Source organism: Acidihalobacter prosperus (assembly GCF_000754095.2).
GTDB lineage: Bacteria > Pseudomonadota > Gammaproteobacteria > DSM-5130 > Acidihalobacteraceae > Acidihalobacter > Acidihalobacter prosperus.
Genome location: NZ_JQSG02000006.1, coordinates 442,662 through 498,318, shown reverse-complemented (window position 1 = coordinate 498,318; position 55,657 = coordinate 442,662). Strand labels below are relative to the sequence as shown.

General features: G+C 66.2%; 57 protein-coding genes and 1 tRNA gene (2 of these 58 only partly in view). 37 read left to right on the top strand and 21 right to left on the bottom strand.

Annotated elements, in window-relative coordinates; genetic code table 11:
• Both THPRO_RS13080 and moaD read right to left on the bottom strand, forming a co-directional pair.
• On the bottom strand, positions 1-241 hold the 5' portion of the coding sequence (locus THPRO_RS13080; RefSeq protein WP_065089733.1) for a molybdenum cofactor biosynthesis protein MoaE. Its footprint begins 203 nt before the window's first position; 241 of the gene's 444 nt are visible here — the first part of the coding sequence; its start codon is at positions 239-241; its stop codon lies off the left edge, out of view.
• Positions 242-475 (bottom strand): molybdopterin converting factor subunit 1, encoded by a 234-nt coding sequence (gene moaD / locus THPRO_RS13075; protein ID WP_038092660.1) that lies wholly within the window; start codon positions 473-475, stop codon positions 242-244. It lies immediately after the preceding gene.
• 47 nt (positions 476-522) lie between these two features.
• On the opposite strand from moaD, the gene moaC reads away from it, so the two are divergent.
• The gene (moaC, locus tag THPRO_RS13070) at positions 523-1,017 is read left to right on the top strand and encodes a cyclic pyranopterin monophosphate synthase MoaC (RefSeq protein ID WP_038092663.1); all 495 of its coding nucleotides are present in this window, start codon (positions 523-525) and stop codon (positions 1,015-1,017) included.
• On the opposite strand, the gene THPRO_RS13065 is transcribed toward moaC, so the two are convergent.
• Complete coding sequence (locus THPRO_RS13065; protein WP_145930862.1) at positions 1,014-1,490, bottom strand: arsenate-mycothiol transferase ArsC; 477 nt, start codon at positions 1,488-1,490, stop codon at positions 1,014-1,016. The two genes, moaC and THPRO_RS13065, sit on opposite strands and share 4 nt — an antisense overlap.
• A gap of 217 nt (positions 1,491-1,707) precedes the next feature.
• On the opposite strand from THPRO_RS13065, the gene THPRO_RS13060 reads away from it, so the two are divergent.
• The 7 genes from THPRO_RS13060 to THPRO_RS13030 all read left to right on the top strand — a co-directional run bounded on the left by THPRO_RS13060 (position 1,708) and on the right by THPRO_RS13030 (position 7,943).
• Positions 1,708-3,585, top strand: a complete 1,878-nt coding sequence (locus THPRO_RS13060) for an AsmA family protein (RefSeq protein ID WP_038092666.1) — start codon at positions 1,708-1,710, stop codon at positions 3,583-3,585.
• Between the two features lie 30 nt (positions 3,586-3,615).
• Positions 3,616-4,212, top strand: a complete 597-nt coding sequence (locus THPRO_RS13055; protein WP_161489989.1) for an SRPBCC family protein — start codon at positions 3,616-3,618, stop codon at positions 4,210-4,212.
• Between the two features lie 17 nt (positions 4,213-4,229).
• Entirely contained in the window at positions 4,230-5,279 is a 1,050-nt protein-coding gene (gene mutY / locus THPRO_RS13050; RefSeq protein WP_065089874.1) for an A/G-specific adenine glycosylase, read from the top strand.
• A 25-nt stretch (positions 5,280-5,304) separates the two neighbouring features.
• Positions 5,305-5,574, top strand: a complete 270-nt coding sequence (locus THPRO_RS13045) for an oxidative damage protection protein (protein ID WP_038092672.1) — start codon at positions 5,305-5,307, stop codon at positions 5,572-5,574.
• An 84-nt stretch (positions 5,575-5,658) separates the two neighbouring features.
• Positions 5,659-5,734: transfer RNA gene (locus THPRO_RS13040), tRNA-Phe, on the top strand.
• A gap of 398 nt (positions 5,735-6,132) precedes the next feature.
• Positions 6,133-7,218, top strand: coding sequence for a bifunctional DNA-binding transcriptional regulator/O6-methylguanine-DNA methyltransferase Ada (gene ada / locus THPRO_RS13035; RefSeq protein WP_145930861.1), 1,086 nt, complete (start codon positions 6,133-6,135; stop codon positions 7,216-7,218).
• Positions 7,215-7,943, top strand: coding sequence for a 2OG-Fe(II) oxygenase (locus THPRO_RS13030; protein ID WP_038092675.1), 729 nt, complete (start codon positions 7,215-7,217; stop codon positions 7,941-7,943). Before ada ends, THPRO_RS13030 begins: the two co-directional genes overlap by 4 nt.
• Before the next feature lie 12 nt (positions 7,944-7,955).
• Here THPRO_RS13030 and THPRO_RS13025 read toward each other — a convergent pair whose 3' ends face one another.
• Positions 7,956-8,654 (bottom strand): helix-turn-helix transcriptional regulator, encoded by a 699-nt coding sequence (locus THPRO_RS13025; RefSeq protein ID WP_038092678.1) that lies wholly within the window; start codon positions 8,652-8,654, stop codon positions 7,956-7,958.
• Positions 8,655-8,818: 164 nt separating this feature from the next.
• Here THPRO_RS13025 and THPRO_RS13020 point away from each other — a divergent pair, with 164 nt between their 5' ends.
• The 7 genes from THPRO_RS13020 to THPRO_RS12990 all read left to right on the top strand — a co-directional run bounded on the left by THPRO_RS13020 (position 8,819) and on the right by THPRO_RS12990 (position 14,126).
• Complete coding sequence (locus THPRO_RS13020; RefSeq protein ID WP_038092682.1) at positions 8,819-9,187, top strand: VOC family protein; 369 nt, start codon at positions 8,819-8,821, stop codon at positions 9,185-9,187.
• A 70-nt stretch (positions 9,188-9,257) separates the two neighbouring features.
• Positions 9,258-10,637, top strand: a complete 1,380-nt coding sequence (locus tag THPRO_RS13015) for an MFS transporter (protein WP_201786993.1) — start codon at positions 9,258-9,260, stop codon at positions 10,635-10,637.
• A 155-nt stretch (positions 10,638-10,792) separates the two neighbouring features.
• The gene (locus THPRO_RS13010) at positions 10,793-12,052 is read left to right on the top strand and encodes an RNA polymerase sigma factor (RefSeq protein WP_236717318.1); all 1,260 of its coding nucleotides are present in this window, start codon (positions 10,793-10,795) and stop codon (positions 12,050-12,052) included.
• A 132-nt stretch (positions 12,053-12,184) separates the two neighbouring features.
• Positions 12,185-12,715, top strand: a complete 531-nt coding sequence (locus tag THPRO_RS13005) for a VOC family protein (RefSeq protein WP_082954649.1) — start codon at positions 12,185-12,187, stop codon at positions 12,713-12,715.
• Positions 12,716-12,777: 62 nt separating this feature from the next.
• Positions 12,778-13,227, top strand: a complete 450-nt coding sequence (locus THPRO_RS13000) for a YciI family protein (protein ID WP_038092685.1) — start codon at positions 12,778-12,780, stop codon at positions 13,225-13,227.
• A gap of 16 nt (positions 13,228-13,243) precedes the next feature.
• Positions 13,244-13,711 (top strand): VOC family protein, encoded by a 468-nt coding sequence (locus THPRO_RS12995; RefSeq protein ID WP_065089731.1) that lies wholly within the window; start codon positions 13,244-13,246, stop codon positions 13,709-13,711.
• A 7-nt stretch (positions 13,712-13,718) separates the two neighbouring features.
• Positions 13,719-14,126, top strand: a complete 408-nt coding sequence (locus tag THPRO_RS12990) for a YciI family protein (protein WP_236717317.1) — start codon at positions 13,719-13,721, stop codon at positions 14,124-14,126.
• A 60-nt stretch (positions 14,127-14,186) separates the two neighbouring features.
• On the opposite strand, the gene THPRO_RS12985 is transcribed toward THPRO_RS12990, so the two are convergent.
• Positions 14,187-14,768 (bottom strand): thioredoxin family protein, encoded by a 582-nt coding sequence (locus THPRO_RS12985; RefSeq protein ID WP_038092694.1) that lies wholly within the window; start codon positions 14,766-14,768, stop codon positions 14,187-14,189.
• A 22-nt stretch (positions 14,769-14,790) separates the two neighbouring features.
• A complete protein-coding gene (nhaA, locus tag THPRO_RS12980; protein WP_038092697.1) occupies positions 14,791-16,173 on the bottom strand; it encodes a Na+/H+ antiporter NhaA in 1,383 nt (460 codons plus the stop codon).
• 157 nt (positions 16,174-16,330) lie between these two features.
• On the opposite strand from nhaA, the gene THPRO_RS12975 reads away from it, so the two are divergent.
• From THPRO_RS12975 to soxA, 16 genes are all read left to right on the top strand, one after another.
• On the top strand, positions 16,331-16,771 hold the full coding sequence (locus THPRO_RS12975; RefSeq protein ID WP_052064609.1) for a response regulator: 441 nt from the start codon (positions 16,331-16,333) through the stop codon (positions 16,769-16,771).
• On the top strand, positions 16,750-17,313 hold the full coding sequence (locus tag THPRO_RS12970) for a mismatch-specific DNA-glycosylase (RefSeq protein ID WP_201786992.1): 564 nt from the start codon (positions 16,750-16,752) through the stop codon (positions 17,311-17,313). The genes THPRO_RS12975 and THPRO_RS12970 overlap by 22 nt, the downstream gene beginning before the upstream one ends.
• A gap of 78 nt (positions 17,314-17,391) precedes the next feature.
• Complete coding sequence (locus tag THPRO_RS12965) at positions 17,392-17,889, top strand: GbsR/MarR family transcriptional regulator (RefSeq protein WP_065089730.1); 498 nt, start codon at positions 17,392-17,394, stop codon at positions 17,887-17,889.
• Between the two features lie 105 nt (positions 17,890-17,994).
• Complete coding sequence (locus tag THPRO_RS12960; protein WP_038092699.1) at positions 17,995-19,110, top strand: efflux RND transporter periplasmic adaptor subunit; 1,116 nt, start codon at positions 17,995-17,997, stop codon at positions 19,108-19,110.
• Positions 19,107-22,175 (top strand): efflux RND transporter permease subunit, encoded by a 3,069-nt coding sequence (locus tag THPRO_RS12955; protein ID WP_038092700.1) that lies wholly within the window; start codon positions 19,107-19,109, stop codon positions 22,173-22,175. Before THPRO_RS12960 ends, THPRO_RS12955 begins: the two co-directional genes overlap by 4 nt.
• A gap of 44 nt (positions 22,176-22,219) precedes the next feature.
• Positions 22,220-22,975, top strand: coding sequence for an MlaA family lipoprotein (locus THPRO_RS12950; protein ID WP_236717338.1), 756 nt, complete (start codon positions 22,220-22,222; stop codon positions 22,973-22,975).
• Positions 22,976-23,027: 52 nt separating this feature from the next.
• Complete coding sequence (locus tag THPRO_RS12945; RefSeq protein WP_065089729.1) at positions 23,028-24,389, top strand: TolC family outer membrane protein; 1,362 nt, start codon at positions 23,028-23,030, stop codon at positions 24,387-24,389.
• A 174-nt stretch (positions 24,390-24,563) separates the two neighbouring features.
• The gene (locus THPRO_RS12940; protein WP_201786991.1) at positions 24,564-25,727 is read left to right on the top strand and encodes an efflux RND transporter periplasmic adaptor subunit; all 1,164 of its coding nucleotides are present in this window, start codon (positions 24,564-24,566) and stop codon (positions 25,725-25,727) included.
• Positions 25,720-27,267 carry a DHA2 family efflux MFS transporter permease subunit gene (locus THPRO_RS12935; protein WP_065089727.1) on the top strand — a complete coding sequence of 516 codons (1,548 nt, stop codon included), beginning with the start codon at positions 25,720-25,722 and terminating at the stop codon, positions 27,265-27,267. The genes THPRO_RS12940 and THPRO_RS12935 overlap by 8 nt, the downstream gene beginning before the upstream one ends.
• Positions 27,268-27,269: 2 nt before the next feature.
• A complete protein-coding gene (locus tag THPRO_RS12930; RefSeq protein WP_201786990.1) occupies positions 27,270-28,505 on the top strand; it encodes an MFS transporter in 1,236 nt (411 codons plus the stop codon).
• A gap of 46 nt (positions 28,506-28,551) precedes the next feature.
• Positions 28,552-29,166 (top strand): guanylate kinase, encoded by a 615-nt coding sequence (gene gmk / locus THPRO_RS12925; RefSeq protein ID WP_038092702.1) that lies wholly within the window; start codon positions 28,552-28,554, stop codon positions 29,164-29,166.
• A 97-nt stretch (positions 29,167-29,263) separates the two neighbouring features.
• Positions 29,264-29,524, top strand: a complete 261-nt coding sequence (gene rpoZ / locus THPRO_RS12920) for a DNA-directed RNA polymerase subunit omega (protein WP_038092704.1) — start codon at positions 29,264-29,266, stop codon at positions 29,522-29,524.
• Between the two features lie 54 nt (positions 29,525-29,578).
• On the top strand, positions 29,579-31,762 hold the full coding sequence (gene spoT, locus THPRO_RS12915; RefSeq protein ID WP_038092706.1) for a bifunctional GTP diphosphokinase/guanosine-3',5'-bis pyrophosphate 3'-pyrophosphohydrolase: 2,184 nt from the start codon (positions 29,579-29,581) through the stop codon (positions 31,760-31,762).
• Between the two features lie 67 nt (positions 31,763-31,829).
• Positions 31,830-32,213: a RidA family protein gene (locus THPRO_RS12910; RefSeq protein ID WP_038092708.1), complete on the top strand. Its 384-nt coding sequence runs from the start codon at positions 31,830-31,832 to the stop codon at positions 32,211-32,213.
• Positions 32,214-32,259: 46 nt separating this feature from the next.
• Complete coding sequence (gene recG / locus THPRO_RS12905) at positions 32,260-34,338, top strand: ATP-dependent DNA helicase RecG (RefSeq protein ID WP_065089726.1); 2,079 nt, start codon at positions 32,260-32,262, stop codon at positions 34,336-34,338.
• A gap of 101 nt (positions 34,339-34,439) precedes the next feature.
• Complete coding sequence (gene soxA / locus THPRO_RS12900; protein ID WP_052064614.1) at positions 34,440-35,303, top strand: sulfur oxidation c-type cytochrome SoxA; 864 nt, start codon at positions 34,440-34,442, stop codon at positions 35,301-35,303.
• Between the two features lie 282 nt (positions 35,304-35,585).
• On the opposite strand, the gene THPRO_RS12895 is transcribed toward soxA, so the two are convergent.
• Complete coding sequence (locus tag THPRO_RS12895; protein WP_065089724.1) at positions 35,586-36,032, bottom strand: DsrE family protein; 447 nt, start codon at positions 36,030-36,032, stop codon at positions 35,586-35,588.
• A 155-nt stretch (positions 36,033-36,187) separates the two neighbouring features.
• Here THPRO_RS12895 and nfi point away from each other — a divergent pair, with 155 nt between their 5' ends.
• Both nfi and THPRO_RS12885 read left to right on the top strand, forming a co-directional pair.
• A complete protein-coding gene (gene nfi / locus THPRO_RS12890; protein WP_052064615.1) occupies positions 36,188-36,907 on the top strand; it encodes a deoxyribonuclease V in 720 nt (239 codons plus the stop codon).
• 67 nt (positions 36,908-36,974) lie between these two features.
• Entirely contained in the window at positions 36,975-38,000 is a 1,026-nt protein-coding gene (locus THPRO_RS12885) for a CHAD domain-containing protein (RefSeq protein WP_145930860.1), read from the top strand.
• Here THPRO_RS12885 and THPRO_RS12880 read toward each other — a convergent pair.
• On the bottom strand, positions 37,964-38,323 hold the full coding sequence (locus THPRO_RS12880; protein ID WP_065089722.1) for a Rieske (2Fe-2S) protein: 360 nt from the start codon (positions 38,321-38,323) through the stop codon (positions 37,964-37,966). The two genes, THPRO_RS12885 and THPRO_RS12880, sit on opposite strands and share 37 nt — an antisense overlap.
• Positions 38,320-39,210 (bottom strand): PfkB family carbohydrate kinase, encoded by an 891-nt coding sequence (locus THPRO_RS12875; RefSeq protein ID WP_038092785.1) that lies wholly within the window; start codon positions 39,208-39,210, stop codon positions 38,320-38,322. Before THPRO_RS12875 ends, THPRO_RS12880 begins: the two co-directional genes overlap by 4 nt.
• A gap of 77 nt (positions 39,211-39,287) precedes the next feature.
• Here THPRO_RS12875 and THPRO_RS12870 point away from each other — a divergent pair, with 77 nt between their 5' ends.
• Positions 39,288-39,689, top strand: coding sequence for a YybH family protein (locus tag THPRO_RS12870; RefSeq protein WP_038092716.1), 402 nt, complete (start codon positions 39,288-39,290; stop codon positions 39,687-39,689).
• Positions 39,686-40,114: a YybH family protein gene (locus tag THPRO_RS12865; protein ID WP_038092719.1), complete on the top strand. Its 429-nt coding sequence runs from the start codon at positions 39,686-39,688 to the stop codon at positions 40,112-40,114. The genes THPRO_RS12870 and THPRO_RS12865 overlap by 4 nt, the downstream gene beginning before the upstream one ends.
• Here THPRO_RS12865 and THPRO_RS12860 read toward each other — a convergent pair.
• The 4 genes from THPRO_RS12860 to THPRO_RS12845 all read right to left on the bottom strand — a co-directional run bounded on the left by THPRO_RS12860 (position 40,083) and on the right by THPRO_RS12845 (position 46,505).
• Positions 40,083-42,857 (bottom strand): bifunctional diguanylate cyclase/phosphodiesterase, encoded by a 2,775-nt coding sequence (locus THPRO_RS12860; protein WP_052064616.1) that lies wholly within the window; start codon positions 42,855-42,857, stop codon positions 40,083-40,085. The two genes, THPRO_RS12865 and THPRO_RS12860, sit on opposite strands and share 32 nt — an antisense overlap.
• Positions 42,854-43,840 (bottom strand): ABC transporter substrate-binding protein, encoded by a 987-nt coding sequence (locus THPRO_RS12855; RefSeq protein WP_052064617.1) that lies wholly within the window; start codon positions 43,838-43,840, stop codon positions 42,854-42,856. Before THPRO_RS12855 ends, THPRO_RS12860 begins: the two co-directional genes overlap by 4 nt.
• A 116-nt stretch (positions 43,841-43,956) precedes the next feature.
• On the bottom strand, positions 43,957-45,237 hold the full coding sequence (locus THPRO_RS12850; protein WP_065089721.1) for a mechanosensitive ion channel family protein: 1,281 nt from the start codon (positions 45,235-45,237) through the stop codon (positions 43,957-43,959).
• Complete coding sequence (locus tag THPRO_RS12845; protein WP_201786989.1) at positions 45,234-46,505, bottom strand: AmpG family muropeptide MFS transporter; 1,272 nt, start codon at positions 46,503-46,505, stop codon at positions 45,234-45,236. The genes THPRO_RS12850 and THPRO_RS12845 overlap by 4 nt, the downstream gene beginning before the upstream one ends.
• Before the next feature lie 34 nt (positions 46,506-46,539).
• Here THPRO_RS12845 and THPRO_RS16400 point away from each other — a divergent pair, with 34 nt between their 5' ends.
• A complete protein-coding gene (locus THPRO_RS16400; protein ID WP_161489987.1) occupies positions 46,540-48,096 on the top strand; it encodes a metallophosphoesterase family protein in 1,557 nt (518 codons plus the stop codon).
• A 34-nt stretch (positions 48,097-48,130) separates the two neighbouring features.
• On the opposite strand, the gene THPRO_RS12835 is transcribed toward THPRO_RS16400, so the two are convergent.
• The 6 genes from THPRO_RS12835 to THPRO_RS12810 all read right to left on the bottom strand — a co-directional run bounded on the left by THPRO_RS12835 (position 48,131) and on the right by THPRO_RS12810 (position 51,930).
• Positions 48,131-48,541, bottom strand: a complete 411-nt coding sequence (locus THPRO_RS12835) for a hypothetical protein (protein ID WP_038092722.1) — start codon at positions 48,539-48,541, stop codon at positions 48,131-48,133.
• Between the two features lie 47 nt (positions 48,542-48,588).
• Entirely contained in the window at positions 48,589-48,978 is a 390-nt protein-coding gene (locus tag THPRO_RS12830; protein WP_201786988.1) for a roadblock/LC7 domain-containing protein, read from the bottom strand.
• Positions 48,979-49,506 carry a GTP-binding protein gene (locus tag THPRO_RS12825; RefSeq protein WP_038092726.1) on the bottom strand — a complete coding sequence of 176 codons (528 nt, stop codon included), beginning with the start codon at positions 49,504-49,506 and terminating at the stop codon, positions 48,979-48,981.
• A complete protein-coding gene (locus THPRO_RS12820; RefSeq protein ID WP_038092728.1) occupies positions 49,503-50,195 on the bottom strand; it encodes a hypothetical protein in 693 nt (230 codons plus the stop codon). The genes THPRO_RS12825 and THPRO_RS12820 overlap by 4 nt, the downstream gene beginning before the upstream one ends.
• Before the next feature lie 198 nt (positions 50,196-50,393).
• Positions 50,394-50,939, bottom strand: coding sequence for a GTP-binding protein (locus THPRO_RS12815; protein WP_065089720.1), 546 nt, complete (start codon positions 50,937-50,939; stop codon positions 50,394-50,396).
• Positions 50,929-51,930 (bottom strand): hypothetical protein, encoded by a 1,002-nt coding sequence (locus tag THPRO_RS12810; protein WP_038092731.1) that lies wholly within the window; start codon positions 51,928-51,930, stop codon positions 50,929-50,931. The genes THPRO_RS12815 and THPRO_RS12810 overlap by 11 nt, the downstream gene beginning before the upstream one ends.
• Positions 51,931-52,265: 335 nt before the next feature.
• Between THPRO_RS12810 and THPRO_RS12805 the strand changes: the two genes are divergently transcribed.
• Positions 52,266-53,699, top strand: a complete 1,434-nt coding sequence (locus THPRO_RS12805) for an IS1182 family transposase (protein ID WP_065089110.1) — start codon at positions 52,266-52,268, stop codon at positions 53,697-53,699.
• Between the two features lie 118 nt (positions 53,700-53,817).
• On the opposite strand, the gene THPRO_RS12800 is transcribed toward THPRO_RS12805, so the two are convergent.
• Both THPRO_RS12800 and THPRO_RS12795 read right to left on the bottom strand, forming a co-directional pair.
• Positions 53,818-55,368 carry an HD domain-containing phosphohydrolase gene (locus tag THPRO_RS12800; RefSeq protein WP_052064357.1) on the bottom strand — a complete coding sequence of 517 codons (1,551 nt, stop codon included), beginning with the start codon at positions 55,366-55,368 and terminating at the stop codon, positions 53,818-53,820.
• Positions 55,369-55,398: 30 nt separating this feature from the next.
• Positions 55,399-55,657, bottom strand: partial view of a PAS domain-containing sensor histidine kinase gene (locus THPRO_RS12795; RefSeq protein ID WP_052064356.1) — the 3' end only. It continues 1,292 nt past the right edge of the window; the window shows 259 of its 1,551 coding nt (coding positions 1,293-1,551); the start codon falls outside the window, past its right edge — the gene reads right to left on this strand; the stop codon is at positions 55,399-55,401.

Here is a 55,657-nt window from a genome sequence, read left to right as displayed (position 1 = left end):
CGACCAGCGGCCAGCGGACCTCGGCTTCGCCGACGATCAGTCCGAGTTCGCGTTCCGTCATGCCCGGGTAGTGCTCGAGGAACAGTTCGCTGACGCCGTCGCCGACGTTGAAGTCGCGCATGGTGCCGACGAAAGCCGCCGTGGCGCCGACACGGCCGTCGTCGAGCCGGTGTTCGGACACGTACGCGGCCAACGACATCCAGGGATCGAAACCCGCGGGTTCAAGCCGGACACAGGCCATTCAGCCACCCGTAACCGGCGGGAAGAAGGCGATCTCGTCGCCGTCGCTGACCGGGTGCGTGGTGGCGACATATTCCTGATTGAGCGCGGCGAGGACGCGGATGTCGCCGGCTGCTTCCGGCGCGACTTTGGCCCAGACGTCGCCGACGGTGGCGATGTCGGCCATATCGATGCGATCCTCGCCGCGGCCCACGCGCTCGCGCAGGCTGGCGAAATAGCGGACTGTGATGCTCATGCTTCTGCTAGTCTGTGACGGTACCGTCATTCTAACTCAGGAACACGATGAACGAACTGACCCACTTCGACCGCAAGGGCCAGGCGCATATGGTCGACGTCGGCGCCAAGGCCGAGACGCATCGCGTGGCCGTGGCCGAGGGCCGTATCCGCATGCGGCCGCAGACGCTCGACCTGATCCGCCAGGGCGGCCACAAGAAGGGTGACGTGCTCGGCATCGCACGCATCGCCGGCATCATGGGCGCCAAGCGTACCGCCGAGCTGGTGCCGCTGTGCCACCCGCTGGCCCTGACGCACGTGGAGCTGGATTTCCGCATCGACGGCGACGAATCCAGCGTACGCTGCCGCTGCCGGGCCGAGACGCGCGGCCGTACCGGCGTCGAGATGGAGGCGCTGACGGCGGTCCAGGTGGCCCTGCTCACCGTCTACGACATGTGCAAGGCGGTCGACCGCGGCATGACCATCGACGGGGTGCGTCTGGTACGCAAGTCCGGCGGCAAGAGCGGCGACTGGGGCGAGTCCGACGCTGCTTCCGAGGTCTAGGCGGACGAGGAGCGGCTCCGGCCGTAAAACAGCCGCAGCGACTTGACCATCGACTCGACCCGCTGGCGTACCTCGTCCCGGGTCGCCCGATAGGCTGCGAGCGCGTCCTCGTCGTCGTCCTGAGGCCGGGGTTTGGTGATCAGCCAGCGCTTTTCGGTCGCGTTCGGGGGAACGGCGGCGTGCAGGGTTTCGGCGGGGTCGTCGATAACGATGATCACGTCGGCCCAGAGCAGACGCTCGCGGGACACGAGCTTCTCTTCCTGGCGGCGGATATCGAGACCGACTTCCTCCATTACCTGCACTGTGCGCCGGTCCAGCGGCATGCTGTGCATGCCGGCGGAGGCGACTTCGAGCAGATCGCCCGCCTGCTGGCGCATGAAGGCTTCGGCCATCTGCGAGCGGTCTGCATTGTGTGCGTCGACGATGAGGATGTGCGGCTTGCGGCGAAAGTTCGGGGACGCGTCACCGCGCATGAGCGCCTCCGTCCTCAAGCGACCCGTGAGGCCAGGCCTCGGGATGCCCGCATGCACGGGCGCTGGTGTGGTTTATGGTCATGTTTTTCGCGTCTTGCTGCAGGGTTCTGCCTTGGGAGTTTAACCCTTGCGCGGTAATGCGTCAGTCATACACGCGCCGGACGCAAGCGGCTAAGATGATGCAAAGCCGTATCGCCCTCTGCCTGGAGTCGAGCCTATGAAATGGATCAAGCGACTGTTCCTGCTGGCGGTCGTCGTGTTGCTGCTCGCGGTGGTCGGTCTGACCGCATTCGTGATGACCTTCAACCCCAACGACTACAAGCCTCAGATCGAGCGTCTGGTCAAGGAGAAGACCGGGCGCACGCTGAACATCGACGGCAAGATGAGTCTCACGATCTATCCGCGCCTCGGCCTGCGACTCGCCAAGGTGAGCCTCAGCAATCCGGCCGGCTTCGACACGCAGAAGCCCTTCGCAAGCATCGACCGGCTCGATCTCGACGTCGAATTGATGCCGCTGCTGCGGCGCAAGCTGGTGGTCGATCGGGTCGTGCTAAGCGGCCTGGACGTGAATCTGGTGCGCAAGGCCGATGGCAGCGCCAACTGGCAGGGACTCGCCGGAGCCGCGGCGAAATCGGCGCCGGCGCCGGCATCCACGCCGGCCCAGCCCAGTGCCGCCGGCGTGGTCGCCGGTGCACCCTTCGCGCTGGCGGTCGCCGGCGTCGAGGTCCAGCGCGCACGCATCACGCTGGACGACAAGCTCGTTGGGCGGCGCCTTGTGATGGCACCGCTCGACCTGAGTGTGGGGCATCTCGCGCCAGGGCGCAGCGCGCCGATCAAGCTCGATTTCCATATCGAGAACAGCAAACCGGCTCTCGGCCTGGACGGTCGCATGACCGCGCAGCTGAGCGCGGATCTGGCGGCGGCCCGCTACCGCCTGAACAACATCGACCTCAAGCTGTCCGCCAAGGGCGATGCGGTGCCCAAGGGTGCCATCGAAACCACGCTGCAGGGCAGTCTCGACGTGGATCTGGTCAAAGGCGGGCGGATCGTCCTCAAACCCCTCAAGCTGAGCGTGAACGGCAGCCAGCTGACCGGCAACGTCGACGTCACCGATCTTGCGCATCCGCACATTGCGTTCGCGCTGGCGCTCGACCAGCTCGATGCCGACCAGTACCTTCCGCCGCCGCCGCCGCCCGCCAAGGGCGGCAGTGGCGGTACGCCCGCGGCTCCCGCGCCGTGGTCCGACAAGCCGCTGGCGATCCCGCTGGGCGAGCTGCGCCGCGTGAATGCCGACGGCACCCTGAGCATCGGCAAGCTCACCGCGCGCAAGCTTAAGCTCAGCCAGGTCAAGCTGGCGCTGAGCGCACGCGACGGTCTGCTGCGCGTCAGCGACATGAGTGCCGACCTGTACGGCGGTACCTTCAAGGGCGCGGCAAGCCTCGACGCGCGGCGCGCTACCCCGACGATGTCGGTCAAGGCGGCGCTCGGCGGGATCCAGATCGGCGATCTGCTCAAGGATTACGCCGGCGACCGCTACCTCACCGGCAAGACCGACATTAAGGCCGATCTCGATACGCGCGGCCTCTCCGAGCGGGCGCTGGTGGGCGCCCTGGGCGGCAGCCTGTCGCTGGCGGTGCACGACGGATCGGTGCAGCGCTCGCGGCTGGCCGATCAGATCCAGTCGGTGCTGATCAAGCTGCGCGAGCTCAAGCAGGGCAGTCCGGTCGGGCCGCCCGGTGCGGAAACCCGATTCGCCTCGCTGACCGCGACCGCGCAGGTCGGAAACGGAGTGATCGACAATCGCGACCTCAAGCTCGACGCGATCCGCTTCGCGGCCAACGGCAGCGGGACGGTCGATCTGCTCAAGCGCGAAATCGACTATGCGCTGCGCTTCACCCAGGCCAACGGCAAGGGGACGCCGATCCCGCTGCTGATCCGGGGGCCGTTGCATCATCCCGGCTACGAAATCGATCTCAAGTCGATGGCCAAGGATGCCTTGCAGCAGCGCCTGAACCAAGAGAGGCAAAAGGCCGGCGAGCAGATCAAGCAAAAGCTCGAAAAGGCGCTGCCCGGTCTGAAGGGCTTGTTCAAGTAGATGGGTCCGGCGGCGCGCAGCTGTGCTGGCATGCTGGCCGCGGCGCTGGTCTGCGCGCTGCTGCCCGGCTCCGCGCGCGCGGCCGAGATCGAGTGGCTTTCGGTGCGTTACGCCGATGCGCTCGACCTCGATCTGCGCGCATTGATCGATGCGCCGGTACCGCGGGTGGCCGCCGTGCTCGACAGCCCGCGCGATCTGGCCCTGCTGCTGCCAGGCGCCCGCTCCGTGCGCGTGCTCGCCGGCGCGCCCGCAGGCGCACGGCGACTGCGCATCCGGCTGCAGGGCTGCCTGCTGTTCTTCTGTCCCAGCCTGACCGACGTGATGGACCTGCATCCCGATCGCGGCGGCTTCGTCGGTATCACCGTGCCCGCGCTCAGCGACTTCAGCGACGGTCGCCTGCGTTGGCGCTATCTTGCCGCGCCCGGCGGACGAACACAGCTGGTGCTGCGTGCGCATTTGGTACCGAAGATCTGGGTGCCACCCGTAATCGGTCCGTTTCTGATCGAGGCCAAGGTCCGGCGTCAGCTGCAGGCAACCGTCAGGCGCCTCGAACGCGCGGCCCGCGGCGAACCGATACGCAGGCCGAGCCGTCCCGCGCCGGTCAATATCCCCGGTTTCAATTTCTGATCTTGAGCACCGAACGCATGCCCGCAAACTCGTTCAGCCGGCGCGTGCTCGCCTGGTGGCGCCGTCATGGGCGCAAGGATCTGCCTTGGCAGCGCAGGCCCGATCCCTACCGCGTTTGGGTCTCCGAAATCATGTTGCAGCAGACCCAGGTGGGTACGGTCATCGGCTATTTCGATCGCTTCATGGAACGCTTCCCGACCCTGGAGCGGTTGGCGGCGGGTAGCGAGGACGAGGTGCTCGAACTGTGGACCGGTCTCGGCTACTACGCCCGTGCACGGAATCTCCATCGGGCCGCGCGCCTGGCGCTCGAGCGCCATGGCTGCCTGCCTCCCGACCTGGACGCGCTGACCGCGCTGCCGGGCATCGGCCGGTCGACCGCCGGCGCGATTCTCGCGCTGGCTCACGGCGAGCCGGCGACCATACTCGACGGCAACGTCAAGCGCGTGCTCGCGCGTCATGCCGGGGTGGATGGCTGGCCGGGGACGCCCGCCGTCATGCGCCGCTTGTGGGCGCTGGCCGAGGGGAGAACGCCGCCGCGGCAGGCCGGCCCCTACGCGCAGGCGATGATGGACCTCGGCGCGACCCTGTGCACGCGTGCCAGCCCTGGGTGCGCGGCGTGCCCGGTGGCCGGAGACTGCGTGGCGCTGCGCGAGGGCCGGCAGACCGACTGGCCTGCCCCGAAACCGCGCAAGAGCCTGCCCGAGCGGCAGACCTGGATGTTGCTGCTGCACGACGACCAAGGCGCGGTGTTGCTGCAGCGGCGCCCGCCGAGCGGGGTCTGGGGCGGTCTGTGGAGCCTGCCGGAGGCCGCGGGAACGGCCGAGGCCGACACCCTGGCCCGCGCGCTCGTCGGCCGGTCGCCGACGCAATGGCGGGCGCTCGAACCCATACGCCATACCTTCACCCACTTCCGCCTGCATATCCATCCGCTGGTCGGGCGCGTGCATGGCCCCGCGACTGCGGGGGTGAAAGACGCGGTCCAGGTCTGGTATAAACCCGGTCAACCGCCGCCGGGGGGCATGCCCGCACCGGTGGTATCCCTGCTGGATGGGCCCGACGGGCCATAGCCAAACACCACGAGGAAACGACGTCATGACACGCATGGTGCAATGCGCCTACCTGGGCAAGGAGGCCGAGGGCCTGGATCGCCCGACCTACCCCGGCGAACTCGGCAAGCGGATCTACGAGCAGATCTCCAAGGAGGCCTGGCAGCTTTGGCTGCGCCACCAGACCATGCTCATCAACGAGTACCGCCTCAGCCCGGTCGACCCCAAGGCGCGCAAGTTTCTGGAGGAGGAGATGGACAAGTTCCTCTTCGGCGGCGAAGTGAGCAAGCCCGAGGGTTATGTGCCGCCCGCCTGAGGGGCTTGACGGCGGGTGCCCGGAGCCGGTTTAATGCGCCCTCGCCGCGCCATCCCGCGCGTGGCAATCAGCGGCACCCCGTCCGGCCAGGTAGCTCAGTTGGTAGAGCAGGGGACTGAAAATCCCCGTGTCGGCAGTTCGATTCTGTCCCTGGCCACCATTATTCGATCCCTCCCCGCTTGAGCGCTCCGCCTCGGGCCCGGTCCGATGGTCACGCATGTCCCCACCGTTCAGGACCGTGCGATCCAGGCGGTTCCACTCCTGTTGCTGATGGCGCCGGGGCGATTCCAGACACGCGCCGCAACCCTGTGCCGACGTTCCCGCCACCAGCATGCAGCTGGCGGGAAGTGTGGGTTGAGCCAAAGGCACCCCGCGTCACGCCCGACCACTACTTAATATCCGCGACAGCAAAGTTCGGCGCGTTGGGCCGCGTACCGGCGTGTTGCGTCCCGCCGCCGTTCTTGGTGTGCGATCCGAATATGATGGCAGGAATCGGAGTGAGGCAGGCCGGAGCATGTGGTTGTATCTTTGCCTCATGCACCGAGGTACGAAAACGTGATGACCACCAAGACGCGTATGCCTACGTCGGCGCCGCCCGGCGCCACCACAAACGACCCGCGCTGGGTGCGCATCCTGGCGCGCGATGCCGCGGGCGACGGAGAATTCTGGTACTCGGTCGCGACCACGGGCGTCTATTGCCGCCCATCCTGCCCGTCGCGCCGCCCCCGTCCCGAAAACGTGCGCTTCCATGCGACGCCCGAGGAGGCGCGGGCACTGGGCTTCCGTCCGTGCCGGCGCTGCAACCCGGACGGACCGTCGAGCGCACGACGCCGCTCGATCCTGGTCGAACGGGCCTGCCGCATGATCGAAAGCGGCGAACGCGAGCCGACGCTCGCCGAGCTGGCCGCGGACGCGGGCCTCAGTCCGAGCCATTTCCACCGTTTGTTCAAGACGACGATGGGCATGACGCCGAAGCGCTATGCGGCCGGCGTGCGGCTGTGCCGCGTGCGCGAGGGGCTGGCGGGTGCGGCCACGGTGACGGATGCGATCTACGCGGCCGGTTTCGGTTCGAGCGGCCGCTTCTACGAACAGGCGCGGGCCATGCTGGGCATGCCGCCCGAGACCTATCGCAAGGGTGGCGGCAACGAGGATATCCGTTTCGCCGTCGGCGAGGCCTCGCTGGGCGCGTTCGTGGTCGCGTCGAGTGCGCAGGGCGTCGTGTCGATATTGATCGGCGACGACCCAGAGGCGCTGCTGCGCGATCTGCAGGACCGCTTCCCGCGCGCCAATCTGATCGGTGCCGATGCCGGCTATGAAGGCCTCGTGGCGCGCGTGGTCGGATTGATCGACCATCCGGGGCAGGGCGTCGAGCTGCCGCTCGATATCCGCGGTACCGCGTTTCAGCAGCGCGTCTGGCAGGCCCTGCGGGCGATTCCGCCCGGTCAGACGGCCAGCTACAGCGAGATCGCGCAGCGGATCGGCAGACCAGCCTCGGTGCGGGCGGTGGCCGGTGCCTGCGCGGCGAACCCGCTCGCGGTCGCCATCCCGTGCCATCGGGTGGTGCGCCGAGACGGATCGATCTCGGGGTATGCCTGGGGCATCGAGCGCAAGCGCGCGCTGCTCGACAGCGAATCGGGGGCATGAACGCACGGACGCACGCAGGCGGTCTGTCGGCACGCGTGGACGCATACGACTGGCCGGCGTTGGATGCGGCGCTCGATGCGCGGGGATACGCGATCCTGGAGGGCTTGCTGCCGCGCGAGGACTGCCTGACATTGGCGGAGATGTACGATGAACCCGTGCATTTTCGCAGCCGTGTCCACATGGCGGGGCACGGCTTCGGGCGGGGCGAATATCGCTATTTCGGCTATCCGCTGCCGCATGTCGTCGCGACACTGCGGACGGCGCTCTACGCGCGCCTGTACGCGATGGCCAATGTCTGGAACGGACGGCTGGGCGTCGAACGCCGCTATCCGCCGTTGCACGAGGCGTTCCTCCGCGACTGCCGCGAGGTCGGACAGGCGCGACCGACGCCGCTACTCCTTCGCTACGGTGCCGACGATTTCAATTGCCTGCATCAAGATGTCTACGGCGATCTCGTATTTCCGCTGCAGGCGGTGGTGCTGCTGTCCGAGCCAGGCAGCGATTTCGGCGGCGGCGAGCTCGTGCTGAGCGAGCAGCGTCCGCGCCAGCAAAGCCGTGCGGAGGTGGTTCCGCTGCGCCAGGGCGATGCCGCCGTGTTCGCGGTCCGTTACCGCCCGGCGCGCGGGGCGCGCGGCGATCATCGGGTCAACATGCGCCATGGCGTCAGCCGCGTGCGCAACGGCCGGCGTCATGCGCTCGGTATCATTTTTCATGACGCGAGCTAGCGGCGGCGTGCCTCAATCGCCCGACGCCGGCCGCCGTTCGCGCGCGTCGGCGATGTAGTCCTCGAAGCGGCGGCCGTACAGATCGGGAAACTGCGAGGGCAGCACGTGCAGCCCCTGAATGCGGTCGAGACGGAAGGTGCGGAAATCCCCGCGCAGCTCGCACCAGGTACCCAGCGTCCACTTCAGCCCCCAGAACGCCAGCCCCAGGGGCCACACGACCCGCTCAGTCGATTCGCCGCCGTCACGCCGGTAGGCGAGATGCACCATCAGTCGCCGGTCGATCGCGCGGCGCAATTCCGCCATGCCGGTCACCGTCTCCGGCGCGATGAAAAAGTCCGGCGCGAGCAGGGTTTCGCGGTCCCAGCGCCCGCGTAGATGATTCGGCAGCACCGCGTCGATCTTCGCCTGCACGCGATCCGCCGCCTTCGCGAGTTCGGGGTCGGCCCAGGCGCGCACCATGGCCGCCCCCAGGGCCAGCGCCTCCAGTTCATCGCCGTCAAACATCAGCGGCGGCACCTGATAGCCGGCGCGCATGCGGTAGCCCACGCCGGCCTCGCCGTCGATGGGCGCGCCCGCCGAGATCAGGTCGGCGACGTCGCGGTAGATCGTGCGCTCCGAAACCTCCAGTTCCTCCGCCATGCGGCGCGCGGTCACCACCCGCCCGCGGCCGAGCAGCAGGACGATCTTGAACAGTCGGTCGGCACGTCTCATGTCCCAAGCTTAGCCCACCCTCCTGACAAGGGTGTGTCAGGAGTGTCGCGCACACGCAGAAAATCACCCCATCTCCTGACAAAACGCTGGCAGCTTCGGGGGCTTAGGCTGGTTTTGCCGGCAACCGAGCCGGTAACCCGCAAGCCACTCAGGAGGATTTGGAGATGAAACGCGTCATCAACTGGTTCGAGATACCCGCCGTCGATTTCGAGCGCGCCGTGCGCTTTTACGAGACCGTCATGCAGACCACGCTTCGCCGCGAGGAAATGGGGGGCGCCCGGTTCGGCATCTTCCCCTACGAGATGCCGGCCACCTCCGGCGCGGTCACGCAGATGGCTGCCCTCAAGCCCGGCAGCGACGGCACGCTGATCTACCTCGACGCCACACCGGACGTCGACGCCGTGCTCGGACGCGTCGAAGCCGCGGGCGGCAGCGTGGTCTTGCAAAAGACCCTGGTCAGCGAAGACATCGGCTACATCGGCATCTTCATCGATTCGGAAGGCAACCGGGTTGGCGTGCACGCGCCCAAGTAATGCTTCGCGTCGCGGCCGTGGGGGCGATCCCCCGCGGCCGCCCTATTCATGCAGCCCATGCAGGTCGACCATGTCCAACGACAGCCTCTCAGCCATGAATACCTCGACGAATCGCACCGCGCCCGCACGCGAAATCGCCCTACTGACCGCACTGTGCGCCGCCGTGCTCATCGCACAGATAGACACCTCGGTGACGAATCTGGCGGTGCAGCCCATCGGGCATTATTTCCGCGTCCCGGTAGCGACTCTGCAATGGGTGGTCGACGCCTACAACCTCGTCTACGCCGCCCTGCTGCTCAGCGGCGGCCTGCTGGCCGATCTGTTCGGCCGGCGCCGCGTGTTCGTCGCCGGCGCAGCCGTGTTCGCCGTCGCCTCGATCCTCTGCGCGCTCGCGCCCGACATCGACGCGCTGCTGGCCGGACGCGTGCTCGCCGGCCTGGGGGCCGCATGCCTGATGCCGGCTTCGCTCGCGCTCATACGCGTGCTGTGGCCGGATGCCGAGCGACGGGCGCGGGTGCTCGGCATCTGGGCGGCCTGCAACGGGCTCGCCTTCGCCATCGGGCCGGTAACCGGCGGGTTGCTCGTCGATGCCTTCGGCTGGCGCAGCGTGTTTGTCCTGGCTCTGCCGTTCGCGCTCCTGGCCGCCGCACTGGCTCTGGGTACGATCCCCGAGTCGGCACATCGCGAGGGTCGCCATTTCGACGTAGGCGGCCAGGTGTTCGGCGCCCTGAGCCTGGGCGCACTGGCGTTGGCCGGCATCGAGCTGCAGCGCGCGCCGATCCTGTCCGCCATGGCGCTGGCGATCGCGGCGATTGCGGGCACGCTGTTCGTGCGGGTCGAAAGCCGTCATGGCAATGCCGCCATGGTGCCGTTGCCGTTATTTCGCCAGCCGGTCTTTCAGGGCGCGATGGCGGCCACCGCCGCCATGACCTTCGGCATGTACGGCGCCGTGTTTCTGCTGCCCTTGTACTGGCAGACCGCTGGCACGCTGGGGCCTGCCGGCGCCGGTTTCGCGCTGATGCCGATGGCGCTCGTGTTTGCCCTCGGCTCGCCGTTTTCGGGACATCTCACGCGCAGGCTGGGGCTGGGCAGCGTAATCGGCGGCGGTTTAGGCATGATCGGGGTCGGCCTGCTCGTGGTCGCCGGCAGCGTCGTCGACGGTACGCTTGCGGCGTCGCAGGCAGGGCTGGTGCTGGCCGGTCTCGGCATGGGGCTGGCGACCGGACCGCTCATGGGCGCGGCCGTCGGCGCGGTCGAGCCACGCCACTCCGGCAGCGCGGCCGCCCTCGTCAACGTCGCGCGGATGGCCGGCGCCACGCTCGGCATCGCCCTCCTCGGCACGCTGTACGCCCTGTTCCACCCGAACGTCCGCGGCCTGACCCTCGCCATGTCGCTCGGCGGATCGCTGCAGATCGCCGTGGCGCTCTGGGCCTGGCGTCGCCTGCCCTGAAGCGCGGCCGCCGTGGGCGCTGGCTTTCGTCCGCTGGCAGGTCGCGCCGCCGTCGGTGCTGGCGTATAAGTTCTGGGGCCGGGGTGGCACGGCGTGTGTCGCGGTGGTCGAGGATCACGGGTGCCGGGCTGACGCGAAGCATGGAGGGCAGGTGAGTGCAGGAGCAGGACGTGGCGGCGCTGCGGCAGTCGCTCGAGGTGCTTTATCGCGCCGAGTCGCGCCGCATTTTCGCAAGCCTGATCCGGCTGCTCGGCGGCGATTTCGTGCTCGCCGAAGAAGCCTTGCACGACGCCTTCCGTGCGGCGCTGGAACAGTGGCCAAGCGACGGCATGCCTGCGCATCCGCGCGCCTGGCTGATCTCTGCGGGACGCTTCAGGGCGATCGACCGCATGCGGCGGGAAGCGCGCTACACCGCACTCGACCGGCTGCCGGAACCGCCCTGCGACGAATCGGCAGACCCGGCGCTGCTGGCGGACGAGGATATCGAGGACGACCGTCTGCGGCTGATTTTCACCTGCTGCCACCCGGCGCTGGCGCCGGATGCGCAGGTGGCTTTGACCCTGCGCGAGGTTTGCGGACTGACGACGGAGGAGATCGCCAGGGCCTTCCTCGTGTCTACGTCGACACTGGCGCAGCGGATCGTGCGCGCCAAGGCAAAGATTCGGGATGCGCGGATTCCATACCAGGTTCCGTCCGCGGAGGCGTTGCCGGAGCGGCTCGAAAGCGTGTTGCGGGTGATCTACCTGGTCTTCAACGAGGGCTATGCCGCGTCGTCGGGCGAGGCGCTGACACGCGCCGATCTTTCCGGCGAGGCGATCCGGGTTGCGCGGCTGCTGGTGAGCCTGCTCCCGGTCGTCGAGGCCAGAGGCCTGCTGGCGCTGATGCTACTGCACGAATCGCGTCGCCTGGCGCGTACCGGCCCGACGGGCAAATTGATCCTGCTGGCGCAACAGGATCGCGCGCGCTGGGACGGGGCGGCCATCGCGGAAGGTCTCGCACTGGTGTCCGGCGCGCTGTCGGAGGGGTGCCCGGGGCCCTATCTGCTGCAGGCCGCCATCGCGGCCGTGCACGCCAGCGCGCACGACGCTGCCGCGACCGACTGGGCGAGTATCGTCGGCTACTACGACCGTTTGCTGGATTTGCAGCCATCGCCGGTGGTGGCCCTCAACCGCGCCGTCGCCATCGCCATGCGCGACGGCCCCGATGCAGGCCTGGCCCTGATCGATGCCCTTCTGGCGCGTGGCGAGTTGCAGGATTACCACCTTGCGCATGCCGCACGCGCCGACCTGTTGCGCCGCCTGGGCCGTTTCGAGCGGGCGCGGATGGCCTATGAGCGGGCGCTCGCGCTTGCCCGACAGGCACCCGAGCGCCGTTTTCTCGAAAGCCGGCTGGCGGCGCTGCCATCCACGGATTAGGGTCTGTTCACGCTATGGGTTCGCGGGTTAGGCCTGCCGCATGGCCGCAGGCGGCTGCGGCAAGGGGACACGATTTTTTTCGTCCGGCTGTCGATTCCCGCCTGCTCGGATCGACCATAGGGTATAGCGGGCATGGGGCTGGCCGATGCCCGCACCTGGAGGGCTTCCATCATGCAGAGAATTACGCCCTGCCTGTGGTACGACGATCAGGCCGAGGATGCGGCACGCTTTTATGTTTCGGTTTTCCCCAACGCCAGGATCGAAGCCGTCAGCCGCTACGGCGACGCTGGCCGCGAGGTCCACGGTCGTCCTGCCGGGTCGGTGATGACGGTTGCGTTCGTGCTGGACGGGCAGGATTTCGTCGCGCTCAACGGTGGCCCGCTGTTCCGCTTCAATGAAGCGATTTCGCTGCAGATCGATTGCAAGACACAGGCCGAGATCGATTATTACTGGGCGAGGCTGACGGCGGGCGGGGACGAGCAGGCGCAGCAATGCGGCTGGCTGAAGGATCGCTACGGCGTGTCCTGGCAGGTCGTCCCGACCGACATGAACGCCATGATGCGCGATCCGGATCCCGAAAGATCGGGGCGCGTGATGACAGCCTTTATGAATATGAAAAAGCTGGACCTGGAAGCCTTGCAACGAGCTTACGGGCAGGACTGAGCCGCTTGACGACCGCCCGTCCGCTGGTTTGCGGCCGGGCATCGATACCAAAGGAGGAAGCCATGCGCTTCATGATCATAGTCAAGGCAACGCAAGCATCCGAGGAAGGCCGTATGCCCGGCGAGGCGCTGATCGCGCGAATGGCCGAATATCACGAGGCGCTCGCCCAGGCGGGCATGCTGCTCGACGCCAGCGGCCTACAGCCCAGCAGCCAGGGGTGGCGCGTGCGTTATGCAGGTGGGGAGTGCTGCGTGGTCGACGGTCCCTTTGCGGAAAACCGGGAACTGATCGCCGGCTATACCCTGATCGAGGCCGACTCGCGCGAGACGGCGATCGAGTGGAGCCGACGTTATCCGAACCCGACCACCGACGGCGGCGATTGCGAAATCGAAGTGCGCCCGCTGATGGCATCGGATGATTTCGAAGCCGGCGACGCGATAGAGCGTTTCCGCGTCCTTGAGGGCGAACTGCAGGCAAAATGCCAAGACGCGCGCGATCCGCGTGCCTCATGACCGGAGGAGATTCCACATGACGCATTCAGACATCCGGCCCATCCCCCCCGACATGCGCACGGTTACGCCGCATCTGATCTGCGATGGCGCGAGCGAGGCCATCGCGTTCTACGTGCAGGCTTTCGGGGCAAGGGAGATGGCGCGGCTGCCGGATCCGCAGGGCCGGCTGTTGCACGCCTACCTGCGGATAGGGGATTCGGCCATTTTCCTGGTCGACGAATACCCGGCATATGGTTCCTTCGGCCCGAGGGCCCTCAAGGGCTCCCCGGTCACCATCCATCTGTACGTCGAGGATGTGGACGCGGTCGTCGCCAAGGCGGTTGCCGCCGGCGCCCGGATCGTCATGCCGCTCGCCGATATGTTCTGGGGCGACCGTTATGCCTTGCTGGAGGATCCGTTCGGGCATCGCTGGTCCGTGGCCACCCACGTGCGCGATGTCAGTCCCGAGGACATTCGGCAGTCGGTCGCCGACGGTCCCGCCTGAAGAGTCGGTGCGGGCGGAAGACAGCGCGGACGGCAGCGTCGAGACGATGGAGGCAGCCGGGATGAAATACGTGTGTTTGGTGTATCTGGACGAGCACGGCGCGCAGGCGTTGCCGGACGGGGACTGCGTCGACTACGACGCGTCGATCCGTGAAAGCGGGCATTGCCTTGCCTCGGAAGCGTTGCAGCCGGTGGAAACGGCGACCACGCTGAAGGTCAGGAACGATCGCTTGATCCTGACCGACGGCCCTTTCGCCGAAACGCGGGAACAGCTTGCGGGGTTTTATCTGATCGAGGCGCGGGACCTCAACGAGGCCATCCGCATCGCGTCCGGCATTCCTCCGGCCCGTGTCGGCTGTATCGAGCTGCGTCCGGTACGGCCGATTCGCGAGGCGGTGGCCGCCGCGCGGGGTTGAGCGCGACGTGCCGGTTCCGCCCTCGGCGTACCGCCCCTCACGATGGGCTTGGGGCGCGTCTCAGCCGTAATAATCCGGCTCGTTGCCGGGCTTCCACTTGATGTTGCAGCCAAGGCTGGGCAGCTGTTCCGCGGGTGCCGGCTCGCCGGCGAGGAGGGCGTCGCATGCGGCGCGCAGGTCGCGGCCGGTGGCGGCCACATCGTTGCCCGGGCGGGCGTCGTCGAACTGGCCGCGGTAGTAAAGACCGCGCTCGCCGTCGAACAGGAAGAAATCGGGTGTGCAGGCGGCCTGATAGGCCTTGGCCACGGACTGGCGTTCGTCGAACAGGTAGGGAAATTCGTAGCCGAAGCGTTCGACCTCCTCGACCATCTTTTCCGGCGCGTCGTCGGGGTAGCGGCTGGCGTCGTTGGCGTTGATGCCGACGGTGGCGATCCCGTGCGCCGCGTATTCGCGCGCAAAGTCCGCGAGCGCCTCGCGGATGCGGTGCACATAGGGGCAGTGATTGCTCAGGAAGACGACGAGCAGACCGCGCGCGTCGGCGAAGTCGTCTATGGTGACGTCGCGGTCGGCGGCCGGTTCCGGCAGATTGAAGCGCGGGGCCGGCGTGCCGAGTTCGAGCATGGTGGAGGGGGTGCGTGCCATGACAGCTCCTCTGCTGGGCGGTTCAGGTCGTCGGGCTTGTGGTGGCGGCCGGTTTCGGGATGGCGAAACGCAGCCAGAGATAGCCGCCGATGCCGGCCACGAGCGAGGCCAGAAGAATGCCGGATTTGGCGAATGTCAGCGCCTGTTCGTGACCGGTGAAGGCAAGCTCGGTGATGAAAATGGACATGGTGAAGCCGATGCCGGCCAGCAGCCCGATGCCGACGATGTGGCGGAAGTCGGTACCGGTGGGTAGATGGCCGACGCCAAGCCGCACGGCCAGCCAGGTGAACAGGAATACGCCGGCCAGCTTGCCGAGCACCAGCCCGGCGGCGACGCCGAGCAGGATGGGCGAGCCGAGCGCCAGGTGCAGCTCGCCGAGGCCGAGCGGGATGCCGGCGTTGGCCAGCGCGAACAGCGGCATCACGATCAGGCCGACGGGGTGGTGCAGCGCGTGCTCCATGCGCTGCAGCGGCGTGGCGGCGCTCTGCGCGCGCTGCTCGACGGCCTGCAGTATGGAGAACTGGCGCTGATTGGCCAGGATGTTGCCGTCGCCGCGATCGTGGGTGCGGAAGCGGTCCATGAGTTTGTCGATGCTGAGTAAAAAACCCTGCGGGTCGTATTTCGGGCGCGAGGGGATGGTGAGTGCGAGCAGCACGCCGGCGATGGTGGCATGGATGCCCGACTGCAGCATGGCCAGCCACATCAGCACGCCGACCAGGAAATACGGCAGCGGATGGCGGATGCCGCCGAGGTTGAAGACGATCAGGAGCAACAGCAGGCCACCCGCCGCGGCCAGCGGGATCAGGTCGAGGTTTTCGGTGTAGAACACGGCGATGACGACCACCGCGCCGAGGTCGTCGACGATGGCGAGCGCGACCAGGAAGGTGATCAGTCCCGCGGGGATGCGTCGCCCGAGTATCACCAGGGCGCTGACCGCGAAGGCGATGTCGGTGGCCATCGGAATGCCCCAGCCGCGCGCGCCGAGCGGATCGTGAACGGTCAGCATGTACAGCCCGGCGGGCACCAACATGCCACCGACCGCGGCGATGGCGGGCATGGCGGCCTGGCGCAGGTCGGACAGTTCACCGACCAGCAGCTCGCGCTTGATTTCGAGTCCGACCAGGAAAAAAAAGAAGGTCATCAGGCCGTCGTTGATCCAGTGATGCAGGCTAAGCGACAGCACCCAGCCGTCGAAGCGCAGGGCGAGCTTGGCGTGCAGCAGATGCTGATAGGCTGGTCCCAGCGGCGAGTTGGCGATTAGCAGGGCCAGTAGCGCCGCGCTCAGCAGCAGGATGCCGCCGGTGGTCTGATGGTGGATGAATTCTTCGAACGGGGTGAGCACGCGGTCCAGCGCGCGTTCCCAGGGCATCAGAATACGGCCGTCTTCTTGGCTGCCTCGTTTCATGTTTCTCGCGCGTGGTGGAGGGCGTCGGGAAAATAGCCTATCAGGTTGCGCGCTACGTATCTGCGGCAGATGCATGAAGGACTCGGTTTGACAGCGTCGCCGGCGGCAGGTACAAAGCCGGCTGCTTACAGGCGCGCCCTTCGGCGCAGAGGCAGGCATGTCCACCACGCCCATCCGGCGCTGGCACGGGCTGGCGGTGGGCGAATCGCCCGCTTTCAGGCACGTGCTGGTGGTCGACGACAATGATTTCTACGCCGAGCGACTGACGGCGGACCTTGCCGCACGCGGCGCGACCTGCGAGCGCGCCCGCACCGCAGCGGAAGGCATGGCCATGCTCGATGCCGGGCGTGAGCGTTACGATGCGGTGGTCACCGACATCTCCATGGAGACGGAGCTGGCCGGGCTCAAGGTGCTGCGTCATGCCCGCCGCATCGGCTTCCGCGGCCAGGTGGCCAGCGCAACCACGGCGCTGGACGCGCGCTGGGCCTTCACCCTCAATCGCTTCTTTCTCGGCGTGGTGTACCGTGCCGACTACCTGATCCCCAAACGCCCGATCGCACGCGACGGCGAGGTGCTGTGGATCCGCGTGAGTCGCTGATCCCGCCGGAGACCCTGCCCGATCTGCTCGCGCCGGGGTTGCGCTTGATCTCGGTGGGACTCAATCCCTCTCCCGCGTCCGTCGCCGCGCAGGTCTATTTCGCGCATCCCCGCAACCGCTTCTGGCCGATGCTCAACGCCTCCGGCCTGATCGACGAAACGCTCTCGCCCAGCCCGGACTCGATGCGTCGCCTGTTCGAGGCGCACCGCATCGGCTTCACCGATCTGGTCAAGCGGTCCACGCCCGGGGTGGCCCAGCTGCGCGCCGCCGACTACCGCGCGGGCGCATCGGCACTGCGCATGCGCCTGCACGGACTGGCGCCGCGCGCGATCTGGTTTCAGGGGCGTACGCCCTGGTCGCAGTATCTGCGTTACACCAGTGGCGAGGCGCCCGCCGCCGTATGGGGTCTGCAGTCGCAGACGCTCGACGGCGTGCCGGTCTGGGTGACGCCGAACCCCAGCCCGGCCAACGCGGCCTTCCCGCTCGACGTCCTGACCGCGCAGCTCGCCTCGCTCGCCAACTGGCTCGCGCGCCGGCCCTGAGGTCGATGGTTCGATCCGTCCGTGTGCGTTTATGTTGTTCAGTGTTTACAAAACAAACGAAACGTTTAGAATTGCCTCATGAGCGCACATCCCGAAATTTCCGCCCTCGAATGCTTCATAGAACGCGTGGGGCTTTCCATCGAGTCGGACGGCCTGCCGCGCATCGCCGGCCGCATGCTCGGCTTCATGGTGCTCAACGGCGGCCCGGTGAGCTTTTCCGAACTGTCCGAGCGGCTGCAGGTCAGCCGGGCCAGCGTCTGCACCAATGCGCGGATTCTTTCGTCTCTGGGCGTGATCGAGCGCGTCAGCCGGCCCGGCGACCGCCAGGACTACTACCAGCTCGCGGAATCGCCCTACGCGCGCCTGATCAGCGGCTATCTCGAACGCAAGCGGCAGATGTATGCGATCGTTCAGGATGCACTGGGGGCGCTATCCTCTGATGACGATCCCGCGCGCCGCCAGCGGCTTGAGGAGATGGCGGCGTTCTATCGGGTGGCCATCGCCCACCTGCAGCGACTGGTCGAGGAAATGAGCGCCTCGGGTACCGGCACGGGGGCGGTGCCGGACGCGCGGTGACGACACGCGGCACAAACGGCCGGGGCGGCACGATCAGCGCCGCACCCCGGGTATGGGCTCGGGGCGCCGGCACTTCGCCGGTCGACCTCAAAGGGGAGGGTGGTCATGAAGAAGCGCTTGTTTTTGATGGTGATGGCGCTGGCACTGGTGTTCGGCGGCGTGTTCGGTTGGGGGGCGGTCAGGCAGCATTTCATCAATCAGTATTTCGCAAATTTCCAGCCGCCGCCGCAAACGGTGGCGAGCGCCGAGGTGCGCGAGGTCACATGGCAGCCGGAGGTTGCGGCTGTGGGTGGTTTGGTCGCGGTGCATCAGGTGGCCGTGGCCACGGATGCCGAGGGGCTGGTGACCGAGGTCGACTTTGCGTCGGGCGACGCGGTCAAGCGCGGCCAGCTGCTGGTAAGGCTGGATGACAGCCTCGATCGCGCCATGCTCAAGGGCAATCAGGCGGCGCTGGCGCTGGCGCGCCTCAACTACGAGCGCGAGCGCCGGTTGTTGGCGCAGCGGGCCACCTCGCAAACGGCCTTCGACACGGCGCAGGCCCAGTACCGCCAGGCGCAGGCCCAGGTGGAGCAGACCCGGGCCATGATCGAGAAAAAGCAGATCAGGGCGCCGTTCGATGGCGTGCTGGGCATTCGCGACGTCGACGTCGGCCGTTTCCTGGCCAAGGGCGCGGCGGTCGCCACGTTGCAGTCCCTCAATCCGATCTACGCCGATTTCACCCTGCCGCAGCAGGAGCTGCCCAGGCTCGCCGTCGGACAGACGGTGCGCTTGTCGGTGGATGCGTATCCGCTGCGGGACTTCACCGGCAGCATCAAGGCCATCGACCCCGCGGTGAGTGCGCAGTCGCGCAGCGTGCGTGTGCGCGTCGAGGTGCCGAACGCAGATCGTCTGCTGCGTCCCGGGCTGTTCGTGCAGGGGCGCTTCGAGCTGCCCGGACAGCAGCATCTGATTGCGGTGCCGGCGAGCGCGATCGATTACAACCCGTACGGCGATTCGGTGTTCGTGATCCGTGAGGCGGGCAAGGACGACAAGGGCAAGCCGCGGCTCACGGTGACGCGCACCTACGTGCGCACCGGCGAATCCCGCGACGGCTGGGTGACCGTGAGCACCGGCCTCAAGGCCGGCGAACAGGTGGTGAGCGCGGGACAGATGAAGCTGCGCAACGGCAGCCGCGTGGTGATCGACAACACCGTGCAGCCGCAGGGGAGCGTCGCGCCATGAAACTCACCGATATCTTCATCGAACGCCCGGTGTTGGCGACGGTGCTCAGTCTGCTGATCCTGGTGGTGGGCCTGCGCGCCCTGTTCGACCTGCCGCTGCGCGAGTACCCGCGAATCGAAACCACGGTCATCACCATCACCACGGCCTATCCGGGTGCGAGCGCCGATCTGGTCAAGGGTTTCATCACCACGCCGATCCAGCAGGCGGTCGCCAGCGCCGAGGGCATCGACTACGTCAGCTCGAAAAGCACGCCGGGCCTGAGCGTGATCTCGGTGAACATGCGACTGGGCTACGATCCGAACACGGCGTTGACCGAGATCATGTCCAAGGTGGCGCAGGTGAGCAATCAGTTGCCCGCGGGCAGTCAGCAGCCGGTGATCCAGAAGGGCACCGGGCGCGGTACGGCGCTGATGTATCTGGCCTTCTACAGCACCGAGATGACGCCGCAGCAGGTTACCGATTACCTCACCCGCGTAGTGCAGCCGAAGCTGCAGGGCATCGAGGGCGTGGCGCAGGCGCAGATTCTCGGCGGCAAGACCTACGCCATGCGCATCTGGCTCGAACCCGACAAGCTGGCGGCCTACGGCCTGACCCCGCAGGACGTGGTGGCTGCGCTGCAGGCCAACAACTATCTTGCCGCCGTCGGCGGTACGCGCGGCGATTTCGTGCAGGTGGATCTCAATGCCAGGACGGATCTGCATACGCCGGCGCAATTCCGCGAACTGGTGGTCAAGCGTGCCGACGGCGCACTGATTCGCCTCGGGCAGGTGGCGCGCGTCGAACTGGGTGCCCAGTCCTACGATTCCAATGTTTCCTTCAACGGCCTGCGCGCGACCTTCATCGGTATCGAGCCGACGCCGTCGGCCAACCCGCTGGACGTCGCCACCGGCGTGCGCAAGGCGATGCCCGGCATCCAGGCGCAACTGCCTTCGGCGCTCAAGGCGCGCATCGTCTACGACTCGTCGACCTACATCAGCGACGCGATCCGCGAGGTGATCAAGACCATCGGCGAGGCGCTGCTCATCGTGGTGGCGGTGATCTTTCTGTTCCTCGGCAGTCTGCGTGCGGTGCTGGTGCCGGCGATCACGATTCCACTTTCGATGATCGGCGCGGCAGCAATCATGCTGTGGCTGGGCTACTCGCTCAACCTGCTCACCCTGTTGGCGATGGTGCTGGCCATCGGTCTGGTTGTGGACGATGCCATCATCGTGGTGGAGAACATCCACCGGCACATGGAGTCCGGCATGCGCGCCACCCAGGCGGCGATCCTTGGCGCGCGCGAGCTGGCCGGACCGATCATGGCCATGAGCTTCACCCTGATCGCGGTGTTCGCGCCCATCGGGCTGGTCGGCGGTCTCACCGGCAGCCTGTTTTCCGAATTTGCCTTCACCCTGGCCGCTGCGGTGTTCATTTCCGGCATCGTGGCGCTGACACTGTCGCCGATGATGAGCGCGCGCCTGTTCGCCGGGGCGCAGGACAAGCGCGGTTTCGCGGCACGGCTGGACCACCTGTTCGGCTGGCTGCAGAGCGCCTATCAGCGACGCCTCGGGCGTACGCTGGATTATCGGCCTGTGACCTATCTGATGGCGCTGGTGGTGCTGGCCAGCATCGGTTTGCTCTATGCCGGCGCCAAACACGAGCTGGCGCCGACCGAGGACCAGGGCATCCTGTTCATGAGCGCCAACGGCCCGCAGGACGCCACGCCGCAATACATGGAGGCCTACGCGAATCAGTTCTACAAGATTTTTTCGAACTTCCCGGACGCCGACCGCTATTTCGTGGTCAACGGCATGGGGGGCGTGAACAACACCATCGCGGGACTGGCGTTCAAGCCCTGGAGCGAGCGCGGCACGACCATCATGAGCTACATGCCGCGACTGCAACGCGAGGTTGCCGGCGTGGCCGGCTTGCGTACGGTGGTTTTCCCGCAGCCTTCCCTGCCCGGTGCCGGCCAGGGTCTGCCGGTGCAGTTCGTGATCACGACCACCGCCGATTACCGCGCGCTCGACGAAGTGGCGCGCGCGCTGGAGCAGAAGGCGCAGGCCTCCGGCCTGTTCGCCTACGTCGACAACGACCTCAAGATTCGCCGGCCGCGCGTAGACGTGGTGGTCGACCGCGCCAAGGCGGCGTCGCTTGGCCTGAGCATGCAGGATATCGGCGGCGCGCTGACCAGCCTGCTCGGCGGGAACTACGTGCAACGCTTCAGCATCGAAGGCCGTAGTTACGAGGTGATCCCGCAGGTCGCCGACCGCCTGCGCGCCAATCCGGATCTGCTCAAGTCGTATTATGTGCGCAGCGCCGACGGCACCATGGTGCCGTTGTCCGCCGTGGTCAGTCTCAAGGGCGAAGTGGAGCCGTCCGCGCTGAACCAGTTCCAGCAGCTCAACGCGGCGACGATCGGCGCCGTCATGCGCCCGGGACAGCCGATTTCCGCCGGCCTGGACTATCTGCGCAACGAGGCCAAGCGCCTGATGCCGGCGGATTACGGCGTCAGCTATGCCGGCGAGTCGCGGCAATATGTCGAGGAAGGCAACGCACTGCTGTATACCTTCTTTTTCTCGATCGTGCTGATCTATCTGGTGCTCGCCGCGCTGTTCGAGAGTTTCCGCGATCCCGTCACCATCCTGGTCACGGTGCCGATGTCGATTTGCGGGGCGCTGATCTTCATTTACCTCGGGCTCGCCTCGGTGAACATTTACACCCAGATCGGTCTGATAACCCTGATCGGCCTGATCAGCAAGCACGGCATCCTGATCGTGCGCTTCGCCAACGAGCTGCAGCAGGCCGAAGGTCTGGACAAGCGCGCGGCGGTGGAGCGCGCGGCGGCCATCCGGCTGCGCCCGATTCTGATGACCACGGCGGCAATGGTGGTCGGCGTGGTGCCGCTGATGCTGGCCGGCGGACCCGGCGCCGTCAGCCGTTTCGATCTCGGCCTCGTGATTTTCACAGGGATGCTGATCGGCACCCTGTTCACCTTGTTCGTGGTGCCGGCACTGTACATGCTGCTGGCCCGTTCGCATCAGGCGGATGCCGGCTCGCCCGCGCATCAGGCGAGCCCCGCATGATACTTGGTCTATGCAAACTCGGAGGATGTTCGATCGTGCGTGATATGAAGCGCCTGGCTCATTGGGCGGTAATGTTGCTGTTGCCGGTACTGGGCGGTTGCGCCACCACGCAGGCGGGTGGCCAGGATACGGGCGCGCTGAGCGGCTACAACCATGCCATGTTCCGTTTCAACATGGTGATGGACAAGGCGGTGCTGCGACCCGTGGCCAAGGGCTATGTGGCGGTGACGCCACGTCCCGTGCGCCATCGGGTCGCGAATTTCTTCTCCAACCTGGGCGACGTGCCGGTGACGGTCAATGCCTTGCTGCAGTTCAAGCTCGGCCAGGCGGCGCGCGACCTCACCCGACTGGTATTCAACAGCACCTTCGGCCTGTTCGGGCTGTTCGACGTTGCCAGCGGCTGGGGGCTGCCCCAGCACGAGGATGACCTGGGCATGACGCTGGCGCGTTGGGGGGTGCCGCAGGGGCCGTACATTATCCTGCCGTTCTTCGGCCCGAGCACGCTGCGCAACAGTCTGTCGCCGCTGGTCGACGGCGTTTATCTCAATCCGCTTTATTATTACCCCGACACGGCCGTGCAGTGGTCGGCCACGGCGCTGAAGGTCACCGAACAGCGGGCGCAGCTGCTGCCGCTGGATTCCAGCCTCGATCAGGCTTACGACCCCTACACGTTCCTGCGCAACGCCTATCTGCAGCACCGGCGTTACGTGCTCGAGCAGAACAACCCCAAACCGGTCGGGCAGAAGCCCGCACTGACCCCGCTGCAGCAGCAACTGCTGGAGATGCAGGGTGGCCAGTGAAGCGATTACCCGCCCGCGGCGGCGCCGCGGCTCACCTCGGAAGGAATCGGCAATGAAGATTGCAGGAATCGTATTCGGCGTCGCGGCGTTCGGTGCGGGCACCGGCGCGCAGGCGGCGAATCTCATGCAGGTCTATCAGCAGGCGCGCGTCAACGATGCGCAATTCGCCGCTGCCCAGCAGGAATACAAGGCCGTGCGCGAGGCGCGCCCGCTGGCGCGCGCCGGCCTGTTGCCGCAGGTCAATCTGTCGGCGAGCGTGGCGCAGAACAGCTCGCGTTTCGAGAATTTTTCCATCGCCGGACAGCCGGTGCCCAACAGCCGCTACGATTACGGCAGCAACGGATATACCCTCAGTCTGAGCCAGACGCTGTTCAATTACGGCGATTGGCTGTCGCTCAAGCAGGCCGACCAGACCGTGGCCGCCGCCCAGGCGCGGCTCGATGCTGCCAGCCAGTCGCTGATCCTGAATACCGCCAAGGCCTACTTCCAGGTGCTGGCCGCGGAGGATCAGCTGCGTTACTCCGAGGCGCAGCAGCGCGCCATCGGGCGCCAGCTGGAGCAGGCGAAAAAACGCTATGACGTCGGCCTCGTTGCGGTGACGGACGTGCAGCAGGCCAAGGCGAGCTACGATCTGGCCCGGGCCGCCGTGATTCAGGCGCAAAGTCAGGTCGACAATGCCCGCGAGGCGCTTGCGGTACTGACCGGACAGGAGAACGAACAGCTCGATCCGCTGGCCCGGGCGTTGCCCCTGCTCACGCCCAAGCCGGACAATCTCAAGGATTGGGTCAAGGCCGCCTTGCAGCAGAATCTGAGCGTGGTCGCGGCGCGCTATACCGCCGACGCTGCGCGCCAGGAAGTCGGCGTGCAGCGCGCGGGGCATTACCCGACGGTGAATCTGGTCGCCAGCCGAGCCTACAACGACGCCAACGCAGGCCTGGAAGCCGGGCAGACGACCAACGACAGCATCGCGCTGCAGCTCAAGGTGCCGCTATTTTCGGGTCTGCGCGTCAGCTCGCTCACGGATCAGGCGCAATACAAGTACCTGCAGAGCCAGGAGCTGCTCAAGGGGCAGCAGCGCGAGGCCGTGCGTCAGACCCGTTCGGCCTATCTGAACGTGATGTCATCGATCAGTCAGGTCAAGGCACTGCGTCAGGCTGTGGCCTCGAACGAAGCCTCGGTGGCGTCGATGGAGGCGGGCTTCAAGGTGGGGACGCGCACCTCGCTGGACGTGCTTACGGCGCTTTCCGATCTGTACAAGGCGCAAAGCGAATATGCCCAGGCGCGGTACAACTACCTGATCAACACGTTACTGCTCAAGCAGGCCGCCGGCACGCTGTCGATGGCCGACATCGAGCATATCAACGGCTATCTGGCCGCACCTTCTGCGGCGGCCGCGCAGGCGGGAGCCGACTAGGCGCCGGTTCCCCGTTCCCCGGAACCCGATGCGGGTCTCGGCACTCTGAAAGGTGGCCGTCGCCCGCGCGAACCACGTAGACGCATGAATGCTCCCGTCGGCCCTTGATGGCCGGCGGCATCGCAGACGTTATTTCGAGGAGAAAACCCGGTGTCGAACCAGGATGATGCTCAATTGAAAGAAAAACCGCGCGGCCGCCGTCGGGCTCGTGCCCTGCGCCTGGCCATCGCGGCCTTCGTGCTCGTGGGTCTGGTCTGGGGAGCCTATTACCTGCTCGTCGGCCGCTATCAGGTCGCCACCGACGATGCCTACGTGCATGGCGACCGCATCCAGATCTCGCCGCAGGTGGCCGGCACGGTGGTGGCGGTCGAGGTGCGCGATACCGATTACGTCAAACGTGGCCAGGTATTGGTGCGGCTCGACACCGCCAACGCGGACGTTGCGCTGTCGCAGGCCGAGGCGCAGCTCGCCGCCGCCGTGCGTCAGGTGCGCGAGGCCTTCGCTCGCGTGCATGCGCTGGAGGCGACGGTGGCGATGGATCGCGCGCAGCTGCGGCTCGCAACCGACAATGCCAGACGCCAGCAGCGATTGCTGCACAAGGGCATGACCTCGGCCGAAAAGGCGCAGCAGATGCAGACCGAGATGCAGGTGGCCGCGCACAAGCTGGCGCTCGACCAAGCCCAGCTCGCGGGCGCGCGTGCCGCGGTATCGGGCACCCGCCTCGCCGACAACCCGGTGGTGCGGCAGGCGGCCGCGCGGGTGCGCAAGGATTATCTGGATGTGGCGCGTACGCGCATCGTCTCGCCGGTGACCGGCTACGTCGCCGACAGCGGCGTCGAGGTGGGCCAGCAGGTCAAGCCCGGCGGCGCGTTGATGGACGTGATCCCGCTGTCCGACGTGTGGGTCGACGCCAACTTCAAGGAATCCGAGCTGCGCAGCGTGAAGATCGGCCAGCCCGTGCGTCTGACCTCGGATTTCTACGGCAGCGGGGTGGTCTATCACGGCCATGTGATCGGGTTGATGCCGGGCACCGGTTCGGTGTTCTCGTTGCTGCCGGCGCAGAATGCCACCGGTAACTGGATCAAGGTCGTGCAGCGGGTGCCGGTGCGTATTTCCCTGCCTGCCGACGAGCTCAAGCAGCACCCGCTGCGCCTGGGGCTGTCGATGAACGCCACGGTCGACATCCGCGATCAGCAGGGCGCTAGCCTCGCCAGCGTGCCGCGTGCGCAGAAGGGCGCGAGCACCGACGTCTACGCGCAGCAACTCAAGGGCGCCGACGCTCTGGTCGCGCGCATCATCCGGTCAAACAGCGGCAAGAGCGCGCCGGTACATGGCTGAGGAAACCGTCCAGCCCTACCAGGGCGCAACGTTGGGCGTATTGACCATCGCCCTGGCGCTGGCGACGTTCATGAACGTGCTCGACACCACGATCACCAATGTCGCGGTGCCGACGATCTCGGGCGATCTCGGCGTGAGCCCGGATCAGGGCACCTGGGTGATCACGGCCTTCGTGGTGGCCACGGCCATCGCCGTGCCGTTGACCGGATGGCTCGCGCAGCGTTTCGGCGAGGTGCGGCTGTTCGTGGCCTGTACCGGGTTGTTCACGCTGTTTTCCACGCTCTGCGGACTCGCCGGCAGCTTCCCGTTGCTGCTGCTGCTGCGCGTGCTCCAGGGTGCGGTCGCAGGGCCGATGATCCCGCTGTCGCAAAGCCTGCTGATGAACAACTACCCACCGGACAAGCGCGGTCTGGCGTTGGCCATCTGGGGCATGACCACCGTGGTGGCGCCGGTACTGGGACCTATCTTCGGCGGCTGGCTCACGGACAATTACAGCTGGCCGTGGATTTTCTACATCAACATCCCGATCGGCATCTTTTCGATCATGATCACCTGGGCTCTGCTCAAGAATCGCGAGACGCCGCGCCGCCGGCTGCCGATCGACGCCATCGGTCTGGGGCTGCTGATCGTCGGCGTCGGCGCCCTGCAGGTCATGCTCGACAAGGGCAACCAGGACGACTGGTTCGGCTCGACCTTCATCCTCGCCCTGGGCATCACCGCATTGGTGGCGCTGGTGCTGTTCGTGATCTGGGAATGGTATGACCCACACCCAGTAGTCGACCTGACTCTATTTCGCAGTCGTAATTTCAACGTCGCGGCGGTGGCCATCACGCTGGGTTTCGGCGTCTATTTCGGCGGCATCGTGATCTTCCCGCTGTGGCTGCAGACCCAGCTCGATTACACCGCCACCTGGGCCGGCATCGCCTCGGCACCGGTCGGCTTGCTGGCGATCGTGCTGTCGCCGATCGTCGGGCGCAATCTGCACCGTGTCGATCTGCGCGTGTTCGTGACCATCTCATTTCTGGTGTTCGCCTTCTGTTCGTTCTGGCTCGGCAGTCTGACCACCCAGGTCGATCTCTGGCAGCTGATCGATCCGCGCATCTACCTCGGCATCGGCATCGCCACCTTTTTCATTCCGTTGACCGCGATGTCGCTGGCCGGCCTGCCGCAGTCGCGCGTGGCCAGCGCCTCAGGGTTGCTCAACTTCCTGCGCACGGTGGGTGCGAGTTTCGGTACCTCGCTCAGCGTCACTCTGTGGGATCGGCGGGCGACCCTGCACGACCACCGTTTGACGGAGCATCTGACCAGCGCCGATCCCGGCCTGCATCACGCGCTGGATCAACTGCAGGCGCACGGCTTCACGCCGCAGGCCGGTTTAGGCATGCTGGAGCGGCTGGTGGCGCAGCAGGCCTTCATGCTTTCGACCAACGATTTCTTCTGGTTGTCCGGCTGGATCTTCGTGATCCTGATGGGGCTGGTCTGGTTCGCGCGCCCGCCTTTCGCCCCGGCCCGCGGAGCGCCGCCTGCGGCGGCCGAATAGCGTTGGGTGAACGAGCGCCGCTGAGCGCCAACGCGCGCCGCCTGATCGCCGCGCGCGCCCTGCGCAGCCTTGGCCAGGGCGCGCTGGTGGTCGATTTCGCGTTGTATCTGCACGCCCTGCACTGGAAAGCGGTCGCCATCGGCGCGGTCTTCATGGGTGGACTGGTGCTGGGCGGCCTGTTGACGCTGCTGCTAGGACCGCTTTCGGACCGCTGGGGGCGGCGGCGTTTCCTGCTGGCCTACGAGTTGAGTCAGATGGCAGCCGCCGTGACCGCATTGTCGAGCAGCCAGCCCGCATGGCTTGCGGCGGCGGCGATCGTGGGCGGTTTCGGCCGCGGCGCCAACGGCAGCCCTGGCCCTTTCGCCCCGGTGGAGCAATCCTGGCTGGCCGGGGAGGTGGCGCCCGAGGTACGCGGCGGCGTCTTCAGCCTCAATACCGCGCTGGGATTCTTCGGCATGGCGCTGGGCGCGCTTGGCGGCATGTTGCCGGGGCTGGCCGGCGACGGTCATCCGCCCGCCTCCGAATACCGGGTATTGTTCCTGATCGTGCTGTTGGGGTCGCTGGCGTGTTTTGGCCTGTTGCTCGGCGCGCGCGACCGCATCGCGCCGCAGCGCGGGCGCGAGTCGCCGTCGCCCACCCCCGAACATGAGGCTCGGCGCTTGCGCGAGAACGGTTTGTTGCTGCGGCTGGTCGGCGTGAACGCCATCAACGGTCTCGGCATCGGCCTCATCGGCCCGCTGATGGCCTACTGGTTTCAGCTGCGCTTCGGCGTCGGTCCGGCCGCCATCGCACCGATGATGGGGCTCGCCTTCGCGGTAACCGGTGTAGCCGCCTTGCTGGCCGGGCGCCTGAGCCGGCGCTTCGGCGTGGTCGACGCCGTGGTCTGGCCGCGGCTGGTGGGTCTGTTTTTGCTGATCCCGATGGCCCTGTCGCCGAGCTTCGCCTGGGCCGGCGCCTTCTACGTGCTGCGTTCCGGACTCAATCGGGGCACCATCGGCGCCCGTCAGGCGCTGGGCGTGAGCCTGGTCGGCGCGGATCGCAGCGGTCTGGCCGCCAGTCTCAACACCGTTTCGATCATGCTGCCGCTGGCGATAGGCCCGGTGGCGGCGGGCGCCTTCTTCCAGGCCGGCTGGCTGTTGCCGCCCTTCCTGATCGCGGCAGGTCTGCAGGGTGTCTACCTGTATCTCTACCAACGGCTGTTCCGGGCGCACGACCCGGGGCGTCGCGACGCGATATAGGCTAGACTCTGCACGCTCTGGAGCCCCAAGAACCCAGGAGCGTCGCTTGAGCCTCGGCACCCTGTACATCATTTCCGCCCCTTCTGGCGCCGGCAAGACCAGCTTGGTCAAGGCGCTGGTCGCGCGCGTGGACACGATCAGCATTTCGGTCTCGCACACCACCCGCAAACCGCGTACCGGCGAGCAGGACGGGCACGACTACCATTTTATCGACGAACGCGCCTTCCTCGGCATGATCGAGGATGCCGCCTTTCTGGAGCATGCGCGGGTATTCGATCACTATTACGGCACCGCGATCGCCAGCGTGCAGGCGCAGCTGGCCGAGGGCCAGGATGTCATTCTCGAGATCGACTGGCAGGGCGCCCAGCAAGTCCGTCGCCAACTGCCGGGCTGTCAGTCCATTTTTATTCTGCCGCCCTCGCGGGACGAGCTGGAAGCGCGGCTGCGCGCGCGTGCCCAGGACAGCGACGAGGTGATTGAGCGGCGCATGCGCGATGCGGTGCGGGAAATTTCGCATTACGGTGAATACGACTATCTTGTGGTCAACGACGATTTCGAGACCGCTCTCGGCGAACTGATCACCATCTTCGGCGCCAATCGCCTGCGCCTGCCGGCGCGCGGGCAGCGATTGCGTACCCTGATCTCCGATCTGCTGGTTTGAGGACGCGCCATCCATTAAGATGGCTGCATCGCTATACCCATTCGAAATGCACCGGGCGGCAGGTTGCGGTCCGGGCAGCCCTATTTGGAGTTGAGTCATGGCCAGAATCACCGTCGAAGATTGTCTCGCCAACGTCGACAACCGTTTTCAGCTGGTGTTGATCGCGTCGAAGCGTGCCCGTCAGATTGCCTTGGGCGCAGAGCCGCGCGTGCCGCTCGAGAACGACAAGCCCACCGTGGTCGCGCTGCGCGAGATCGCGGAAGGGCTGACCGACTCCAGCGTACTGGACGAGGTGGTTGCCCGCGAACACGGTCTGGAATCGCCGATCAGCGAGCAGGAAGTCCGGGAGGAGATCTAAACGATCTCTCCCCAGGCCCGTTCGGGCCCCGCGCGCCAGCGCCGGTAGATACCCATGGTTGAAGTCGTAGCACCGTCACAGCCGAATGCCGCCCCTGGCGCGAACCGGGGTGAGGCCACGCGCTTTCTGGTCAGCGACCTCTGCAAGATGTTGGAGGTGTACCTGCCGCCGGAGCAGGTGCGCGAGGTCTACCGCACCTATCTTTTCGCCGCCGAGGCCCATCTCGGCCAGAACCGCCAGTCGGGCGAACCCTATATCTTCCATCCATTGGCGGTGGCCCGCGTCATGGCCGGCATGCGCATGGACCATCACAGCATCATGGCGGCCATCCTGCACGATGTGATGGAGGACACGCCGGTCAGCAAGGACCAGTTGCGTGAAACCTTCGGCGAGGAAGTGGCCGAATTGGTCGACGGCGTCAGCAAGCTGACCCATCTCAAGTTCGAATCGCATGCCGAGGCGCAGGCCGAAAACATCCGCAAAATGATGATGGCCATGGTGCGCGACCTGCGCGTCATTCTGGTCAAGCTGGCCGACCGCCTGCACAACATGCGCACCCTGTCCGCGCTGCGCCCCGACAAGCGTCGCCGGATTGCCCGCGAAACCCTGGAAATCTACGCACCCATCGCCCAGCGTCTGGGCATGAACGGGCTGCGTCGCGAGCTCGAAACCCTCGGCTTTGCCGCTCTCTATCCGATGCGTTTTCGCGTGCTTTCCGGCGCGGTGGAGCGTGCCCGCGGGCGACGCAAGGAATTGATGCAGAATGTCGAAGCCGCCATTGTCCGGCGGCTGGAGGAGGTCGGTATCGAGGCGCGTGTCGTCGGTCGCGAGAAAAATCTCTATTCGCTGTACCGCAAGATGCGCGGCAAGCGCATGCCCTTTGCTGAAGTCTTCGATGTTTTCGCGATCCGTGTGGTGGTGGCCGACATCGACACCTGCTACCGCGCGCTCGGCATCACGCACAATCTCTACAAGCCGGTGGCGGGGCACTTCAAGGACTACATCGCCATTCCCAAGGCCAATGGGTATCAGTCGCTGCACACCATTTTGTTCGGGCCGCACGGCATTCCCATCGAGGTGCAGATCCGCTCGGAGGAAATGGACCGGGTCGCGGAAAGCGGCATTGCCGCGCACTGGCTGTACAAGTCCGGCGAGGGCGGTAGTGCCGGCGCAGGCACCCAGGCGCGCGCGCGGGAGTGGCTCAAGGGCATCCTGGAAATGCAGCAGCGAGCGGGCAGCTCGCTCGAATTCCTGGAGAACGTCAAGGTCGACCTGTTCCCCGACGAGGTCTACATCTTCACGCCCAAGGGCGCGATCATGGAGCTGCCGCGAGGCGCCACGGCGGTCGATTTCGCCTACGCCGTGCATTCCGACATCGGCAATACCTGCGTTGCGGCAAAGATCGACCGGCATCTGGCGCCGCTGTCGTCGGCGCTGGAAAGCGGTCAAACGGTCGAGATCATCACCTCGCCCACGGCACGGCCGAATCCGGCCTGGCTCAATTTCGTGGTCACGGCCAAGGCGCGTACCGGCCTGCGTCATCGGCTCAAGAGTCTGCAGGGAGACGAGGCCATCGCGCTCGGTCGCCGCCTAATGGAAAAATCCCTGAGCGCGGCGGGCAAGACCCTGGAATCGATCGATCCCGAGCGGCTGGCCGAATTGCTGGCCGCATGGGGGCTGGCGGACCTGGATGCCTTGCTCAACGACGTGGGTCTCGGCAATCGCCTCGCACCGCTGGCGACACGTCGCCTGTTGGGCGAAACCGACGAGGGCGACGCGCCGGCCAGCGGCGGCAAGCCGCTGGTGATCCGCGGCAGCGAGGGCTTGGTGCTGACCTTCGCCAAGTGTTGCTATCCGCTGCCTGGCGATCCCGTCGCCGGCGTGCTGAGCGCCGGGCGGGGACTGGTGGTGCATCGGGAAACCTGTCGCAACGTGGTCGAGTTCCGCGACAAGCCGGACCGCTGGATGCCGCTGCAGTGGGCAGACGAGCCCAGCGGGGAATTCGCCGCTGCGATCCGGGTGATGGTGTCCAACCAGCGAGGCATGCTGGCGCAGATCGCGGCGCGCATCGCCGAAACCGATTCAAATATCGAGAACGTCTCCTTCGAGGAGCGCGACAGCATGCTAACCACCATGACCTTCGTGCTCAGCGTGCGCGATCGGCGGCATCTCGCGCGCATCATGCGCCGCTTGCGTGCGGTGCCCGCGGTCACCAAGATCACCCGCGTGCGCGGCTGACGCGGCAAGTGACCGGGCGGCGGATTCCCGGTACCCTGTGCGCCTTCGACCCACGGGAGCTTGCGTCATGAAAAAGGAAGTGATTTTCACCGAAGAGGCCCCCAAGGCCATCGGCACCTATTCCCAGGCGGTACGCGCCGGCGACACGGTTTATCTTTCCGGGCAGATCCCGCTCGACCCTGCCACCATGGAGTTGGCCGGGGACGACATGGAGACCCAGATCAAACAGGTCTTCGATAACCTGTCGGCCGTGGCGAAGGCTGCCGGCGGCAGTCTGGCCGATGTGGTCAAGCTGAATATCTTCCTGACCGATCTGGTCCACTTCCCCATGGTCAACCAACTGATGGCCGAGTACTTCTCCGAGCCCTACCCCGCGCGTGCGGCCGTCGGCGTGGCCGCGCTGCCGCGTGGAGTGGGCGTGGAGATGGAAGCGGTCATGGTGCTCGGCTGAACGACTGGGCCGGCGCCGTGTGGCGAACTCCCGGCCCGTACGCCTCATGACCGCACTGAGCCTGCAATCGCCGGTCGCCGCCATGAAAGGAGTGGGCGAGCGGCTTGCCGAAAGGCTCGCGCGCCTCGGTATCGAGCGCGTCGAGGATCTGCTGTTCCATCTCCCGCTGCGCTATCAGGATCGCAGCCGGCTGACGCCGCTCGGCGGCCTGCGTCCGCAGCAGGAGGTGCAGGTCCAGGGGCGGGTGCTGCATGCGGAGGTCGTGGTGCGCCGTCGGCGCGCGCTGCTGGTCCGCATCGGCGACGACAGCGGCCAGCTCACGCTGCGTTTTTTTCATTTCGGCGGCACGCAACGCCAGCAGTTTGCGCCGGGGCACTGCGTGCGTGCGTTCGGCGAAGTGCGCGCGGGGGCGGCCGGACTGGAGATGGTCCACCCCGAATACCGGATACTGGCCGCGGCGGAGTCGGAGCCGCTCGAAAGGACCCTGACGCCGGTTTATCCGACCACCGAAGGTGTAGGGCAGGCGACTCTGCGGCGTCTGATCGGACTCGCCCGCGCCTATGGCGGACTGCACGAATGGTTGCCGGACGATCTGTTGCCGGTCGCGTTGCGCTATGGCCTGAGCGAGGCCTTGAGCTTGATTCACGCGCCGCCGGTTGATGTCGATACCGCCGCACTCATGGCCGGCCGGCATCCCGCGCAGCGACGGTTGGCCTTCGAGGAACTGGTGGCGCACCAGCTCGGGATGGCGCGTCTGCGCGCACAGGCGCGCGCCGAGGCCGCGCCCGCATTGCCGCGTCCCGAGCGCGACGCCCTGAGCACCCGTTTCGTGGCGAATCTGCCCTTTGCCCTGACCGCCGCCCAACGTCGCGTGCTCGAAGAAATCGCGCACGATCTGGGGCGGCCGCACCCCATGCTGCGTCTGGTGCAGGGCGACGTGGGTTCCGGCAAGACCGTGGTGGCGATCGCCGCTTGCCTGCAGGCGGTGGACGGCGACTGTCAGGCGGCGCTGATGGCGCCGACCGAACTGCTGGCCGAGCAGCATTTCCGCAATGCCGAGCGCTGGCTGGCGCCGCTTGGGGTGCGCGTGGCCTGGTTGTCCGGGCGGCTGCGGGAATCGCGACGGAACGAAATGCTGGCCGAGCTGGCCGATGGCCGCGCAGCGCTTGCGGTGGGCACGCATGCGCTGTTCCAGGCCGCAGTGCGCTTCGCCCGGCTTGGGCTGGTGGTCATAGACGAGCAGCATCGGTTCGGCGTGCACCAGCGGCTCGCGTTGCGCGAAAAGGCGACCGCTGCAGGGCTGCATCCGCACCAACTCGTGATGACCGCGACCCCGATTCCCCGGACGCTGGCAATGACGGCGTATGCCGATCTGGACTACTCGGTGATCGACGAATTGCCGCCGGGGCGCAAGCCGGTGGTGACAGTGGCCATTCCCGATACGCGTCGCCCGGAAGTCGTCGAACGCATCCGCGCGGCGGTCGGGCGTGGCCAACAGGTGTATTGGGTGTGCGCGCTGATCGAGGAGTCGGAGGTGCTGCAGTGCGAGACCGCCGAGGCGACGCATGCGCTGCTGAGCGAGGCCTTGCCGGAAATGGCGATCGGACTCGTGCACGGTCGTCTGAAGGCGACGGAAAAGGAAGCGATGATGCACGCGTTCAAGGATGGACGAATCGATTTGCTGGTGGCGACCACCGTGATCGAGGTCGGCGTCGACGTACCGAATGCCTCGTTGATGATCGTGGAGAACGCCGAGCGGCTGGGTCTGGCTCAATTGCATCAGCTGCGCGGTCGCGTCGGCCGCGGGTCCGAGGCATCGAGCTGCGTGCTGCTATATCATCCCCCTCTGGGGGAGACCGCACGCCGGCGGCTGCAGGTGATGCGCGAAACCCAGGATGGGTTCGAGGTGGCTCGACACGACCTCGAAATCCGCGGTCCGGGCGAGCTGCTGGGGACGCGCCAAACGGGGCTGGCGCGGCTGCGCGTGGCCGACATGGTGCAGGACGGCGATCTGATCCCCGCCGCGCTCGAGGCGGCGCACAGGTTGGTGGCGCAGGCGCCGACGGAAACCGATGCGCTGATTCGGCGCTGGGTGGCGGGTGGGGTACGCTATGCGCAGGTCTGATGTAATGGAACGTTTGCAGCACTCGTGACAGGGCTGGCTATAATCAACCCATTGGGCATGCCCAAGGTATTCATAAATGTTGTCGATCTGAAGGAGGCGCAATGAGAACAATGTTCAAGGGAGCAGGAGTTGTCGGAATGGTCGGTGTGGTCGCCGCCATGCTGGGGGCGCCCGTGCTGGCACAGGCCAGCCCGGAGCAGGACCTCAAGGCGTTTCGCCATTTCTTCGAGCAACGCTTCCCCGGCGTGCCGCTCAAGGCCTATGCCGATGGCGAATGGATACCGGGCATCAACTCAGAGGATGCGATCAGTCAGTACAAGAGCATCATGGAATTCCCGCCTCAGGATGAAGGCATCGCGGCCGGCAAGCGTCTGTTCGACAAGCCCTTCGCCAATGGCAAGACCTATGCGAGCTGCTTCCCCAAGGGCGGTATCGGCATTCGTCAGAACTACCCCTACTTCGACAAGCAGACCGGGCAGGTGGTGACCCTTGAGTCCGCCATCAACGACTGTCGCGTCAAGAACGGCGAAAAGCCGCTGCCCTGGCAGAAGGGCAAGCTGGCCGAGATCTCCGCCTATATGGCGAGCACCTCCGACGGCAAGCTGCTGCACGTGACCGTGCCCAACGACCCGGCTGCCCTGGCTGCTTACGAGCGCGGCAAGGATTTCTTCTACGCCAAGCGCGGTCAGCTCAACTTCTCCTGTGCGGCCTGCCACATGGCGCATGCCGGTCAGAAGCTGCGTACGCAGACCCTCAGCCCCGCGCTGGGCATGCTCAATGGCTTCCCGGTCTACCGCGCCAAGTGGAGCAACCTGGGTACCGTCGACCGTCGTTTCATCGGCTGCAACAAGCAGGTCCGGGCCAAGCCCTTCAAGCCGCAGAGCGTCGAGTATCGCGACCTGGAGTACTTCATCTCATACATGAGTAACGGCATTCCGATCACAGGCCCCGGCTACAGGAACTGATTGCTTCACCGTGCTGGCCCATGACCGGCGCCCTGCCGGTCATGGGCCATTTTTTTGCCCGTGCGCTCGGCTCTGCCTGGGCTAGCCAGGCGATGGGGCCGAGGGGATGCGTATCGGCGATCGAGGGTGATTCCGCTGGCTGCACACGGCAATTCGGCGCGCGCAGCGGCCGTTGCCATGCGCGTTCGAGGCCTGGCGGTGACCGGTATGGTACGGGGAGAGGCGGTGGCGGGGCGCGGGTAGTGCGCCCGGTACCCGACGCGGGCACCGGGCGCCTCGGGGTCATTCCTTGATTTCGGTCCAGCCGGCGTTGTGGCGTTTGACGATCTCGGCGATGGCGCCGGGTACCACGGTAACGCCGTTGGCCAGCTGCGCCTTGGTAATGTGCATCGCCTTCATGGTCTGATGGCAGGCCGCAAACTTGACGCCGTACATGGACAGGCTCTGGATGTCCTGCGCGTAAGGCGAATTCTTGAGCAGGAACTTGAGGCCGGGACCCCATGCGATCACTTCGGCGTGCGCAGTGTTCATGCCCACGACCTTCTCCATGGTTCTCAGGTTGTTGATGGTGATGGCCCACTCGGCGTGGTTGTTCTGGTTGACCTCGAGCAGTACCTTGAACGGGCCAGTACCCCAAGGCGGCGTCTTGTGGGTGGCGGCCATGGCACTGGTGGTGCCCAGGGCGCACAGGCCGAGGGCGAGAGAGGCGAGTTTGAGGTGACGATTCACTAGGTGGCTCCTGGCTGGTGGTATGGCGGGCTGTTGCCCTTGGAAGTCCGACATGCCCAGACGCTCTGCGGCGTCTTTTGTGATGCCCGCCTATGGCGGCAGGCGACCCCTGCCGGACGCATGGATTGCCCACGGATTACGTGGTTCAACACTATATGACGCAACAGCAGCCGGCTTTAATCCACGAATGGGCCGTCACGCCCGCCGAGGCGCGGCGCATCCAGACGCGCCTCGCCGCGAAAGTCTCGCTGGCCGATGCCTATCCCGCCCTGCGGCGGGTGGCCGGTGTCGACGTCGGTTTCGAGGATGGCGGGGCGGTCACGCGGGCCGCGCTCGTGTTGCTGAGCTGGCCCACACTAGAACCGTTGGAGCAGGTGCTGGTCCGGCATCCCACCCGGTTCCCGTATGTGCCCGGCCTGTTGTCGTTTCGCGAGCTGCCGGCCGTACTGGACGCGTTCGAGCAACTTTCCGCTGTACCCGACCTGGTGTTTTGCGACGGACAAGGGGTGGCGCACCCGCGCCGGCTGGGCATAGCGGCTCATCTTGGCGTGCTGACGGGGCTGGCGTGCATCGGCGTAGGCAAATCCCGTCTGATCGGCCGTCACGATGCGGTCGGCGACCGGCGCGGCGACTGTACACCGCTGTGGCTGGATGGGGCGCGTATCGGCAGCGTGTTGCGCAGCCGCACAGGTGTGCGGCCCTTGTATGTTTCGCCCGGTCATCGGGTTGCCCAGGAAACGGCGCCGCAGCTGGTGATGCAGGCGCTCACGCGTTTCCGTCTGCCGGAACCGATCCGGGCGGCGCACCGGCTGGCCTCGGCGCCTGCGATCGCGCGTGCCGCGGAGCGATCCGCAAGCCGAAGCCCGCGAAGTTGATCTGGCGCAGGGTGGCGGCGCCGCGGCAAGGATAAGTTTCGCAGAGGAACATCCGCTGCGAGGCTACATGGTTGACGGTAAGAAATCGGTGGCCGCCGACACGAGTCGTCTGCTCGAGCATCAATTGAAGGTGGCGGATCGTGCGATGGCCAGGCTGGCGCGATCGCAAGATGGCGACGATAGCCTGCATGACTTCAGGGTCGCGATCCGACGCATACGCAGTCGTTTGGCCTTGCATCGCGACGGCGCCAAGGGTGTCCGCTCACTGCTGCGCGATCTGCGCAAACTCTCGCGTACCAGCGATATCGCCCGCAACGCCGAAGTCTGGCTGGCGTTGCTCGATACGCTGGGCGTTGGGAGTACGCGTCAGGAATCCGAGGGCGTGACGCAGATGCGCGCGCAGCTGGCACGCACGGCAGACGAGGAATGGGCGTGCGCCCGTGCAGCGGCGCAGTGCCGCTATCCCGATTTGCGCGCGCGCATGCGCGTGCTTGCGTCCAGGTTGGCCGAGGACGATCAGGCCGAATATGAGGGCGAGGTGCCCCGCTACCGGGCACAAGCGCGCCATTTGTGGCGCGATCTGGACGAGGCGCTGTCTATAGCCTGGCCCGAGATGGAAAGCGAGTCCGCGCACCGAGCGCGGCTGCTGGCCAAACGTCTGCGCTATCTGCTGGAATCGGATGAGTCGATCTACGGGCAGGGTGCATGTGGCGACGTGATCGATGCTCTCAAGGCCCTGCAAACGCATTTCGGCGAATGGCGCGACGCACAGCTGTTTGGCGAATGGCTGACGGATGCGGCCGCTAGCGCCTGCGGCGCGCAGGCGCGCGACATGATGCGTGCCGCCCTGCGCGAGGACGTTCAGGGTTTCGCTATCCTGAGGACACACGAAGCCCTGCCGGGGTTGGTTTATCTCGCCACGCAGCTGAGCGCGCATCTGGCGATGCTGCGTGGTCGGTTGCAGGACTGGTATACCGGAGGGGAGGCGCGCGCACTGCGGCAGCGACTGGAGGCATTGCTGACCGAGAGGGACCGCCCAGCAGCGATGGATGTGGGTCATTCCTCGGGCATGTCGGGTGGCGAATCGAGGTAGATGCGGCCATTGCCCACCCGCAAGGGGACGGGCGTGAGACGATCGCCGAGGCAGGGGCCGGAGATGCAGTGGCCGTCGTGGATGCGGAATCTCGCGCCATGGGTGGCGCAGACGATGTATTGGCCGTCCCGGTCGAGCACTTCACCCGGCACCCAGTCCAGCGGCGTGCCGAGATGGGGGCAGTCGTTCAGATAGCCGTGTACATGCCCTTGATGGCGTATCACGACGATGGCAAGGCGCTGGCCGTGCCGTTCGATTTCCAGCGCGATGCTGCCCGGGTCCGGGAGCGATTCCAGTTCAAGCAGCGGCTGCCTGCCGTTCATGACGGGCGCGCCTTGCCAAGATGCGCGAATCCATGTGCGGTCACCTTGTGTCCCGCGAGGGCGACCGCCCGCGCCAGCGCTTCGTCGAGGGTGGCGCCGGTGGCCAGCGCGGCGATCAGGCCGGCGTTGAAGGCATCGCCCGCGCCGAGGGTGTCGACCGTCTGTCCCGCCTTGACTGCCGGCGCATGGACGGCCTCTCGCGCGAGTTGCCGGTTCGTCGCCAGAGCCCAGGCGCCGGCCTCGCCCCAGGCGCAGACCAGGCTGGCACGTGGCGCGTGGGGACGCATCGCGGCCAGCAGTTCGGCAGCCTGCGTGTGGCCCCGTGCCAGCGCATAGGCTCGGCTGAAGATGAGCACGTCGGCATAGGGCATCAGCCGCTCGATGTCGGGGCGGGGTTTTTCGATTTCGAGCGAGATCGGCTGATCGAGCAGGCGTTTGCGCGCATGACGCAACATCGCTTCGGTTTCGGCGACGTTGCGGCCCTCGAAGTGGAGCCAGTCGAAGCGCTCGATCGGCACCGCCCGGAAATGCGCGTACCGTAGCTCGGGCAGGTCGCGATAGTGGATGATGGTGCGCGACCCGTTGGCGGCGCTGAGCGCGACGTAAGAGGTCGGCGTTACGCCGGCCGCGAGCGGCGCGTAGCGGTGACCGACGCGTTCGGCATCCAGTTCGGCGCGTATGCGCCCGCCGCCATCGTCATCGGCCAGCAGCGCGAGCAGTTCGGCGCGATGGCCGAGACCGGTCAGCACGCGCGCGGCGTTGAGCGCATTGCCGCCGGCGCTGATGCGGCGGGCGCTTGCGCGCAATTCCTCGTCCTCGGCCGGGTAATGGTCGACCGTGTTGATGATGTCCAGCGTGGCGATGCCGGCGAGCAGGAACAGGCTCATGCGCGTCGCTCTGTCGTTGTCGGGCGGCATAACCTACCATAGATGCCGCAGAGTCCGGAGATCATGGAGTTGCCCACATGGACAAGCCCGAGGATGCCGAGCGCGCATTTTACGAAGCCTTCGTGGCGCGCGATACCGATGCCATGATGCGGGTCTGGGCGCATAGCGACGCGATCGTGTGCATACACCCGGGCATGGGCCGGCTGAAGGGTGTGGAGGCCGTTCGGGCCAGTTGGGCTGAGCTGTTCGGCGCCTCGCGCGCGGCGCCTGCCCGACTGCAGATCCAGCCATTGTCGCGCACGCGCTCGCAGCGCGTAGCCGTGCATGCGGTGATCGAGCGCTTTGCCACCGAGGGCGAGTCCGGTCTGGTGTTCGCGGTCAACGCCTTTCACCGCGACGCGGCGGGGTGGCACCTGGTGTCCCACCATGCCTCGCCCGGCTGGACCGAGACGGCTGAGGCTCGGGGGGCGCTGCATTGAGCGCGACCGGGTTCGCCACTCCCGATGACTGCGAGGCGGCCTATTACGCCGCGCTGCAGGCCGCCGATCCGGAGGCGATGATGGCCGTCTGGGCGGAAACGCAAGAGGTACTGTGCATGCATCCGGGGCCGAACGCGCGTCCGCAGGTTGGTGCCCGCGCCGTGCTGGAGGGGTGGCTCGGCGTGTTCGCCCGGGCGTTGGACGTACGGATACTGCCCGTGTGCCTGTGGCGGGAAGCCGACGATGACCTGGCGGTACACGTGGGCGAGGAGCGCATCGTGCGGGCCGGCGAGCTGTCGCCGAGTGGCGTTCTGCATTACAGCAACACCTACCGACGTTTCCCGGAAGGCTGGCGTATGATTTCGCACCTCGCCACGCCGCAGGCGAGCGCGTCTACACCGCCGACGTCCCAGGGTCTGCATTGAGCATGCGTGTCGGCGCGGCGAACGGTGCTGGGCGCGGCCGACCGATGTGAAAGCCCTGCACGTAGTCGACGCCGATCTGCCGCAATAGATCCAGCGTCGCCTCGTCCTCGACCGATTCGGCGATGATGTGCAGGCCGAAGGCCCGTCCGATCTCGCAGAAGGATTCGACCAGGCTGCGGTCGGTTGCATCCTGCAGCATGCCGCGCACGAATTCGCCCTCGATCTTGAGAAAATCCACGGGCAGGCGCTTGAGATACGTGAAGGAGCTCAGGCCGGCGCCGAAGTCGTCGAGCGCGAAGCGCACACCGCGGGCACGCAGCTGGCGAATCAGGGTCTGCGCGCCGTGCATGTTGCTGATTGCGGCGGTTTCCGTGATTTCGAAGCAGATCTGCCCCGGATTGACGCCATGGTGGCGCAGACGTTCAAAGACATAACCGGCCAGGTGGGGGTCGCCGACCGACTGGCCGGACAGATTGATCGTGTACAGGGTGTCGTGCGGGCTACCGGCACTGCGCGCCACCAGCGCGAGCGCGAGGTCGATGATCCGGCGATCGAGTTCCGCCATCAACTGGTAGCGCTCGGCGGCGGGAATGAATAGATTCGGCGCGGCAAGGCTGCCGTCGTCCAGGTGCATGCGCAGCAGGAACTCATGCAGCTCGCGCGGTCGGGCCTCGGCGTTGAGCGGCAACATCGGCTGGGTGTAGAGCACGAATCGTTCGTCGTGCAAGGCTTCCTGCAGACGCGTCAGCCAGAGCATCTGGCCCGAGCGGTGGGCGATCGCCTTGTCGCCGGCGTCGTAGATATGCAGGTTGTTGCGCCCCCTGTCCTTGGCGGCCAGACAGGCGAGATCGGCCATGACGAGCAGATCGCCGGCGTCCTGTCGGGCATCGGCCACCCTGACCAGGCCGATGCTTACCCCGATATTGAAATGTTGCTGTTCCCAGCTGAAATCGAAGGCGCGTGCGGCCTCGATCAGTTGCTCAGCGATCCGCTCGGGCGGTTCGACGGCATTGGGGGGCAGCAGCAAGCCAAATTCGTCCGCGCCCAGGCGCGCGAGCACGGTGCCGGAGGGAAGCACGGTATCGAGCAGCCAGGCGAACTGGCGCAGCAATTCGTCGCCGGCGCGGTGACCGGCGGTGTCGTTGACGAGCTTGAAGTGGTTGAGATCGACCTGGCACAGTGCGCCATCGGAGCCCTTGGGCTGGCACAGGCTCAGCCATTGGCGCAGATAGGTCTCGAAGCTGCGACGATTGAGCAGCCCGGTCAATGGGTCGCGGGACGACTGGTAGTCGAGCGCGTCTTCGAGTTCGCGCTCGCGGCTGAGGTCGCGCAGTACCAGGGCCAGCCCGCCCGCGGCATCGTCGCCGCGGGTCAATGCGGTGAAGCGAATCTCCACGGCATGGCTGCGCCCGTCACGTGCGCGCAGTTCGCCTTCCAGGGATTTGCCGAGAAAGGTTGCGACGTGCTCGGGAGCAACAGACATGGGCGCGTGAGTGCGTTCGTCACGCAGCATCGCGACGGTGTCGAGGGGATGGCCGATGGCCATGGCCATCGGCCATCCGGTCAGTCGCGTGGCGACCGGGTTCATGAACTGGACGCGCATCCGGGCGTCGGTGGTGATCACCGCATCGGTGATCGAGCTGAGGGCGATTTCGGCCTGCTCGCGACTGTGCGCCAGCTCGCGTTCCGCGGCTTGTTGTGCGTGTCGCGCCTGGCGGCGCAGTCCGGTCACCCATCCCAGGGCGCCGATGAACATCCAGGGCAGCAGCATGGCCGGCACGATCGTGCCTGGCCGGACGTCCGAGAACGCAGTGTGACGGTCTAGCCGGATCAGGAGCCGGTGGTGGTCGACGTTCAACTGGCGCTCGATCCGGTAGCCGGGCAGCCAGCTGGACAGCATCCCGGATGATGGCATGCTGCGGCGGTAGATGAGACGCGGCGAGTGCGTGTCGCCTTCGGGGTTGAATATGCTCAGGCCCCAGCGCGGGTGGGCGATTTCGATGTCGTCGAGCATGCTAGGAAAGTCGACCGAAACCATGAACATGCCGCTGAGCTGACGCTGGCGCTGCTGTGCGTCGCGAGGCGGGTGAAAGCCGTAATAGGTCGCCATCAGAGCCAGATAGCCGGGATGGTCGCCATTGAAGTGCGGGACATCGACCACCGCCATGCGCCCGCTCCGGATGGCGTATTCGACGGCCTTGGCGATGCGGGGATTGCTCAGCAGGTCGGCGCCGAGGTGTCTTGCATTGTGCGGCGTCAGCGGCGCGAGAAAGCTGACGATCAAGGCCGGCGCGTCGGCTGACACGATGCCTTCGGGCTCGCCGAGCGGATGGATGCGAAACTGCGGATAGCCGCGTTCACGCATTTGTGCGACGTAAGGTTGGCGCGCGTCTGCGGTCAGCCAGCGCAGGTATGCGAAATTGGAAAAATACGGATAGCTGCGCAGCAGGGTGCTGCCAACGGAAAGCAGCTGGTGGGTGTTATGCAGGGCGCTTGCCTGATAGAGGCCTGAGAGTGGGGTGAGGACGGCGCGGTCGGCGGCCAGGCGTTGGGAAATCAGCTGTACGATACTGGTGGCCTGGGTGTTGTAGACGCGCCGAGATTCGTTCAGGTTGAGCCAGCCGAGGATCGTCGCGAGCGCAAGACTCAGCAGCAGCGCGGCCGCCAGCCCGGCGGCGATTTCGCGCCATGAAAACAGGCGGTCGCCGCGCGCCGCGACGTTGGGCGGAGGCGTCGCGTTCATGGGGCGTCGGCTCGCTTGGCGACGCTCGCGATCCAACTGGGCAGGCGGATGCCCGCGGCCTCGAGCAGCGCGGCGTTTTGCCATTCGTCCCAGTCGCGGCTGGGGATGATCGGGATTTCGGCAGGTTTGCTGCCTTCGAGTATGGCCACGGTCGCCGACGCCGCCCAGAGACCCTCCTCTTCCGCACTACGGGTGAAGCCGAGCATGGCGTAGGGCATCATCCACGTATAGGTGGTCAGGGTCAGGCGGCGGTTGTCCTGTTTGATGGCGGCCAGCGCGGCTGCCGGCTCCCAGTGCCGGATACCGGCGGGCGAGCCGAGCACGATGAAGCCGTCCGTGTGTTGCGCCTGGATCAGGGCGTCGATCCAGGCCTTGCCTGTTTTCACCAGCGCGGCATTGACGCGTATGCCGAGGCTGTCCGCCGCCTGGGTCAGTGCCTCCAGGTCGCGTCGCTCGGTGACGGTGTCGGCGGCGAGGTAGGTCAGCGTGTCGCCGTGCCGCACGATGGTTTGTGCCGCCTCAAGCAGCGGCAGAAACGGCGCGCGTTCGATCATCCCGGTGGCGTTGGGCCAGGGTAGGCCATAGGGGGCGACCGAGGCGTTGATGCCCGCGAAGACGAGCGGAATGCCGGTGCCGAGCAGATAGGGCAGCCCGACATAACGCATGGCGTTGTCGTCGAGACAGATGACCACGTCAGGTTTCCAACTGCGGATCAGCGCGTCGACGCGCTGCGCCGCTGCGGCGATCTGCGCCGGCGCCGGTTGCCGTTTGCTGTCGAGTTCGGCGACCCTGATCTCGCAATGCGAGGCGAGCCCAGTGCGCAGCCCGCCCAGTTCCCCGTCGCTCCAGGCGTAGCCGGTATGGTAGGAGGAAACGATCAGGCAGCGTGGAGAGGGGGCGGCCGATGCGTGCGCGCACAGCATCAACCCCAGAATCAGGGTGATGACGGGGCTCTTGCGTGCGCAGCCGATCCATCCGGTCATGGCGTGCCTTGGCGTATCGCTTTGTCGTTATGGCCAATTCTATGCCTTTGAGTCTAGCGGCTCGTGGCGTCCGGGCGGATGTTAGCAGAGCGGTGCCCGCCTGCCGATAGCGCAGCTTAGCGCCGGCCGCCGTCCAGGCTGCCGCCGCCCGCAGGCAGGTGCACCACCCGCTGGGGGTACGGAATGGTGATGCCGTGGTTCTTGAAGGCGCGCCAGATGGCGAGATTGAGCTCGGAGCGGATGTTGTTCACGCCGGCCTCCGGGTCCTGAATCCAGGCACGCAGTTCGAGGCGCATGCCGTTGTCGTCGAATGAGAGCAGGCGCGCGCCCGGCGACGGGTCGTCGAGTATGCGCGGATGCGCGCGGGCGACCTCCTCCATCAGGCGCAGCGCGTGCTCGGGATCGTCGGCGTAGCTGATGGTGACCGGCGTCTTGAGGCGCACCTTGCGGTCGCTATAGCTCCAGTTGATCACCTGCGAGGTCACGAGGTTTTCGTTCGGGATCAGGGTTTCCACGCCGTCGCGGTCGCGCACGACGATGTAGCGGGCGCGCAGCTCCTGCACCCAGCCGAAGCGGTCGCCGATGCTGATCACGTCGCCGGGCCGGATGGAGCGGTCGAACAGCAGGATGAAGCCGCTGACGAGGTTGCTCGCGATGCGCTGCAGGCCGAGGCCGAGGCCGACGCCGAGGGCGCCGCCGAACACGGTGAAGGCGGTCAGGTCGATGCCGACCAGATTCAGTCCGATCAGCAGGCCGAAGACCAGCATCACGAACTTGATCACCTTGGCGATGCCTACGCGCAAGCTTGCGCTGATGCCGCCCGCGGCCATGATCTGGCGCTCGATGGCGCTGCCGACCCACCAGGTGAGCAGGAACACCACGCCGATCAGCATGCCGGCCTTGAACAGCGTCAGCAGGGTAATGGGATGCGTCCCGGGGGTGAGCTGCACGCGGTCGAGCAGTTTCGACAGCGGTTCGAGCCAGCCGAGCAGGTGCAGCGCGACCACCGCCCAGATGGACAGGCCGACGATCTGCTCCCAGGCGCGCAGCGTCGGCCCCGGTCGAAGTCCCTGGCGCAGGAAGTAGACCAGCAGCCGGATCGCGGCCAGCGACAACAGCAAGGGGGTCATCACCGCCAGTATCTCGCCGGGACGGTGTGTGGCCAGCAGCGCGGCGCGTCCGGTCAGGGTGACGAGTAGCGCCGCCAGCGGAAAGGCGAGTCGTTCCGAACCGCGCAGCAGAATGCGGCGCAGGCTGCGCTGCGGGGCGTTTTCGGTGGCCTGGGCCACGCGCTGCGTGGCCAGGCGGTGGGCCAGCCAGCCCACGGCCAGCGCCAGCGCGACGGCGGCGATCTGCCACAGCCGATCCGGCGTCAGCATCTGGATGTATGTGTTCATGGCGAGGTTTCCGGCGGCGTGCCCGCCGGTCGCAGCCAGCCGCGGAAGCGCGTGAGCAGCAGCAGCCCCGGTACCGCGAGCAGGGCGCAAACGATGAAGAACATCGGCCAGCCGAGATCCTGCGCCATGTAGCCGGTGCTGGCGGCGAGCAGGGTGCGCGGCACCCCCATCAGGCTGGTGAGCAGCGCGTACTGCGTGGCGGTGAATTCCTTGTTGGTCAGGTTCGCCATGAAGCCGATGAAGGCGGCCGTGCCCATGCCGCCGGTGAAGTTCTCGAAGGCGATGATCACGGCCAGCCAGCCGAGCACGGGGCCGGTGTAGAACAGCCAGGCGAAGGCGGCGGTGGACAGGGCCTGCAGCAGCCCGAACAGCCACAGGGCACGGTACTGGCCGATGCGCAGGATGCCGATGCCGCCGGCGAAGCCGCCGAACACGGTGGCCCAGAAGCCGAACAGCTTGACTACCGCGCCGATGTCCGCCTTGGAGTAGCCGAGTTCCAGATAGAACGGTGTGGTCATGGTGGTGGCGAGGGTGTCGCCGAGCTTGTAGAGCAGGATGAACAGCAGGATCAGCAGCGCGTTCTGCCGTTGGCTGAAGAACTCGACGAAGGGGCCGACCACGGCGGTGCGCAGGTCGGGCGGCAGGGGCTTGTGGGTGTCCGGTTCGGGCGCGAACAGCGTGGTGACGAGGCCGGGCAGCATGAGCGCCGCCATCGCGGCAAAGGTCAGTGCGAAACCGGCGTACTGCGCGAGGATCAGACCGCCGCCGGAGGCCACCAGCATGCCGACGCGGTAGCCCCATACGTACAGCGAGGCACCGAGCCCCTGTTCGTCGTCGGCCAGCGACTCGCGCCGATAGGCGTCGATCACCGTGTCCTGCATGGCCGAGAACAGCGCCACCAGCAGCGCGAACACGGCCACCAGGGTGAGGTTGCGGTGCGGATCGGTCTGGCCCAGCAGCAGGATGGCGAGCGCCAGCAGCAGCTGCAGCACGAACAGCCAACCGCGGCGGCGTCCGAGCAGCGGCGGGACGTAGCGGTCCATGAACGGCGCCCACAGGAACTTGATCGTGTAGGGAATGCCGACGAGGGCGAACAGGCCGATCTCGCCGAGGGACACGCCGGCCTGGGTCAGCCAGGCCTGCAAAAGGGTCAGCGTGAGCAGCAGCGGCAGGCCGGAGGCGAAGCCCATGAGCGCCGCCACGATCATGCGGCCGGTAAAGAATTCGCGCAGAAGCTGGCGGTAGCTGGGCGGCGTCACAAGGGGCATTCAGCATCGGGATTGCCGTATGATACATACCGTGATGCACATACGTCCCGGTTCTATCGACATCGTCGGTTCGCTCGACCCCCTGCAGGTCATGAGCATCACGTCGATCGCCGTGGCGGCGAGAACGCCGCAGCCACTCAAGCGCGATTCGGCGTTCACCGGACGCACCACGACCCGCCTGTATGCTGACGCGCACGCGGTGGTCAAACTGCGCACGGAACTGAATTTCGGCACGCGCGACAGCCGCATCTGGGCGGAGCAGGCGGTCGCGCGCGAACGCGCGCTGGCCGTCCATCCGCCTGCCAAGACCTGGTTCGTGGCCGAGGCGCCGGAAGGACCGATCATCGGCAATGTGGCGCCGCGTCTAATGCCCTTGCATGCGGAGGGCGGGCTGGGGGACGAAGCGCGTCGTTTCGCGGCCTTGGAGCCGTTGCTCAAACAATATTTTTCATTGGCCGCCCGACACGACCGCCGGCTGGACGAAGGCTTGTCCAACTTCGGCCTGGATGCGCAGGAGCGGCTGTACTACCTGGATGACGATCTTTACCCCTGGGACGATCACACCGGGTTCGCCGCCGGGCTCGGATCGTGGCTGCGGGCCGAGCCGGCCTGGTGTGCCGAGGCGCGCATCGAACAGCTGGGCCGCTGGCTGCGGACCGCAGTACTGTCTGCTTGGGGCGAGCGTCATCAGCTGCACGTACTGGGCGGGCAATTGCGTCAGGTCTTCATGCCTGCCGGCCCTGGCCGCGAAGCCATGGCGCGTCTGCAGGACCTGCTGCTGGCGCGCAAGGACGCGCGCGTCGTCATTCCCGTGGCCGCGTCGCCCGCGCTGCCGCCGGTCGTCGCGGCCGATGCCGCGCGCTTTGCGCTGCTGGCCGACGTGCACGCCAATCGGCCTGCCTTGCAAGCCGTGTTGCGGGATATCGACGCGCGCGGTATCGCGTCGGGACTGGTCCTCGGCGACGTGGTGGGCTACGGCCCGCACCCGCGCGAATGCATCGCGATGCTGCGCGAGCGCGGCTACACGGTGATCCAGGGCAATCATGATTACGGCGCGGCCACCGGCAGCACCCGTCGCGGCTTTTCCACGCTGGCGCGCGAGGTGGTGGAATGGACGCGCACGCGGCTCGATGACGACGAGCGGGCCTGGCTGGGTGCGTTGCCGCCGCATCTGCGCGGTCACGACTGGCTCGCGGTCCATGGTGCGCCGATCGACAAGCATTTCTTTTACGCCTATGTCTATCACATGACCTACACGCTGAATCTCGACTGGCTCGAGCGGGAGGGCGTGCGGCTGGCGTTCCACGGACACACCCACCTGGCCGGTGTGTACGCGCGCCGCGACGGCGAGGATCTGCATGCGACCGGCGCGCATTTTGATCTGGCGAACGCGGATCAGGCGCTGATCTGCCCGGGTTCCGTGGGGCAGACGCGCAGCGGCACGCCCGGCGCCGAATACGCCGTCGTGGACCGGGAGGCGGGGACGGTCGATTTCGTGCGGCTGGATTACGATCTTGAGGCGACCGCGTGCGATCTGCGTGCCGCCGGTCTTTCGGTGGATCTGGCGTCGCGGTTGCGGGCCGGGCGCTGACGCACCACCGTGCGGCGGTGCGTCAGGCGATGCGTCAGCCCGGGCAGTGCGGGGCGATTTCCGGCAGCGACTTGCGCAACGCGGCCCAGCCCATGCCGAGATTGGCCTTGCGGCCGGTGATCAGCACGGCCAGCGAGTTGGGCTTGCCCGGCACGATGGACATGAAGTGATAGGTGCCGTCGGTGGTCATCTGCACTTCCTTGATGGAGTTGGCGACATCCGTGCCACGCTGGTTGGCGAGCAGCTTTTCGACCGCATTGATGGTCTTGCCGCGGAACATGTCGACCGCCGCCGCGGCGACCGCGTCGAGATAGCTCTGGGTGAAATAAGGCACCTTGTGGTGCACGGCCATGAGCAATCCGGAGCCGAGATCGACAACGGCAAAGCCGAGGGCGTCGTTGACGTCGTCTACGACTTGTTCGCAAATGGCGTTGAGGTCTGCCATGAGTGTTTCTCCTTGGTGTGGGTCGGTCGTTCGGGAACTGTGTTTGCCTAAGCGAGGTAGTGGTGCAGATCCTCTGCGGCGATGCGTATCGTCGAGAGCAGCATGCCCAGACTGACGGTGGCCGTGGCGAAGACGGTTAAAGCATGGTTTGTGCCAAGGCGCTGGGTGACGATGTAGCCATCGCGGTTCTGCACGATTACGAACTGGCACTGCGACTGCTCCGCCTCCTTGGCAAGGCTTTCGCCCAGGGCAATGACCGAGCTGGTCATGGCGGCCAGTTTCGAGGTGTGCAGGTCCTTGTGCATGGCGCTCGCCTGGCGGTGGCCGTCGATGCTGGATAGCAGGGCGCCATAGACGCTGCTCTGTTCGTCGAGCAGGGTCCTCAGCCGCGTTTCCGCGATGTGGCGGATTTCCTCGGTGATGGCGGTCACGGACATTCAAACGTACTCCAGCGTGGTGATCAGGGTGTCCAGCAGCATCAGCATGTCCTCGCGTTCGCGTGGGTCTGCCGCCAGTACGGGCAGGATCAGGCCGATGTCCTGCAGATGGGTGTAGTAATCCTCGAGTGTGGGGCTGTTGGGCGTCTCCATCCGGTTGACGGCCACCACGGCGCCGGTCTGCTCAATGAGCTGCGCGAAATTTTCGAGGTAGATGTCCATGTCCGCGATGGGGTCAGGGCGGCTGTTGTCGCACAGGATGATCAGACCCAGCGCGCCCTGGGCGAGGATTTCCCACATGTGCCGGAAACGCCGTTGCCCCGGCGTGCCGTAGAGATGGAGTATCTGGCCGTCCGGGAGCGTGACCTCGCCGAAATCCATGGCCACCGTGGTGGTTTGCTTGATCTCGGCGAGGTCGTCCGTGGTCGCCACGTCGCTGGCCACGGGCGGGATTTCGCTGATCGAGGAAATGGCGGTCGTCTTGCCGGCGCCGGGCGGCCCCGTGAAAATGAATTTGAGTTCGTTCAAGGCTGGCCTCCCAGGCCAAGTCCGGCGCGGATGCGCGAAAACAGCCCCCGTCGTTCGTGTCGGGTGGACAGGGCCGGTGCCTGATTCGCGGGTGCGGAGCCCAGCACGGCCAGCCAGCCCTGGCGGTGGCACAGTTCGACGAAATGCCGGGCCGTTTCAAGCTCGCTGCGCGCTTCGCGTGCCAGCTGCTCGAGTGTCATGGCCCGGCGAATCAAGACCGCGCTGAGGCGCGTCAGCGATGCCCGGTCGCCGGCGGCCTGCACAACTTGCGGGCTTGGCCAGCGTCTGAGCTGGATCAGCGATGACGCGTCGAGGGCCGGAGGCCTGCCCGTCGCGCCCGCGGCGGCGGGCGCTCCCTGCCGGGCGGCGTCCTGCTCCAGACTGCGTTCGAGCACGCTGACCAGATCCCGCGCCCGGATCGGCTTGTGCAGCACGTGCAGCGCGTCAGGCGGAGGGGTGCGGGCGGAGAGCGCGATGCGCCGTGGGCCCTCGCGCGCTGAGGTTTGCCATAGCGACTGGCCCATGGGATCGTCGATGTCGATCAGGATGCGATCCGGCCGCGCGACGGCGTTGTCGACGCGCCAGGCGTGCTGCATCCTGTCCGCCAGCAATTCGAGCAGCGAGGTCACAACGGCTGCGTCCTTGTCACTCAGGGCATTCAGAGACAGGGTCTTATACGTAGCGGACATGAGCGATCTTCCATCGCGCACCGAAAACGGGGCGCTCGTGCGCAGCTTCAGGGTCTTCCGGTGTCCGGCGCTCGGCGCCCGTCCACCCACCGGCGTCAGTAGATTTTCTTATCATCGGTGTCCGTTATCTGATGTTAGCAGCCCATGGCCGGATATACAGCCTGCCTTCAAGCGACGCGGGACGAAGGGGCATGCGGATTACGGCCGCGGCCGGGTCTGGAGGCAGGCGAGCAGCGTCTGTACGAGCAGCACGATATCGTTGCGGTGAGTGGCGTTGACCTCGAACACGGGGTGGCTCAGGTGGTGGGAAGCGAGGTGTTCGAGATAGTCGTCCATTTTCGGTTGGCGGGCCATATCGGTGTGCGTCACACCGATGACGACTGCGGTCCGGACAACGAAATCGGCAAAGGCCTCCAGGTAGAAAGTCAGGTCGGCCAAGGGATCCTCGCGCGAGTTGTCCACCAGCAAAACCAAGCCTAGACCACCCTGCGTCAAGATGTCCCACATGTGGCTGAAACGGCGTTGACCCGGAGTGCCGTAAAGGTGGACGCCGATGCCGTCGTCGAGTTCGATATGGCCGTAGTCCATGCTCACCGTGGTGGTGGTCTTGCCCTCGTGCGTGCGTTCGTCCTCGCTGGCGTGGACATCGGTGCTCACTGGCGGGAAATCGCTGATGGCCTGGATCGCGGACGTTTTGCCGGCGCCGACAGGACCGGCAAACAGGATCTTGTTGTCAGCGTTCATCGGCCCCTCTTGATGTCACCATGTCGGACAGGCGGCGCGCAAGTCGTGCGAGCAGACCGGAAGAGGCCGGCCCGTGCGCGGCCGCAGGCGTGCCAGGCAGCGAAGACGGCCGGTGATCGGGGGCTGCGCTTTCGGTCAGCAACAGGTCGAACCAACGGGCGGCATTGCAGAAACCGGCGATTTCCTGCTGGTCGCAGCCGCTGGCGCGTTCGAGTTCCGCGACGCTCATCGCCCGCTGCGTCAGCAGCGCCGCCAGCCTGAGTTCGTGAGCCTGCGCGCCGACGCGGGTGAAATTCGGCCAGCCCCTGAGCCTGTAGCGCTGTTTCGGATCCAGCGGTGCGACCTTGCGGGGCATGTGCGCGGTGCGCCAGATCAGGCCGTCGAGGTTGTGGCGCTGAAGTTTCGCCGTCGCTGCCAGAAAGGTCTCCGGGTCGACCGTGCGGACCTGCGGCGGCCGGCTGCAGGCGGCCATTTCCATGCTGACCTTATCGAAATTCTGGATGGCGTAGAAGGTCTTGGCCTGCCCGTCGATCCAGATCGCCAGCGTCGGGGCGACGACGGCATGAGACGGCGTGTCCAGATGGCGCATGCGCGTCAGCCATTGCAGACAGCTGTCGGAAACGCCGTCCATTTCGTGCGTGCCGGCCTGCCGAGTGCGGACGGGCATATGCCGCACCAGATCGCCGATGGCGTCCAGCAGGCCCTGCACCCTCAGGGGATGGATGTACTGCCATTGGGCCGCGACGGCTGCGGGCGCCTGTTTGCCGTAGACGATGGCGTGTTGGTCGCGCGCGCTTGCCGCCAGCAGCGCCTGCCCCGTGGCGTCGTCGCCATCGGCGATCAGCAGGTCCGCCGGCACGCGCTCATCGCTGACCAGGGTATAGTCGATGTGATTGGCCGGCAGCAGCCTGAGAGCCACATTGACGATGGTCTGCGCCTTGCCGTGTATGCCCCCGAGACGGATGGAAATGTGCTTGTTTGGGACTGCCATCGGGTTCCTTGCGGTTCGACTGGATTGTTCGTGCGTCGGTCGATGAAAGGGACGCGACGGTGCGCTCGTACCGAAAACCGGCGTCGACAGGCACGCCATTATTTCTGTTTGTGGTTCCATAGCGAGCGACGACGAACAACTATACCCGATAAAATAGTCAATATAAGTCATTGATCAATAATGGTGCGCGCGCGCTTTTTTGGTGCGCATCGTTCGCTGCCCCGGCGCCGGCGGCAGGGCCGCCGTAGCGGCGCGCGAGGGCCCAGGGTGTGTCAAAACGTGAACCAAGAGAGTCCCATTTGATCTAAGTTTGAAGGCAGATTTCTGGGGGCGGGATGAAGCGTTTTATTGAAGGTCAGAGCCGTACGCAAAGCGTCTTGTTTCCAGAAGTCCTTGATGATTATGTCAGCGATGCCAACCCGGTTCGTGTGGTTGATGTCTTTGTCGATGAACTGGATCTGGGTGCGCTGGGATTTGCCGGGGTTGAGCCGGCGTCTACGGGACGTCCCGGTTACCATCCGGCCGTTCTTCTCAAGCTTTACATCTATGGGTATCTCAACCGGGTGCAATCCTCGCGTCGTCTTGAGCGTGAGGCCCAGCGCAACGTCGAGCTGATGTGGCTGACCGGTCGCCTGATGCCGGATCACAAGACCATTGCCCGCTTTCGCCAGGAACATGGACAGGCCATCGGTAATGTCTGTCGCCAGTTTGTGTATCTGTGCCGTCAGCTGGGTTTGTTCTCCGAAGCCCTGGTGGCCATCGACGGGAGCAAGTTTAAGGCGGTGAACAACCGGGACCGGAACTTCACGAAGGCTAAGCTCAAGCGTCGAATGGAAGAGATCGACAAGAGCATCCAGCGTTATCTGGTGGATCTGGACACGGCCGATCGTCAGGAAGATGAGGTGGCCCGGGCCCAGTCAGGGCGTCTTCAGGACAAGATCTTAGCGCTCAAGTCACAGATGAAGCAGCTGCAGGCCATCGAGACCGAACTCAATGCGAGTCCAGATGGCCAACTCTCACAGACCGATCCGGATGCACGTTCCATGAAGAGCCGTGGCGCAGGGATCGTTGGTTATAACGTCCAGACTGCGGTTGATGCGCAACATCACCTGATTGTCGCCCATGCGGTGACCTCGCACGGCAGTGATCGTGACCAGCTCACAACGATGGCAGAACACGCTCGAACGGCCACGGGTGAAACGGATCTGACAGTCATTGCGGATCGGGGGTATTACAAAAGCGAACAGATCCTGGCCTGTCATGAGGCGGGCATTACCGCCATCGTGCCGAAGACCACGACGTCGGGCGCCCGAGCTGATGGCCGCTTCGACAAGGCGGACTTTATCTATGATGCGACCAACAATGAATATCGCTGTCCTGCCGGACAACGTTTGATCTGGCGTTATGTCAGCACAGAAGGTGGCCTGAAGATCCATCGTTACTGGAGCTCACATTGCCCACGGTGCGACATTAAATCCCAATGCACGCCCGGTGATTATCGACGGGTCAGTCGTTGGGAGCATCAGGATGTCCTCGAAGCCATGCAAAGACGTCTGGATCAGGCGCCGCAGAGCATGCGCATCCGAAGACAAACGGTCGAGCATCCATTCGGAACGATTAAATCATGGATGGGCCACACGCACTTCCTGACCCGAACCCTGGAACATGTGAGTACCGAGATGAGCCTGCATGTATTGGCCTACAACCTCAAGCGCATGATGAACCTGATGGGAACGCAAAACCTGATCCAGGCCATCCAGGCTGGGTGAAACCCGGCGCGCCAATCCCTTCTTTATTCAGCACCACAGGTTTCTACTGAAGGGGCCAGCTGATTAGCTTAAGACCCAGATCGGCGGTTTTGACACGGCCTCGGCCGAATGCGTACGCTCAGCCTGCGTCCGGCAGGCGTTCGTGAATGGCGAGAAAGTCCTCGATGTGCCGCAGCATCAGGTCGGTCAGGACGGGATCGAATTCGCTGCCGCGCCCCTGCTGCAGCACTTCGAGCACCCGTGTCAGGGGCCACGCCTCCTTGTAGCAGCGTCGCGACAGCAGTGCGTCGAACACGTCGACGAGCTTGGTGATGCGTCCGTAGAGCGGGATGTCACCGCCGCCGAGTCCGCCGGGGTAGCCCTGGCCGTCCCAGCGCTCGTGGTGGCTCAGGGCGATTTCGGCGGCGGCGGCGAGCCAGCGCGAATCGTGGCTGATCAGCAGTGCGTGACCGGCGTTCGCATGGGTGCGCATCACCACCCATTCCTCCTCCGTGAGCGCGCCAGGCTTGTTGAGTATGGCATCGGGGATCGCGATCTTGCCGACGTCGTGCAGCGGCGCTGCGGCGCGCAGCAGTTCGCACTCGGCCGAATCGAGGCCCGCGAGTTTGCCGAGGAGCGCGGCGCTTTCGCCGACGCGGCGCACGTGGTTGCCGGTCTCGCCAGAGCGCAGTTCGATGGCTTCGCAGAGCAGCAGCAGGGTTTCGCGCTGCATGCGCTCCATGTCGCAGCTCAGGGTCAATTGGTCGCGGGCCCGGCCGGTGTTCGCCAGCAGCAGTTCGATGAACTGCAGGTCGGCCGGGGACAGTGGCGGCATGCCTTCGAGATAGATCACCTGGCGCGGCTGACAGCGGCTGGGGATGTAGCCCGCGAAGAGCCGGCCCTCGATTTGAGTGCTGCCGTTGCGCAGGGACTGGAGTACCAGTCGCAGGCCCTCGCTCGGCAACAGGGCGGCGGGTTTCTGCCCGGCGCTGGGGCGATAATGCCCGAGCGCGGCGACGATGCGCAGGTCCGGTTCGCTTGCCGTTTCCGCCTCGACGATCGCGGCCGCGGGCGTTTCCAGCAGCAGGCCGCCTTCGAGCACGCCGAGCAGGGAGGCCATTTCGTCCAAGACCGCGTGCAGCAACTGGTCGATGGATTCGTGCGAGAACAGGCCGCCGCTGGCCTCCGCAACGCGTTCGAGCCCGCGTCGAGAACGCTCCAGCGTCGCCAGCGCACTGTAGCCGCGAAGGGCGTTGATGACGACCGCATACAGACGGTTGACGTCCATTTCCGTCTTTTCGTGGTAGTCGTTGATGTCGTAGTCGCGTACCACCTCGCGTTCGGGGGCCTGGCCGGGGTGGCCGGTGACGATCACGATGCGTACCTGAGCGTTATGCTGCCTTTCGCGGACGGTGCGCACCAGGTCGAGACCGGCATGCTCGTTCTCCATCACCACGTCGACCAGCGCGAGCGCGGTTTCGGGGTGCGCGGCGAGATCTGCCTCAGCCTCGGCAGCCGAATAGCAGCTGACGATTTCCAGTGGACGAGCGTGGAAGCGGATGCCCGCAATGGCCATGCGTACCGCCGAGTGAACATCCTTCTCGTCGTCGACGATGAGGACGCGCCAGGGGCGTCCGCTGGCCTGGGGCGAGGTGTTGTCGGGAGCGAGTCCGAGGCTGTTGTTGTTCATGGGGCACCTGCTATGGGGACGAATCCCGTGTCATCGATCAATGTCGGCCAGGGTTGGCGTGCGTGGGTACGGCGGGGGGGCATCGCCGCTGGTTTCTGGCAGAGGGCGACGGATCGTGAAACGCACGCCATGCCCGGGCCGGCTTTCCAGCTTCAGGCTGCCGCGAAACAGCCCGGTTACGAGGTTGTGTACGATGGACAGGCCAAGCCCGTTGCCGCCCTGTCCCCGGCGCGTGGTGAAAAAGGGGTCGAGTGCCTGCAGGCGCACGGACTCGGGCATGCCGCAGCCG

Bases quoted from the DNA above. Each gene is read 5' to 3' on its own strand.
- moaD (WP_038092660.1), bottom strand. From the start codon at position 475: ATGAGCATCACAGTCCGCTATTTCGCCAGCCTGCGCGAGCGCGTGGGC.
- moaC (WP_038092663.1), top strand. From the start codon at position 523: ATGAACGAACTGACCCACTTCGACCGCAAGGGCCAGGCGCATATGGTC.
- THPRO_RS13065 (WP_145930862.1), bottom strand. From the start codon at position 1,490: ATGCGCGGTGACGCGTCCCCGAACTTTCGCCGCAAGCCGCACATCCTC.
- THPRO_RS13060 (WP_038092666.1), top strand. From the start codon at position 1,708: ATGAAATGGATCAAGCGACTGTTCCTGCTGGCGGTCGTCGTGTTGCTG.
- THPRO_RS13055 (WP_161489989.1), top strand. From the start codon at position 3,616: ATGCTGGCCGCGGCGCTGGTCTGCGCGCTGCTGCCCGGCTCCGCGCGC.
- mutY (WP_065089874.1), top strand. From the start codon at position 4,230: ATGCCCGCAAACTCGTTCAGCCGGCGCGTGCTCGCCTGGTGGCGCCGT.
- THPRO_RS13045 (WP_038092672.1), top strand. From the start codon at position 5,305: ATGACACGCATGGTGCAATGCGCCTACCTGGGCAAGGAGGCCGAGGGC.
- ada (WP_145930861.1), top strand. From the start codon at position 6,133: ATGACCACCAAGACGCGTATGCCTACGTCGGCGCCGCCCGGCGCCACC.
- THPRO_RS13030 (WP_038092675.1), top strand. From the start codon at position 7,215: ATGAACGCACGGACGCACGCAGGCGGTCTGTCGGCACGCGTGGACGCA.
- THPRO_RS13025 (WP_038092678.1), bottom strand. From the start codon at position 8,654: ATGAGACGTGCCGACCGACTGTTCAAGATCGTCCTGCTGCTCGGCCGC.
- THPRO_RS13020 (WP_038092682.1), top strand. From the start codon at position 8,819: ATGAAACGCGTCATCAACTGGTTCGAGATACCCGCCGTCGATTTCGAG.
- THPRO_RS13015 (WP_201786993.1), top strand. From the start codon at position 9,258: ATGTCCAACGACAGCCTCTCAGCCATGAATACCTCGACGAATCGCACC.
- THPRO_RS13005 (WP_082954649.1), top strand. From the start codon at position 12,185: ATGGGGCTGGCCGATGCCCGCACCTGGAGGGCTTCCATCATGCAGAGA.
- THPRO_RS13000 (WP_038092685.1), top strand. From the start codon at position 12,778: ATGCGCTTCATGATCATAGTCAAGGCAACGCAAGCATCCGAGGAAGGC.
- THPRO_RS12995 (WP_065089731.1), top strand. From the start codon at position 13,244: ATGACGCATTCAGACATCCGGCCCATCCCCCCCGACATGCGCACGGTT.
- THPRO_RS12985 (WP_038092694.1), bottom strand. From the start codon at position 14,768: ATGGCACGCACCCCCTCCACCATGCTCGAACTCGGCACGCCGGCCCCG.
- nhaA (WP_038092697.1), bottom strand. From the start codon at position 16,173: ATGAAACGAGGCAGCCAAGAAGACGGCCGTATTCTGATGCCCTGGGAA.
- THPRO_RS12975 (WP_052064609.1), top strand. From the start codon at position 16,331: ATGTCCACCACGCCCATCCGGCGCTGGCACGGGCTGGCGGTGGGCGAA.
- THPRO_RS12965 (WP_065089730.1), top strand. From the start codon at position 17,392: ATGAGCGCACATCCCGAAATTTCCGCCCTCGAATGCTTCATAGAACGC.
- THPRO_RS12960 (WP_038092699.1), top strand. From the start codon at position 17,995: ATGAAGAAGCGCTTGTTTTTGATGGTGATGGCGCTGGCACTGGTGTTC.
- THPRO_RS12955 (WP_038092700.1), top strand. From the start codon at position 19,107: ATGAAACTCACCGATATCTTCATCGAACGCCCGGTGTTGGCGACGGTG.
- THPRO_RS12950 (WP_236717338.1), top strand. From the start codon at position 22,220: ATGAAGCGCCTGGCTCATTGGGCGGTAATGTTGCTGTTGCCGGTACTG.
- THPRO_RS12945 (WP_065089729.1), top strand. From the start codon at position 23,028: ATGAAGATTGCAGGAATCGTATTCGGCGTCGCGGCGTTCGGTGCGGGC.
- THPRO_RS12935 (WP_065089727.1), top strand. From the start codon at position 25,720: ATGGCTGAGGAAACCGTCCAGCCCTACCAGGGCGCAACGTTGGGCGTA.
- rpoZ (WP_038092704.1), top strand. From the start codon at position 29,264: ATGGCCAGAATCACCGTCGAAGATTGTCTCGCCAACGTCGACAACCGT.
- spoT (WP_038092706.1), top strand. From the start codon at position 29,579: ATGGTTGAAGTCGTAGCACCGTCACAGCCGAATGCCGCCCCTGGCGCG.
- THPRO_RS12910 (WP_038092708.1), top strand. From the start codon at position 31,830: ATGAAAAAGGAAGTGATTTTCACCGAAGAGGCCCCCAAGGCCATCGGC.
- recG (WP_065089726.1), top strand. From the start codon at position 32,260: ATGACCGCACTGAGCCTGCAATCGCCGGTCGCCGCCATGAAAGGAGTG.
- soxA (WP_052064614.1), top strand. From the start codon at position 34,440: ATGAGAACAATGTTCAAGGGAGCAGGAGTTGTCGGAATGGTCGGTGTG.
- nfi (WP_052064615.1), top strand. From the start codon at position 36,188: ATGACGCAACAGCAGCCGGCTTTAATCCACGAATGGGCCGTCACGCCC.
- THPRO_RS12885 (WP_145930860.1), top strand. From the start codon at position 36,975: ATGGTTGACGGTAAGAAATCGGTGGCCGCCGACACGAGTCGTCTGCTC.
- THPRO_RS12880 (WP_065089722.1), bottom strand. From the start codon at position 38,323: ATGAACGGCAGGCAGCCGCTGCTTGAACTGGAATCGCTCCCGGACCCG.
- THPRO_RS12875 (WP_038092785.1), bottom strand. From the start codon at position 39,210: ATGAGCCTGTTCCTGCTCGCCGGCATCGCCACGCTGGACATCATCAAC.
- THPRO_RS12870 (WP_038092716.1), top strand. From the start codon at position 39,288: ATGGACAAGCCCGAGGATGCCGAGCGCGCATTTTACGAAGCCTTCGTG.
- THPRO_RS12860 (WP_052064616.1), bottom strand. From the start codon at position 42,857: ATGAACGCGACGCCTCCGCCCAACGTCGCGGCGCGCGGCGACCGCCTG.
- THPRO_RS12855 (WP_052064617.1), bottom strand. From the start codon at position 43,840: ATGACCGGATGGATCGGCTGCGCACGCAAGAGCCCCGTCATCACCCTG.
- THPRO_RS12850 (WP_065089721.1), bottom strand. From the start codon at position 45,237: ATGAACACATACATCCAGATGCTGACGCCGGATCGGCTGTGGCAGATC.
- THPRO_RS12845 (WP_201786989.1), bottom strand. From the start codon at position 46,505: ATGCCCCTTGTGACGCCGCCCAGCTACCGCCAGCTTCTGCGCGAATTC.
- THPRO_RS16400 (WP_161489987.1), top strand. From the start codon at position 46,540: ATGCACATACGTCCCGGTTCTATCGACATCGTCGGTTCGCTCGACCCC.
- THPRO_RS12835 (WP_038092722.1), bottom strand. From the start codon at position 48,541: ATGGCAGACCTCAACGCCATTTGCGAACAAGTCGTAGACGACGTCAAC.
- THPRO_RS12830 (WP_201786988.1), bottom strand. From the start codon at position 48,978: ATGTCCGTGACCGCCATCACCGAGGAAATCCGCCACATCGCGGAAACG.
- THPRO_RS12820 (WP_038092728.1), bottom strand. From the start codon at position 50,195: ATGTCCGCTACGTATAAGACCCTGTCTCTGAATGCCCTGAGTGACAAG.
- THPRO_RS12815 (WP_065089720.1), bottom strand. From the start codon at position 50,939: ATGAACGCTGACAACAAGATCCTGTTTGCCGGTCCTGTCGGCGCCGGC.
- THPRO_RS12810 (WP_038092731.1), bottom strand. From the start codon at position 51,930: ATGGCAGTCCCAAACAAGCACATTTCCATCCGTCTCGGGGGCATACAC.
- THPRO_RS12805 (WP_065089110.1), top strand. From the start codon at position 52,266: ATGAAGCGTTTTATTGAAGGTCAGAGCCGTACGCAAAGCGTCTTGTTT.
- THPRO_RS12800 (WP_052064357.1), bottom strand. From the start codon at position 55,368: ATGAACAACAACAGCCTCGGACTCGCTCCCGACAACACCTCGCCCCAG.